Raw genomic sequence first — 55,708 nt, 5'->3', positions numbered from 1 at the left:
TTCGTCGCCCTGCCCGGCGCGCGCCATGTCGCTGGCATAGGCACAGCTCAGCGCGATGGCGCGAGAGGCAAAGATATCGGCCTTCATGCTCAGCAGCATCCGCCGGACATCAGCATGATCGACAATGGTTCCAGTGCCACCCTCAACAGGCGACCGGCCCTGCTTGCGCTCCAGCGCATAATCCAACGCCAGTTGATAGGCCCCTTCGGCCGCGCCGATACCTTGCTCACCAACACCCAGCCGCGCGTTGTTCATCATGGTAAACATCGCCGCCATGCCGCCACCTTCGCGGCCAACGATCCAGCCGGTCGCGTTGTCATATTGCATCACAGCGGTGGGCGAGCCGTGCAGGCCCATTTTGTGCTCAAGGCTGACAACGCTCACACCATTGCGCTGGCCCGGCTCCCCATTCTCATCGGGCATGAACTTTGGCACGAGGAACAGGCTGATCCCCTTGGTCCCGGCAGGCGCACCCGGCAGGCGGGCAAGAACCAGATGGCAGACATTGCCCGCGAAATCATTGTCGCCCCAAGAGATGTAAATCTTCTGACCTGAAACCGCATAGGTGCCGTCGCCATTGTCTTCGGCCCGGCTGCTGAGCGCGCCCACGTCCGAACCCGCCTGCGGCTCGGTCAGGTTCATCGTGCCGGTCCATTCACCCGAGATCAGCTTGGGCAGGTAGAGGTTTTTGATCGCATCGCTCGCGTGGTGCTCCAACGCTTCGATCTGACCTTGGCTCATTAAAGGGGCAAGTTGTAGCGACAGGCAAGCGCCGCTCATCATCTCGTTGACCGCGCTAGTCAGGGTCATCGGCAGGCCCATGCCGCCGAACTCAGGGTCCGCCGACATGCCAATCCAACCGCCCTCAGCGATGGCGGCGAAACCTTCGGCAAAGCCCGGAGATGTCCGCACAACACCGTTTTCCAATTTTGCAGGGTGCAGATCACCGCCACGTTGCAGGGGAGCCAGCACATCATCACAAAGACGCCCGGCCTCCGACAAGATCGCGCTGGTCACGTCATCCGTGGCCTCCGCGTAGCGGTCTGTGGCACGGAGCGCTGCGAAATCCAGCACATTCTCGATCAGAAAACGGTAATCATCTACGGCGGCGCGGTACGGCATATCATATCCTCCTGAAAGGCGCGCTTGATCTGGCAAGCCTGACATGGCCTTGTTAAAGGCGGGTTGGCGTTGCCGCCAGCATGAAATGCCCGGCCGCTGCCCGCAACCCAAACGCGGCGTCACTGGATGCCGCGTATCCGACAGGCCCAGATCCGGTGACACGCCCATGCCCGACATCATGACAGAGACACTGACCCCCACGCCCCAAGGCATCGCCCGTGCGGCCCATTTGCTGCAAGACGGTGCGCTGGTCGCCCTGCCGACCGAAACGGTCTACGGCCTTGGCGCAGATGCGCGCAATGGCGAAGCGGTGGCGGGCATCTACGCCGCCAAGGGGCGGCCCAACTTTAACCCGCTGATCGTGCATTTGCCAGACGTTGAAACCGCCAAACGCTATGTTGAGTGGACCGAGGAAGCCGACCGACTGGCACAAGCCTTCTGGCCCGGCGCGCTGACCTTGGTATTGCCACTGAAACCTGACAGCGGGCTGTCGTCACTGGTGACAGCCGGCCTGCCCAGCCTTGCAGTACGTGTGCCAGCGCATCCGGTAATGCGGCAGGTTTTGCAGGCGCTTGACGGCCCTGTTGCCGCCCCCTCGGCCAATCCATCCGGCAAAATCAGCGCCACTACGGCGGCGCATGTCATGGCAGGGCTTGCGGGTAAAATCGCGGCGGTGATGGACGACGGTGCCTGCGCTGTAGGCGTGGAAAGCACCATTGTCGGCCTCACTGGCCCCCGCCCTGCCCTTTTGCGTGCGGGCGGCGTACCGGGCGAGGCGCTCGAAGCGACGCTTGGCAGAGAGCTGGACATAGTCGACGGAGCAGAGATCATCGCGCCGGGGCAACTGGCCTCACATTACGCGCCCGGCGCAGCGGTGCGGTTGAATGTAGGGCAAGCGACAGAGGGCGAAGTGCTGCTCGGTTTCGGACAGATGGACTGCGACCTCAATCTCTCCCCTTCCGGCGATTTGACTGAGGCGGCGGCAAACCTATTTGACCACCTTCATCAATTGGACGCGACCGGGCGACCCATTGCCGTGGCACCGATCCCCGATCATGGGTTGGGCCGCGCGATCAACGACCGTCTGGCCCGCGCCGCCGCACCCCGCTGAGCGTTTCAGGCATGGCCAGCCGAGGCCGACAACCCTAGCGGATCAATGCCCAGCGTTTTAAGCGCCGCGCCCCATTTCTCACCATCTGGTAGATCAAAGATGACTTCGGGCGAGGCCTCACAGGTTAACCAACCGTTCTGGGCGATCTCGCCCTCCAACTGGCCCGGCCCCCAACCCGCATAGCCCAGCATCAGCTGGGCACGCTCGGGGCCTTTGCCTGTGGCGATATCTTCTAGGATGTCGCGGGTAGCGGTCAGGGCAATGCCATCGCCCACCCGCAGGGTCTCAATGGCAGAGCGGTATTCGTCAGAGTGCAGCACAAAACCGCGCCCCGTCTCAACCGGACCGCCGAAATGCACCGCCAGTGTTTTCGCATGTGGCGGCGGCGTATCGTCAACCAGTTGGTCCAACACATCCGATAGGCGCAACTCCGGCGCGGGTTTATTGACCATCAATCCCATAGCGCCCTGTTCGGAATGCGCCGAAATATAGATCACGGAATGGGCAAAACGCGTGTCCCCCATGCCCGGCATCGCGACCAGCAGCTTGCCCGTCAGTTCCATTGTCTGACCCGTCAACGCCCACCTCCTAAAGGTAACCTTTCTTTGAACATGGCCGCTTGCGCCCCACAAAACAAGAGAGGCAGCGCACCGCCAGCCGCATCGGCGAAACATGGATGATGCAAATGTGACTTGGCAGGCGCGGATGGATACCGCATCAAGGCCGCATGAATATATCGCGCCTCTTCTCCGCCGTTCTTTCCTGCCTAGCCCTTGCCCTGCCCGCCGTGGCGCAGGACGGGGTTGGCACACCTTTACAGGGCGATCTTCTTACCGGTTGGCAGCAAGCCGACGGTCGGCGGGTGGCGGCGGTTCGGCTGCGCATGGCACCGGGCTGGAAGACCTATTGGCGCAGCCCCGGTGACGCAGGCATCCCGCCAGAGTTCGATTGGTCCGGCTCGAACAACCTCCGCGATGTACAGATCACATGGCCCGCGCCCAAAGTCTTTGACCAAGGCGGGGTAAGCTCCATCGGATATGCGCGCGAAGTGATCCTGCCGCTGACCATCACACCGCGCCGCCCCGGTGCGCCGATAACCTTGGATGCCAGCATTGACCTTGGCGTGTGCAGCGACGTCTGCGTGCCGCAGACCCTGCACCTCAGCGCCGTGCTTGATGGGCCCGAAAACAAACCCACCCCCGCCATTGCTGCGGCTCTCGCCGCGCGGCCCTATTCGGGGCCCGAAGCGGGGTTGAAAAGCGCCCGATGCAGCCTGCGCCCCACGGCACAAGGCCTCGCGATTGAAACTCAGCTGAGCCTGCCCTCTGCCGGAGGCAAGGAAACCGTGGTAATCGAGCCCGGCAATCCCAATGTTTGGATGAGCCAGACCATAAGCAACCGTGCTGGCAATACCCTCGTTGCCACGGGCGAGATGATTGCCGAAGGCGGTACCGCGCTGGCGCTTGACCGCTCTGCCATTCGGATCACCGTGATTGGCCAGAAACACAGCGTTGAAATCATCGGCTGCACCCCAAGCTAAGCGTCGCAGCCGTTACTTGCGGCGCTGATGCTCATCCAAGCGCGGCATGATCTCGACGAAATTACAGGGCATGTGACGGTAGTCCAACTGTTTGAGCAAGATGCCATCCCACGCATCTTTACATGCCCCCGGGCTGCCCGGCAGCGCAAATAGATATGTCCCCTGCGCCACGCCGCCCGTCGCACGGCTTTGCACGGCGCTGGTGCCGATCTTCTCCATTGAGATCATGGTGAAGACCGTGCCGAAAGCGTCGATCTCTTTCTCATAGACATCGCGGTGCGCCTCGACGGTCACGTCGCGCCCCGTGAGGCCGGTGCCGCCGGTGCTAATCACCACGTCGATCTCGGGATCGGCACACCAATCGCGCAGTTGCGCCGCGATGGCGGGGCGGTCGTCGGTCACGATCTCGCGCGCGGCCAGCAGATGGCCCGCCGCTTCGATACGCGCGACCAGCACATCGCCCGAGCGGTCTTCGGCCAAACTGCGACTGTCCGAGACGGTCAACACGGCGATTCTCACGGGGATGAACTCCCGGCTGTCGTCGATCCTGCTCATGTCCGCTCCATCATTGCCAAACGCGCGGCCAGTGCCACGAAAATACCGCTGCTGATCCAGCCGAGCACACGCCCGCCCCCAGCCAGCCGCCGCCCGATGCCAGCGGCAAATACCCCAACCGCGCCGTTGATGACAAAACCGCCCAAAGCCAGCACCGCGCCAAAGGTTAAGAACTGCGCCAAGACCGGCCCAGCCTCGGGCACTACGAATTGCGGCAGAAAGGCCAGCACGAAAAGGATCACCTTGGGGTTGGTCAAATTGACGATGAACCCGGTGTTAAACGCCCGCCAGCCGCCCATACCGGGCGTCGTGTCGCGCGGCTTTCCAGCCTGTCGCAACGTCTGCACCGCAAGCCACAACAGATAGGCCACGCCAAGCCAGCGGATCAGATCAAGCGCCCAAGGCAGCGCCGCCACAAGCGCCCCAAGGCCAAGCCCCGCCAGCGTCACATGCACCAAAGCGCCCGCTGAAATCCCCGCACTCGCCGCCAATGCGGTACGCGGTCCAGACCGCAGCCCCTGCCCAAGGCAGAACATCATATCCGCCCCCGGTGTCAGGTTCAGCGCGAGGGCGGCAGGCACAAAGGCCAGAAGGGTCAGCGCATCAACCATCGCGCAGCTTGGCCTGAAGGCTTAGCAAATCGGCCCAAGCCTCGCGTTTGGCGGCCGGATTGCGCAGCAAGGCGGCAGGGTGAACCATCGGCAGGCAGGCCACGTCTGCCGCCTTGGTCCATGTGCCGCGCAACCGCATGATGCTGCGTTTTTCCAATAGCGATTGGCAAGACCAATTGCCGAACAGCACCAACACTTTTGGTTTGGCCAATGCGATGTGCCGCTGCACGAAGGGGCGCATCATGGCAATTTCATCGGGTTTTGGATCACGGTTCTGCGGTGTGCGCCACGGCAGGATATTCGACAGATAGACGTTGCGATCACGCCCCATATCAATTGCCGCCAACATCCGATCAAGCATTTGCCCCGTGCGCCCGACAAAGGGTTTGCCTGCACGGTCTTCTTCGCGGTCTGGCACCTCGCCCAATATCATAACCGGCGCGCCCGGCACCCCGTCAGAGAACACCATGTTCCGCGCGCCTTTGTGCAACTCGCAATGCTCGAACTTCTGCAACGCGGTGCGCAACTCTTCTATGGTTTGTGCGCCCGCCGCCGCACGTGTGGCCAAAGCCACCGGATCGGGCTTGGCCTCGGGCCGCAGGGGTTGCGGCCCTTTCGCGGGCGCTTTCGCCTTGGGCGGGCTTGCGGGCACCTCATAGCGGTTGACCGGCGCGTCGCAAATCGCCTCGGTCGCGCCAAGCTCAACCTGCCACGCCAGCATCTCTGACGCCTGATGATAATCGAATGATTCCATGGCGGCAGCTTACGCTCTGCGCGCGGGGGACGAAATGCCCTATCGCTGCGCTTTACCTGCCAAGCCGCCCGCGCCTATAAGGCGGCAACAGCAGAAGGGATCGCCACCATGTCATTCGCCCATCGCCACCTGCTTGGCATCGAACAACTCTCGCAGTCCGACATCACCACGCTGCTGGATCTGGCCGACACATATGCCGATCGCAACCGCCAGCCGAACAAGCATTCGGACGCGCTGCGCGGGCTGACGCAGATCAACATGTTCTTTGAGAACTCCACCCGCACGCAGGCGAGTTTCGAGATCGCGGGCAAGCGCCTTGGCGCGGATGTGATGAACATGGCGATGCAAGCCAGCTCGATCAAAAAGGGCGAGACGCTGATCGATACGGCGATGACACTGAACGCGATGCATCCTGATCTATTGGTCGTGCGTCACCCGCAATCGGGCGCGGTGGATCTGCTGGCGCAAAAGGTGAACTGCGCCGTGCTGAACGCGGGCGACGGGCGGCACGAGCATCCCACGCAGGCGCTGCTCGACGCGCTGACCATCCGCCGCGCCAAGGGGCGGCTGCACCGCCTCAGCATCGCGATCTGTGGCGACATCGCGCATAGCCGCGTGGCGCGGTCGAACATCCTGCTGCTGGGCAAGATGGAGAACCGCATCCGCCTTGTCGGCCCGCCGACGTTGATGCCCTCCCAGATCGACCAATTCGGCGTCGAGGTCTTTGACGACATGAAAAAGGGTCTCGAAGGTGTCGACGTGGTGATGATGCTGCGGCTCCAGAAAGAGCGGATGGACGGCGGCTTCATCCCGTCTGAGCGCGAGTATTATCACCGCTATGGGCTGGACGCCGAAAAGCTCGCCCATGCCAGCCCCGATGCCATCGTCATGCACCCCGGCCCGATGAACCGCGGGGTTGAAATTGACGGCACGCTGGCCGATGACATCAACCGCTCGGTGATCCAGGATCAGGTAGAGATGGGCGTCGCCGTGCGCATGGCCGCGATGGACCTGCTGGCGCGCAACCACATCGCCGCTCAGCCCGGCGCGGCCTGAGCGGAACCCCAAAGGGCCAAGCGGCGTTTTCCTGAGAATAGTTGAAGGAAGCCGTCATGCCCCATACAGAAGTCGCCCCACAAGAAGCCGGCAAGGTCCGGGTCTTTGCCCTCTCGCTCTCTGATGCCGAAGCCCGCGCGATGCGCGATGATGAGACGGCCCAAGCAGCGGCCCTTGGAATTGAGCGGATCGACGGCGCCTATACCGAAGTGTTTCGGGTTGCCGACCTCGATCAACTGGGGCTTCCGGGCTATCTGCGCGATGGTAATGGTGTGAACCCCAACCAGATCGAAAAAGACCGCAGCAGGCTGGGCGCGTTGGATGGTTGGGTATTGATCGTTTATTCCCGCGCCTTTGCTGGCCAATCGCTGCAACTGTCTCCGATCCCGGCGCTGACCCATATCGGCACCTATACCGAAGGTGGCCCCGATACGCCCGTTCAAGCGATGGAAGCCGAGGCCGCACAGCCCTATACCGGTATCCCCCGTGTGTCCCCACCTAAGCCTGCCAAGGGCAGCGGTGGCAAGACGATGGTGATCGTCGGGGTTGCGGTGTTGGTACTGATTGTTATCTGGTGGCTGTTGGCCTAAGCGCGAAAATCGCTGGCGCCCTGGGCGCCGGCGCGGTACATTCGCCTTATGCAAGAACCTGAACACGATCCTAAAATGTCTGGCCGCATCGCCATGGTCGCGCTGCTGGTCGCTTTTGGCGTGGTCGGAATGATGATTTGGATTGGCGGTTAAGGGTCGAACCTGCCTGAGAAACCTGCGGAAACCGCTTGGTTCGGGGGGCGATTTGGGGCATGACAGCGGCGCATCCGCTTTCGTATCAAAGGCTCGCCCATGACCCAGCATTTCACCAACCTGCGCCTTCTTGACCCTCAGGCCGGCACACTTGCGCCTGCTTCGGTTCTGGTCCGCAACGGAGTGATCGCCGAGGTTTTAAAGGGGGACACCACTGCGCCCGAAGGCGCGGAAGTGGTCGATTGTGGCGGTCATATCCTCGCCCCCGGTATTGTCGATATTGGCGTGAAAGTTTGCGAACCGGGCGAGCGGCATAAGGAAAGCTACCGCTCTGCCGGGCTGGCCGCGGCGGCGGGTGGGGTGACCACGATGGTCACGCGCCCCGACACCGATCCGGCCATCGACAGCCCCGAAACGCTCGAATTCGTCACCCGCCGCGCTAATGAGGCGGCGCCTGTGAATGTGGTCCCGATGGCCGCGCTCACCAAAGGCCGCGAGGGGCGCGAAATGACCGAGATTGGCTTCCTGATGGACGCCGGTGCCGCCGCCTTTACCGATTGCGACCGCGTGGTGACGGATACCAAGGTCTTCTCCCGCGCACTCACCTATGCACGCAGCCTCGGCGCGCTCGTCATCGCGCATCCGCAGGATCCGGGGCTGAGCAAGGGGGCTGCTGTCACCTCTGGCAAATTCGCCTCGCTACGCGGCCTGCCTGCGGTGTCGCCTATGGCCGAGCGCATGGGGCTGGACCGCGACATTGCCCTGATCGAGATGACCGGCGCGCGGTATCATGCGGATCAGATCACCACCGCCCGCGCCCTGCCCGCGCTGGAACGCGCCAAGCGCAACGGGCTCGACATTAGCGCGGGCGTGGGCATCCACCATCTCACGCTGAACGCACTGGATGTGGCCGATTATCGGACCTTCTTTAAGGTGAAACCGCCGCTACGGGACGAGGAGGATCGCATCGCCGTGGTCGAAGCCGTCGCAAGTGGGCTGATCGATATCATCTGCTCCATGCACACCCCACAGGACGAAGAAAGCAAACGCCTGCCCTTTGAGGAAGCCGCCAGCGGCGCGGTAGGATTGGAAACACTGCTGCCCGCCGCCCTGCGGCTGGTCCATGCCGAGATGATGGACCTGCCGACGCTCTGGCGTGCGCTGTCACTGAACCCGGCGAAACGGCTCGGCCTGCCCGGTGGGCGGATCGCGGTGGGTGCACCTGCGGATATGGTATTGTTCAACCCCGATGCCCCTTTTGTGTTGGACCGTTCCAAACTGCGGTCAAAATCCCGCAACACGCCCTTTGACGGGATGCGGATGCAGGGTAAGGTCATGGCAACTTATGTAGCAGGCTCCTGCGTTTACGAGGCGAATTGATGCCCCCTATCGATACTTCTATTGAAATGATCCTCTTTTGGGCGTTGGCGGGCTACGTCATCGGCTCTATCGCCTTTGGCATGCTACTGGCGCGGCTGATGGGGCTGGGCAACCTGCGCGATATCGGGTCGGGCAACATCGGCGCGACTAATGTTCTACGCACCGGCAACAAAAAGGCTGCGGCGCTGACGCTTTTGCTGGACGGGGCCAAGGGGGCCGTGGCAGTGCTGGTGGCCCGGGTCTTTGCGGGCGAAGATGCCGCGCAGGCGGCGGCGCTCGGCGCGATGATCGGCCATTGCTATCCGGTCTGGCTTGGCTTTCGTGGCGGCAAGGGCGTGGCGACCTTTTTGGGCCTCATGCTGGCGCTGGCATGGCCTGTCGGGCTGGCATGCTGCGCGGTCTGGTTGATGACGGCGGCAGTCTCGCGCATCTCGTCCCTGTCGGCACTGGCTGCGGCGGCAAGCTCGACCTTTTTGCTGGTGTTCCTCGGCTATGGGGAAATGCTGCTTTTGGGCATCGCCCTGACGCTGCTGATCTTTTGGCGGCACCGCGACAACATCCGCCGCATTCAGGCAGGTACGGAATCGCGGATCGGTCAGAAGGGCTGACACCGCCCGAAGGCGGCATCAGCCTCTTCACGCTTTAGTAGGAATATTCGGCGTAGATACGGCTTAGGTCGCCGTTCCAATCGCCGTGATAATCCGCCAGCAGATCATCCGCAGGCACGCGACCTGTCTCGATACTGTCGCGCAGGGCGTTAAGGAAATGCGTCTCATCCGGTACCAGCCCGCCTGCGCCGGGACGCGCGCGGGCTTTCAGCCCTGCCTCTGACAGGGCCACCGCCTCGCGTGCCAGATCATGCATTCTGAGCCCGCCAACCTCGGCCTGAAGGCCGTGGGTCGAAGCCGCGATGCGCAGTTCTTCGCGGGTGTCGGCATCCCAATCCTTTACCAAATCCCACGCACCATCCAGCGCGGATTGGTCATACATCAAACCAACCCAAAACGCCGGCAGCGCGCAGAGACGCCGCCACGGGCCACCATCGGCACCGCGCATCTCGATGAACTTTTTCACCCGCGCCTCGGGGAAAAGGGTCGTCAGATGGTCGGCCCAATCGCTGAGCGTTGGCTTTTCGCCGGGCAGCGCAGGCAGCTCACCTTTAAGGAAATCGCGGAAGGACTGGCCAAGCGCGTCAATATATTTACCATCGCGGTAGACAAAATACATCGGCACATCGAGCGCATATTGCACCCAAGCCTCAAACCCGAAACTTTCGTCAAAGACGAAAGGCACCATTCCGGTGCGGGCATCATCCAAATTACGCCAAACCAAACCGCGGGTGGATTTCACGCCGTTGGGCTTGCCATCAAGGAAGGGTGAATTGGCGAAAAGCGCGTTGGCGATCGGCTGCATCGCCACGGCGACGCGCATCTTTTGCACCATGTCGGCTTCACTCGCGAAATCGAGGTTGACCTGAACGGTGCAAGTGCGACGCATCATGGTGGTGCCCATGGTGCCGACCTTTTGCATATAGCTATCCATGAGCTTGTAACGGCCCTTGGGCATCAGATCCATTTGCTCATGCGACCATTCGGGTGCTGCCCCCAGACCGATGAAGCCCACGCCGATCTCATCGGCCACGTCTTTCACTTCGCGCAGGTGGGTGTTCACCTCATCGCAAGTCTCGTGAATGGTTTCAACAGGTGCGCCCGACAGTTCCAACTGACCGCCCGGCTCAAGACTGATGTTTGCGCCATCCTTTTCCAAGCCGATCAGCTTGCCACCCTCTTCGACCGGGGCCCAATTGTGACGGTCGCGCAGCCCTTCCAACATCACCCGGATCGAGCGGTCCCCCTCATAGGGGAGCGGTTTGAGCGTATCTTTGCAGTAGCCGAACTTCTCGTGCTCGGTGCCAATACGCCAATCTTCGCGCGGCTTGCAACCGTCGGCCAGATACTGCGCCATTTGGTCGTGATGTTCGATCGGGCCGCCGCCGGATTGAGGAATGGACATTTGCGAGGGCTCCGTTTTGAAGGGTCGTCTTGGGGTGTCGACTTGACGTCGTGTCTAGCAGGGATGGGCGGATTTGCCGGGGCTGTCAATGCAGCAAGACATGCGCCGGGCGCAGGGGTGCGCGCTCCCAGATCACAACGGCGTCATGGCGGGTCTTGCGCAGTTCAAAGAGCATCCGTTCCGTGCGCAAGCCGGGAAGCGCTGCAAAAGCGTCAAACAGCGCCTCAGAACCAGCGGCATTCACCGGGATCAGCAAAGGGGCTTCGTCATCGCGCGGTTCTAGACGCCAATGGGCAGGAAACATCTGCCGATCAAGGCTAAGCCGCTGCAATTCGCGCATTGATACCGTGCCGCCGGTGAGCGGGCCGAAATAGGTGATTTGCCCCTCGACCACCTGCACCGCACCGGCGCCGTCCCCTTCGCCGCGAAAGCGCGCGCGTTGCACACCAAGCCAGATCAGCGCCGCACCACCCGCTAGGGCAGCATATCCCGGCACCGCCAGTAAAAATCCCGGTCCGGCCACCAGCCAGAGACCGAAGAGCATCAGCACACCGCCGATGATCGCCTCGCGCCAACGCCAAAGCTGGTCACGCGCGCCTTGGCGCAGAAAACTCATCGGGCCACCTTCTGCATCACCAATCTCCCAAAGCTTGCTGCCATATGGTCATCGCCGCCACCGCCGCCGTATCAGCCCGCAGAATGCGCGGCCCCAGCGTCACCGCATGGGCGTGGTCGAACCCATGCAACCGCTTGCGCTCAGCATCGGAAAAGCCCCCTTCGGGACCGATCAGGATCGCCCATGGCCCTGTTGCACCTGCTGGCAACGCACCGTTTTCCCCGGCCAAAGCCTCGTCACAGAACATGATCTGGCGCGTACTGTCCCATTGGTCCAACAGCCGCCCCAGCTTCGCGGCTTCGGCCACCTCGGGCACATAGGTACCGCCGCATTGCTCTGCCGCTTCAACCGCATGAGCCTGAAGGCGGGTCTGCTGCACGCGACCTGCGTTGGTGAAGTCGGTCATCACCGGGACGATACGCGACGCGCCCATCTCGGCGGCTTTTTCGACAATGAAGTCGGTGCGGGTTTTTTTGATCGGCGCGAAAAGCAGCCACAGGTCAGGAGGCATCTGCAAAGGTTTGCTCTGCTCGACACAGCTTAAAACCCCGCCGCGTTTGCCCGCCTCGGCGACCTCGGCCAGCCATTCACCATCACGCCCGTTGAACAGCAACACCCCGGCCCCGACCGAAAGCCGCATCACCCCAAAAAGGTAATGCGCTTGCTCGCGCGCCAAAGGAACCGTTTGCCCCTGCCCCAAGGGCTGATCTACATACAATCTGATTTTCGCATTCATGGGGCCAGATATATGCACAACCAGCCGCCTTCGCCAGATGCTCCGCAAGATGGTTCGGTTGCCGATGCTGTGACCGACAATTGGGTCGACCGCCACGCCCCTGCCGGGCTGCGCCCCTATCTGCGGCTGAGCCGCGCGGATCGACCCATTGGCACATGGCTGTTGCTGCTGCCCTGCTGGTGGGGGCTGAGCCTTGCGATCCTGTTCGACCAATCGCCGCGGTGGGAAGATTTTTGGATTTTCGCAGGCTGCGGCATCGGCGCCTTTCTGATGCGAGGGGCGGGCTGCACGTGGAACGACATCACCGACCGCAACATCGACGGCAAGGTCGCCCGCACCCGCTCACGGCCCATCCCCTCGGGCGCGGTATCGGTGAAACAGGCGCTGGCCTGGATGGTGGGGCAAATGCTGCTGGCACTGCTGATCCTGCTTTCCTTCAACCAAGCGGCCATTGCCATGGGCGTGCTGGCGCTGTTGCCGGTGGCCGTCTATCCCTTTGCAAAGCGTTTCACATGGTGGCCGCAGGTCTTTCTGGGGCTCGCCTTTAACTGGGGCGCAATGCTGGCGTGGACGGCGCACGCTGGCACACTGCACGCCCCTGCGATCGTGCTCTACTGCGCCGGGATCGCATGGACGCTGTTCTATGACACGATCTATGCCCATCAGGATGCCGAAGATGACGCGCTGATCGGCGTGAAATCCACCGCACGGCTGTTTGGGGAAAACTCCGGCAAATGGCTGCGGCGTTTCCTGATGGCGACTGTCGGCCTGATGGGGATCGCCGTGATCTATGCTGGGCTGCCGCAAGCTTCGGTGCTGGCGCTGGCCATCGCGCTCGGCGGGCCTTGGGCGATGGGCTGGCATATGGCGTGGCAATTGCGTGGGCTGGATACCAAGGACAACGCCAAGCTCTTGCAGCTCTTTCGCGCCAACCGCGATACCGGCATGATCCCGCTGTTGTTTTTCGTGGCAAGTCTTCTGGCCTGATTGCACCCCCGGCAGGACGCGCGTATCAAGTCTTGAGCTTAACAACCAGAAGGCCGCCCATGCGCCTGTCCGCCATTTTCATGATCGCCCTGACCTTTGCAGCCGCAGCGGTGGTCTCTTTGGTGGCGGCAAGCTTTTCGGTACAACTGATCGAAGATACTTCCGAAATCGGTGTGCGCGACGCGCTGGATGATCAGGGCATGACCTGGGCCGAGGTGCAGGCTGATGGCTTGCAAGTCACCCTTGCCGGGATTGCACCGACCGAAGCTGTCCGTTTTCGTGCCCTGTCAACCGCAGGCACCGTGGTCGACGCCGCCCGTGTGATCGACGAGATGGAGGTTGAGGCCCAGTCCGGCATCGCGCCGCCGCGTTTCTCGGCCGAAGTGCTGCGCAATGATGCGGGCATTTCCATCATCGGGCTGATCCCCACCAGTACAGACCGCGATGAGGTAATCGAAGCCTTTGGTGATATGGCGGGCGACGCGACGGTCACCGATCTTTTGGAGTCCGCTAATTACCCTGCCCCTGATGGCTGGGAAGACGCGTTGAACTTTGCTGTGCGCGCCATGGCAGACCTTCCCCGCGCCAAGGCCTCTGTCAACGCAGGGCGTGTGACCATCACCGCCATTGCCGACAGCCCCGAAGCGAAAGCGCGGATGGAGCGCAAACTGCAACGCGCCGCCCCATCCAGCCTGCGCCTAAGGCTCGACATCGCCGCACCGCGCCCGGTCATCACCCCCTTTACCCTGCGGTTTGAGATTGACGCCGACGGCGCGCGTTTCGATGCCTGCTCTGCCGATACTGAGACCACCGCCGCCCGCATCCTAAAAGCGGGCACCGCTGTGGGCGCGTCTGAAAGCGCCAATTGTACCGTGGGTCTTGGCGTGCCAAGCCCGAACTGGGGCCGCGCCGTGGCGCTGGCGATCGACGCGCTGAACCGGATGGGCCAAGGATCGATCTCTTTCGCCGACGCCGACATTACCCTCCTTGCTGCGCCCGGCACTGATTCCGATAGCTTTGACCGTGTTGTGGGTGAGCTTGAGAACGCGCTCCCGGATGTTTTTGCGCTGACCGCGAAACTGCCCAAAGTCGAAGACCCCGACGCGGGCCCACCCGAATTCACCGCGACACTCTCCCCCGAGGGGCAGGTCCAGTTGCGCGGGCGGCTCAGCACCGAAGGGCTGCGCGATCTGGCTGACAGCTACGCAAAATCACACTTCGGCTCTGCCAATGTCTATACCGCCGCCCGTCTGGACGAGAACCTACCTGCGGGCTGGGCCACGCGTGTTCTAACCGGGCTAGAGGCAATGGCATCGCTGGTCAATGGCTCTGTCACCGTAACGCCCGACCGGCTTGAGGTTACTGGCAATACCGGTAGCAAAGAGGCCAACACCACCGTCGCCTCCTTGCTTGCGGACAAGCTGGGCGAAAGTGCCGATTACAGCATCGATATCACCTATCAAGAAAAGCTCGACCCAATCGCGGGCCTACCCACGCCTGGGGAATGCGAGGCCGAAATCGGAGAGATCCTGAAAATTGGTAAGATTACCTTTGAGCCGGGCAACGCCACGATTGATGCATCGGCCCTTGGCACGATGGATGATATCGCCGAAATTCTGAAACGCTGCGGGGACATTCCGCTGGAAATCCAAGGCTACACCGACAGCCAAGGCCGCGAATCGATGAACCAGTCACTCTCGCAAAGCCGCGCGGAATCCGTATTGAACGAGTTGCGCGCCCGCCGGGTGCTGACCTCTTCCTTCGTGGCAAAGGGCTATGGCGAGGAAAACCCCATTGCCGACAACCAGACCGAAGAAGGCCGCGAAGCCAACCGCCGCATCGAATTCAGCCTGATTCAGCCCGAGGCGGAAACTCCCGAAGACGAAACAGCGCTGGAATCTGCCGATGAAACGGGCGATACCACCGCAGAAGAGATCGGAGAATCCGACGAAACCGAAGAAGGCAGCGGTGATGAGCAGAACTGAGTTTGTCTTGGCAACGGCCATCATTCTTTTCGTGGCATTCTGCATGGGGTGGTTCGCCAACTGGCTGCTAAACCGCTTTACCCGTGTAGCCGCCGACGATGTGGCCCAGCTTGACCGGATGAGCCAAGAACTCCACGAAGCCGAAGAAACCCGCGATCAGGCGATCACCTATCTGCAACAGCGCGAAGCCGAACTGACCAACCAATTGGCTCAGACTGAGGCAGAGTTGCGCGCGGCGATGGACGGGCTGCGCGATGCGCGCCACGAAGCCGAAGAAATGCGCGCCTATATCGAGCGTCAGAACACCTGACCCCAAGCTCCGGAGGCCGACAATGGCAAAACTCGCCCATTCCATGATCCGCGTCTTTGATGAGTCGGCATCGGTAAAGTTTTACGAAGATGTCTTTGGCCTGAAGGTCGCCGACCGGCTGGATTTTGACAGCTTTACCCTGATCTACCTGCGCGACGCGACAGGTGATTTTGAGTTTGAATTGACCGTCAACAAAGACCGCGAAACACCATATGACTTAGGCGACGGCTATGGTCATATCGCCTTTGTCGTGGATGACCTAGAAGCCGCACGTAAAACCGCGCTGCAATTCGGCGCCCACCCGCGTGAGATTGTCGATTTCCGCCCTGCCGGGGACACTGTTGCAAAGTTCTTTTTCGTGGCAGACCCCGATGGTTATCAGATCGAAGTCATCGAAAAAGGCGGGCGCTTCGCCTAACTGGCGGGTTTACCAACGCTCTAACGCGGCCTCATCGTCGTCCTTGGCCGCCACCCAAGCCTCACCCTCTGTGGTGATCTCGCGCTTCCAGAATGGCGCGCGTGATTTAAGGTAATCCATCAAAAATTCAGCCGCCTCAAATGCGCTGCGGCGATGCCGCGCGGCGCTGGCAACCATCATGATCTGATCACCCGGAACCAGCCGCCCATAGCGGTGGATCACCAATGCGTCTTGCAACTCGAACCGTGCGACCGCCTGCTGCGCAATCTCGTGCAGCGCTTTTTCAGTCATGCCGGGGTAATGTTCGATCTCCATCGCGCTCAGCGTGCCTGCATCATTGTCGCGCACCACGCCCGTAAAGGTCACAATCGCCCCGCTGCGCCCCTCGCCTTTGGCGAAACGCGCGGTTTCCTCGGCCAGATCAAAGGGTTCTTCCTGCACCAATACGCGCATCGGTCAGCCCCCGGTCATCGGGGGGAAAAAGGCCACTTCGCGCGCGCCATTCAGCGGGGCGTCGAAATCGGTCAATTCCTGATCCACGGCCACGCGCAGCGCGGAGAGGTCTGAGAACGCCACTTCATAGCGTTCTTCACGGCTTCGCAGTTCTTCGACCAGTTCCGCCACGGTCGCTGCCGTGCTCTCCACCCGTTCACGGGGCAGACCGATGCGTTCGCGAACCCATGCAAAATAGAGGACATCCATTAGATCGGCTCCTTCAGATGTGGCAGCGCCTTGCGCAGGTAGTCAAAGCCGGTGATGGCGGTCAGCACCGCGGCGATCCACAGCAGGACCAGCCCCAACAGCCCGGCCCATTCCATCCCGGCAAGCTTCCAACCCAGCCCTAGAGTATCTTCGACCTCGCCATCAAGGATCGCCTCGATCATTTGCTGGTCCATGCCAAAGACGCTCATCCCGAGGTAATGTTCAAACACCCCTTGCGAGAACAGCACGGCTATGGCGATCATTTGTAGCGTGGTCTTCCACTTGGCTAGCTGCGTCACTTTCAACGTGCCGGCCACATCGCCCAGATACTCACGCAGGCCCGAGACAAAGACCTCGCGAAACAGGATCAACGTAGCGGGCAGCACCAGCCACGGCGACCAACTGGAAAAGGCCACGATCACCATCAGCGCAATCACGACCATCGCCTTGTCGGCAATCGGGTCGAGCATGGCACCCAGTTTCGTCTCCTGCCCCCAAGCGCGGGCGAGATAGCCATCAAACCAATCCGTCACCGCCGCCCCGACAAACAGCACCAATGCGAACCAGTCGGCATAGGGGCGCGTAAAATAGAGAAACATGACCGCCACACCGGGGGCCGCGACCAGCCTGAGCAGGGTCAGGATATTGGGCAAATTCCATTTCATGTCGTCATCCTATCCTGCGCCCTTCGCGGCTGAAAGGACGAAACCGCGCCAGCGGCCTGCCCTTCGGCGGGCGCATACTCAACCCTTTTCATGGAAGTAGCCATAAATTGTCTCTGCCAGCGCATCCGACACCCCTTCGACAGCTTTAAGATCGCTCAGGTTCGCGCGGCCCACCGCCTTGGCCGAGCCGAAATGCGCCAAAAGCGCGCGTTTACGCGCGGCCCCGACGCCCGGCACATCGTCGAGCGGCGTGGCGCTCACCCCCTTAGCGCGTTTCGCGCGGTGGGTGCCGATGGCGAAACGGTGCGCCTCATCGCGCAGCCGCTGCACGAAATACAGCACCGGATCATTGTGCCGCAACGCCATGACGCGCTTGCCGACGCGGTGGAACTCTTCCTTGCCCGCGTCACGATCAATGCCTTTAGCAACGCCGACCATGGGAATGTCTTCTACCCCATGCTGCGCCATGATGGAGGCCACGGCGCTCACCTGCCCCGCGCCGCCGTCGATCAGCAGCAGGTCAGGCCAAAGCCCACGGCTGCGGTCCGGGTCTTCTTTGATGAGCCGTTTGAAGCGCCGGTGCAGCACCTCTTTCATCATGCCGAAGTCGTCACCCGGGGTCAGGTCATCGCCGCGGATGTTGAACTTGCGGTACTGGTTTTTCATCATACCTTCAGGGCCCGCGACAATCATCGCGCCCACCGCATTGGTGCCTTGGATGTGCGAGTTGTCGTAAACTTCGATCCGCTCAGGCGATTTTGGCAGGTCAAAGGCATCAACCAGCCCCTGCAACAGCTTGGTCTGGGTCGCCGTTTCGGCCATCTTGCGGGCAAGGCTTTCGCGCGCGTTGCGCAGGGCACCGTCGACCAGCTCGGCCTTCTCGCCCCGCTGCGGGACCAACAGTTCCACCTTGCGACCAATCTTGCCGCTGAGCGCTTCGGCCATCAGGTCGGGGTTTTCGATCTCATTGCTCAGGATCAACTGCCGTGGCGGCTCGCGCGTGTCGTAAAACTGGCCGATGAACGCCTCCAAGACTTCAGCGGCATCCACATCGGCCCCGACGCGGGGGTAGTAATCCCGGTTACCCCAGTTCTGGTTGGCACGAATGAAGAAGACCTGCACGCAGGCTTGTCCGCCTTCCATATGCAGCGCAATGATGTCGGCCTCATTCACCCCCTGCGGGTTGATGCCTTGGGCCGTCTGAACCTGCGTTAGCGCCTTGATCCGGTCGCGCAGGGCGGCGGCGCGTTCAAACTCCATCGCCTCTGACGCTTCGGCCATGTCCCGCGCCAAACGGCCCTGAATTTCTGTCGACTTCCCGCTAAGAAAGCGCTCTGCATCCCGCACGGTCTGGCGATACTCTTCGGCTGAGATTTTACCGACGCAAGGAGCAGAGCAGCGTTTGATCTGGTGCTGCAAGCAGGGCCGCGTGCGGCTGTCGAACATCGAGTTGGAGCAATCACGCAAAAGGAAGACCCGCTGCAACTGGTTCAGCGTGCGGTTCACCGCACCCGCGCTGGCGAAGGGGCCGTAGTAGCTGCCCTTCTCCTTCTTCGCGCCACGGTGTTTTTTGATCTGCGGATAGTCGTGATCGGCGGTCACAAGGATGTTGGGAAAGCTCTTGTCGTCGCGCAGCAGCACGTTGAACTTGGGCTTGAGCTGTTTAATCAGGTTTTGCTCAAGAAGCAGCGCCTCGGTTTCCGTTTTTGTCGTCAGAAACATCATCGAAGCGGTATTGGCGATCATCCGCGAGATGCGCCCCGAATGTCCCGTGGGCCGCGCATAGGACGACACCCGCGCGCGCAGGTTTCGCGCCTTGCCGACATAGAGCACACGGCTCTCCGCATCGAGCATCCGGTAGACGCCCGGCGACGAATCGAGCGACTTCAGATAGGCCTGAATCACCTGGCGGCCTTGCGGCGGAGGGCTGTCGTTTGGCGTGGTCATCTCAGGCGCTGATTCTCGTGCTTCGCTGCAATAGGACGGCAATGGGGGCAAGCTTTAACATGTCCACCGAAGATGTGGATAAGTCTGACGATAACTTCTGGGCATCTAGGAATTTCCGTTGTTTTTGACAGGCTTCGCTGATTTGCCCATTTTTTAAGCACGTCAATAATTCATTGTTATTGCTGTATTTTTTATCTCGCACGAAACAAGCCTCTGAAAACAAAGAGGTTTCGGTAACAGTTTGGTAACATACGTTAAGAACGTGCAAAACTTCCTGCATTGCGCTTACGCCAAGGCGTCTTTGGGGCTTGTATTCCACTGCAAATGCTCCCCTCCGTCGGTGCAGATCAGCTGTCCTGTCACCCCCGGTGAATCGATGAAATAGCCCAGTGCGGCGGTGATATCCTCAGGGTTTGCACCACGGGCTAGAACCGTGTCGCGGCGCTGTGCGGCAAAGCCTTCGGCGCTTTGGGCACTGCCCTTCAGCGTCGGGCCGGGGCCGATGCCGTTAACCCTGATCGCCGGGGCCAAAGCCTGCGCTGTGGTGCGCGTCATGGCCCAAAGCCCCATCTTGGCGATCGTGTAGGTCGTGAACTCTGGCGTGAGGTTCCGCACCCGCTGGTCAAGCATATTGACGATCAGCCCGGCGGCTCGGGGCTCTCCGTTTTGGTCTGTCTCGGGCTTTAACCCCTGCCCCGCCATCGCTTGCGTCAAAACGAATGGCGCGCGAAGGTTGCTGCCCATATGCCGGTCCCAGCTTTCGCGGGTGGCGCTGGTGATATCGTCATACTCGAAAATCGAGGCGTTGTTCACAAGGCAGGTAATCGGCCCACCTAGCGCCTCTGCCGCGCGGGGCAAAAGCGTTTCTGTAGCGGCCTCTTCCAGCAGGTCGGCTTGCAAAGTCACGGCACGCCTCCCCATTGCTGTGATCTCAGCGGCTGTGGTATCGGCTCCATCTTGCGAGGTGGCATAATGCACCGCTACTTCAAAGCCCCGCTGCCCAAGATAAAGCGCCATGGCGCGGCCCAGACGTTGCCCGGCCCCGGTCACCAATGCCCGCCGCATCTGCCGCCCTCCTCAGATCAGGATGATTAACAAATAAAGCCCGTAAAGCGCGCTGAGCGCCACACCCCAAAGCCGCGTGATGTCGCGCCCCAGATAGACGAAGGGGATCAGCAACAGCGACGCGCCCAGCATCACCCAAAGGTCGATCCGCAAGAAGGCTTCGTCGACCTCAATCGGGCCAACAAGACTCGCGATGCCGATGATCGCGAGAAGGTTAAACATGTTCGAACCGATGACGTTGCCAAGCGCCACATCCGCCTGACGGCGCAGCGCGGCCATCACGGTGGTCGCCAGTTCCGGCAGCGATGTGCCCACGGCCACAAGCGTCAGGCCAATCACTGTGTCACTCACCCCATAGGTCTGGGCGATGATCGTGGCGTTATCCACCAGAAGGCTTGCGCCTAAGGGCAAGCCGATCAGGCCAAGGATCAGGAACAGCGCAATCTGCCAGCCCGCCATATTGGGGTCCGCGCCTTCGGGCTCTTCTTCATTATCCACTGCACCGGCCCGGCAGGCATGACGGTGATCCTTGGCGTCGCCAAAGGCGTCATAGAGCATATAGGCCAGCCCGGCGAGCAGGATCAGCCCAGCGATCCAGTCAAAGACCCCACGGAAAGCCAACGCAATGAACAAGACTGACGCGGCGATCATCTGATTATAGGTCTTGCGCGTGCTGCATTCCGAAGTGTGCATCGTCGCCAGCAAGGCCGGAATGCCCAATACCATCAGGATGTTCGCCGTGTTCGACCCGACGACATTCCCAAGCGCCAAACCCGGCGCGTTGTCCAAGATCGCCTTGATTGAGATCAGTAGTTCAGGCGCAGAGGTGCCAAAGGCCACAATGGTCAGACTGACGATCAGCGCGGGCACGCCAAGGCGCAGCGACAGGTTCACCGCCCCTTTGACCAACGCATCCCCCGCAAACAGCAGGATCACGAGGCCAAGCCCCGAAAGTAGCCACGGCATCAGCATCAACGCCCTCCCTTACAGGCACAATCGCCTTTGCCAATGCGGTAACGTCCGCAGTCACGGCATTTGGACCGGGACAGGCGTTTGCCCCCCAGCCAATGCATTTTTCCAAACCAAGCGAGCAGGCCCATGGCCACCAGAAACAGCAGAACGATCTTGAAAACCATGGGCTAGAGACCAAACCGCGCATAGGCCGCGCGTTCCTCTATGCCCTGCACCGCGTCTTGCACCATCTGCACGCCAAAGCGCGACAGAAGCCCGCGTTTCACACCGTAGCGGCGCAGTTTCACCTTGTTGCCAAAGCGCTCTTTCAGCAGCGGTTTCAGATGGCCGATACCGTCGATCAGCCCCAGTTCGGCGGCGCGTTTCGCCAGCCAAATTTCCCCGGTAAAGAGGTCTTGCCCCTCGGGCAGCTTGCCCGCGCGGCGGGTCTTTACGTGGTCGATAAAATTTCCATGAATGTCTTCGAGCAGCGTTTTCAGCCGGGCGACATCTTCGGGGTCTTCCGGGCGGAAGGGGTCGAGCATGGATTTGCTCTGCCCTGCCGTATAGACGCGCCGCTCAACCCCGTGCTCGCGGATGAATTCATGCACCCCGAAAGAGGCAGAGATCACCCCGATGGAGCCCACGACCGAGCTTGGGTCCGCGTAAATCTCATCCGCCGCAGCTGCCAACCAGTAACCGCCAGAGGCGGCGACATCTTCGACAAAAGCGATGACGGGAATGTTCTTTTCCTCAGACAGCCGCCGGATACGCGCGCCGATCAACGAGGATTGCACCGGACTGCCACCGGGAGAGTTGATCTCCAGCGCGACAGCGGCAGGCTTGCCCTTGGCAAAGGCCTTTTCGATGACCGGCCCCATGCTGGCATCGTTCAACACCGCGCGCCCCTGCGAGCCGATCATGCCGGAAAGCCGGATCACGGAAACGCTGGGCGGGGATTTAAGGAAGGGTAGCCGAATTCTCATTCTTCTCATGTAGAACGCCCACCCGGTGCAAACAAGGCGGGCGCCCAAGTTTCGCGGCCCTCAGGCCCGCAGACGCCAGCCGGTGCGGAAAATCCACCAGATCACACCAAGGCAAAGTGCGGTAAACAGCGCGATTGCCGCAAGGCTGGTGAGGATCGGCACATCGGCAGAGCCGAAAAACGCCCAGCGAAAGCCTGAGATCAGATAGACCACCGGGTTGAAGTGCGAGATCACCTGCCAGACCGGCGGCAGCATCGAGATCGAGTAGAAAGACCCGCCAAGGAAGACGAGCGGCGTGACGATCAAGAGCGGCACCAGTTGCAACTGCTCAAAATTCCCTGCCCAGATGCCGATGATGAACCCCATCAGCGCAAAGCTGATACAGGTCAGGATCAAGAAAGCGACCATGGCGATGGGGTGCTGGATCGTGATATCGACAAAGAAAAACGCCGTGATCAAGATGATCGTACCGATGAACAGCGCCTTGGTGGCCGCCGCACCGACATAGCCGATGACGATCTCGAAAAAGTTGATCGGGGCCGAGAGCAGTTCATAGACCGTGCCGATGAATTTCGGGAAATAGATGCCGAAAGACGCATTTGAGATCGACTGAGTGATAACGCTTAGCATGATCAACCCCGGCACAATAAAGGCGCCATAGCTCACGCCCTCGACTTCTTCGATACGGCTGCCGATGGCCGCGCCGAAGACGACGAAGTAAAGCGAGGTCGACAACACCGGCGAGATGATGCTTTGCGTGATGGTGCGAAAGAAACGCGCCATTTCAAAGGCGTAGATGGCTTTGATCGCGGTCCAGTTCATGCCGCATCCTCCTTGAGCAGATCGACAAAGATATCTTCTAGACTGCTTTGCCGTGTCGCCACGTCTTGCAGGACCAAACCACTTTCGGCCACTTTGGAGAGCAGCTTGGTTATCCCGGTGCGCTCGGCGTTGGTGTCATAGGTATAGATCAAAGACCGCCCATCGGCGGACAGTTCAACATCCGGCGATTGCAGCGCCAGCGGCACTTCGGTGATCGGCTCGGTAAGTTGCACTTCGAGTTGCTTTTTGCCCATCCGCGCCATCAGCGCGTCTTTCTCTTCGACCAGCAGCAATTCACCCTTGGCGATGACGCCGATCCGGTCCGCGATGGCTTCGGCCTCTTCGATATAATGGGTGGTCAGGATGATCGTCACGCCAGAGGCTTTCAGCCCCGCCACGATCTCCCACATGTCCTTGCGCAGTTCCACGTCGACGCCCGCGGTGGGCTCGTCCAAGAACAGCACCTTCGGGTCATGCGACAGCGCCTTGGCGATCAGCACGCGGCGTTTCATCCCGCCCGAAAGCTCGCGGATCTGGCTGTCTTTCTTGTCCCAGAGCGAGAGTTGACGCAGGATTTTCTCCAGCACCGCCTCATCCGCCGGCCGGCCAAATAGCCCGCGCGAGAAACGCACGGTGTTCAGTACCCGTTCAAAGGGCTCCAGGTTGATCTCCTGCGGGACCAGTCCGATCATCGAACGTGCCGCGCGGAAATCATCCTTAATGTCGTGCCCACCCACAGTCACCGTGCCGCTGGTCGCGGTGGTGATGCCACAGATGGTCGAGATCAGCGTCGTCTTGCCCGCCCCATTGGAGCCCAAAAGCGCGAGGATTTCGCCCTGCTCAATCTCCAGATTGACCCCTTTAAGCGCCTCGAAACCGCCTGCATAGGATTTACGCAGGTTCTGAATATCCACGATTGTCGGCATGGTCGTCTCCGCTTTGATGAGGCGCGCAACCTAACTGGCTTTGGGCCGGGTGAACAGATGCGTTCAGGTCTTGGCGCGGCCGAACCAGCCCTTTTTGGCGGGGGCGTCTTCATCAGCTTCCGCGCTTTCGCCCGTCTCTTCTGTCGGACCTTCGAGCGAGGATTGCAGATTGTCGAAGAACTGATCCGCCATTTTCTTAGCGAAGCCATCGATGATCCGGCTGCCAAGCTGCGCCAGCTTGCCGCCCACTTTGGCCTCCACGTCGTAACTCAGTTCGGTGCCGCCGTCCTTTTCCGCCAGCCGCACTTCCGCGCCGCCCTTGGCGAAACCAGCGGCCCCGCCTTTACCCTCGCCGGTGATGGTCAGCGCTTCGTTCGGCACCAAATCAGAGAGTTTCACATGCCCCTTAAAGGTCGCCTTTACCGGGCCGACCTTTTGCACCACCGTCGCGTCATAGCCCTCTTCAACCGAGCCGGTAACATCCTGCGCGCCGGGCACGCAGGTTTGCAGCATCTCAGGGTCCAGCAGTGCTGCATAAACCTCGGCTGGGGTGGCGGCGATCTGGCGGGTGTCGGACATCTGCATTGCTAGCTCTCCCTTTAACCTATCCTTTCAGCCTAGCGGGTAATTCTGCGCAAACCAACGTCAAAGCGCTGGACCTCTCCCGCCGGGCTGGTAGGTCTTTGGTCATGAGCACCTCTCCCCATAACCGCGCCGGGCTGGCGATCGGGTTGATCCTTCTCGGCGTGGCCGCGATTTCGGTCAATGACATGCTGATCAAACGTCTATCGGGCGGCTATCCGCTACATCAGATCGTTTTCACACGGTCGGCCATCGGGATCGTGTTGGGGCTGGTTTTAGTCAAACTTGAAGGCGGATTTCACCTGCTCAGAACGCGCCAGCCGGGGCTGCATCTGCTACGCGGGCTGCTGATCGTGATTTCTAACATGTCATTCTTTCTGGCGCTTTCGGTCTTGCCACTTGCCGAAGCGACGGCCCTGTTCTTTGCCGCGCCCCTGTTCATCACCCTGCTGTCGATCCCGCTTCTGGGCGAAAAGGTCGGCCCGCTACGCCTTGGCGCGGTGATCGTGGGGTTTGTTGGCGTGGTGATCATGATGCGGCCTTGGGCTTCTACGGCGACGCTCGACGTTTCTCGCTGGATTTTGCTGCTGCCGGTACTTGCCGCGCTGACCTATGCGTTGAATCAGTTGATGACCCGCAAGCTCGGCGTGAACTCCAAAGCCTCGGCCTTGATGGTCTATATTCAGGCTTCTTTTATTGCCGTATCGCTGGGATTTTTCCTTGTCGCGGGCGACGGGCGGTTTGTGGATGAGGGCAGCAATGCGTCACTCCAATTCCTGCTGCGCGCGTGGGTCTGGCCAGCGCAGGAGGATTTCCTCACCTTCCTTGGCATCGGCCTCAACATCGCGCTGATCGGCTACTGCCTGAGCCAAGCCTACCGGCTGGGCGACGCCGCCACCGTGGCCCCGTTTGAATATATCGGGCTGCCGCTGGCGGTTTTCTGGGGCTTCGTGATCTTCGGCGATCTGCCGGTTTGGGAGGTCTGGGTCGGGATCGCGCTGATCCTCGCTTCCGGTCTTTTCGTCTACCTACGCGAGCGCCAAAAGGCGCTGCGCGTGACCCGTTTGCAGGGCGGGCGGCGGGCCTAGCGGGCCACCTCAACCACCACTTTGCCGGTCGCTTTGCGGTCCCGCAGCAGGGCCAGCGCCTCATTCGCCTGCTCCAGCGGCATGACGTTGCTGACATGGGGCTTAAGCTTTCCGGCGACATACCATTTGATCAGTTCGGCGAAACTGTCGGTCAGAACCGAGGGTTTGATCTTGGCATAGCCGCCCCAGTAAAAGCCCAGCACGGTGAGGTTTTTGACCAGCAGGATATTGGCCGGGATCTGCGGCACCTCACCGCTGGCAAAACCCAGCGGGATCAGCCGCGCTTCGGGATTGCAGGCGCGCATGGCGGCTTTGAACTGGTCGCCGCCCACGGGGTCATAGACCACATCGGCCCCGCCCAATTCTTTGACGATGGCGCGGATGTCGTCGGTCTCGGAGTTGATCAGATGATCTGCGCCAGCCTCTTTGCAGACTGCGAGTTTGTCCGCACCCCGCGCCACGGCAATCACCTCGGCCCCCATCAGCTTGCCCAGTTCTACCGCCGTCAGGCCAATGCCGCCCGAGGCACCCAAGACGAGCAACCGTTCACCCGGTTGCAGCCGCGCCTTATAGTCCAGCGCCACATGGCTGGTGCCATAGGCGATGAGGAAAGCTGCTGCATCCACGGCGGTCATTTCATCAGGGATCGGCACGCAGACCGCGGCCGAAATCGCGGCATATTCGGCCAGCCCGTCAAAACCAGTGTAAGCCGCAATGCGTTGGCCCACTTTCAAGTGCTCGACCCCCGCGCCCAAAGCGGTGATCGTGCCCGCCATCTCCATCCCCAAGGTAAACGGCAGCGGCGGCTTTTCCTGATAGGTGCCTTTGATGATCAGCAAATCGCCAAAGTTCAGCCCGCAGGTCTCGACTTGGATCAAAACTTCGCCCTGCCCCGGCATTGGCATCTCAAGCTCTTGCAGGGTGAGTGGTTCGTCATAGGCGGTGACTTGCATGGCGCGCATCGGGCTGTCCTTTCGTGCTGCTTTGGCCCGAAGAGGCCAGAAGCGCGTGCCCTTGGCAAGGCCCGCAAGCCGCATCGCTGCGTCAGTTGGGCATGATCACCAGACGGATGCCATAGGCTACCACCGCCAGCAGCAACACGCTGGCCAGCCAAAGCGCCACGAACCAGCCGCTGCGTTTCAGCCATTTGCGCATCAGTGATAGCCCTCCTCAGGGTCGATCTTGCCGCGAAACACCCAATAGGCATAGGCCGTGTAGCTGAGAATCAGCGGCAGCAGCACCAGCGTGCCGACCAGCGCGAACATCAGGCTTTCATCGGGGGCGGCGGCATCGGCGATGGTCAGGCTTGGCGGCACCATATGCGGATAAAAGCTGATCCCGATGCCTATGAAGCCCAACACAAAAAGCGCCTGCGCACAGAGGAACGGCTGAATGTCAGCCTTGCGTTGCAAACCGCGCAGCATCCCAAAGGCCGCAAGCGCCACCAAGAGCGGCACCAAACCGCTGAAGAGCGCGGTGGGCCATGCGAACCAACGCTCGAAATAGACTGCATCGGTGAAAGGCGTCCAAAGGCTGACCAACCCCATGAAGACCAGTGTCGCCACCGCCAGCGGCCATGCAAGGCGGCGCATATGCGCCTGAATGCGGCCTTCGAGCTTCATGTTAAGCCATGTCGCGCCCAGCAAAGCATAGCCCACGGTCACGGCCACGCCGGTCAAGATCGAAAAGGGCGTGAACCAATCCCACCAGCCACCCGCATAGGCGCGGCCTTCGATTTCGATCCCCTGCACCAGCGCGCCAAGGGCGATGCCCTGACAGAAGGAGGCCACCAGCGAGCCCCCAAAAAACGCCATATCCCAAAGAGGTTTCCAACGCTTCGTGCGCCAACGGTACTCAAACGCTACGCCGCGAAAGATAAGGCCCAGCAGCATCAGGATGATCGGCATGTAAAGCGCAGGCATCACCACCGCATAGGCCAGCGGGAAAACGGCGAACAACCCGCCACCGCCCAGCACCAGCCAAGTCTCATTGCCGTCCCAGATGGGCGCGACCGAGTTCATCATCACGTTACGCTCGCCCTCGTCCTTGGTCATCGGGAACAACAGCCCCACGCCCAGATCAAACCCATCAAGGATGACATAGATCAGCACCGCAGCGGCGATGATCCCGGCCCAGATGAACGACAGTTCAAATCCCAACATCTCAGCTCTCCTTCGGTTTGCCGCGATGGGCGGCTTCTGCGCCAACAGCAAGCACGGGTCCATCGTCTTGTGCATCGTCGCGTTCGTCTTCAAGCGCGCGATCTACAACCGGTTTGCGCATCATGGCCACAATGTACCAAGTGCCCGCGCCAAAAACGAAGAAATACACCACGATAAAGGCAATGAGCGAGGTTGCCACCGCCGGCGCCTCGACCGGGGCAAGGCTGTCAGAGGTCCGCAGCAGCCCGTAAACGGTGAAGGGCTGACGCCCCACTTCTGTTGTGATCCAGCCTGCTAGCACCGCAACAAATCCGGTCGGCCCCATCAGCAGCGCCAGACGGTGCAACAGCGGCGCATCGTAAAGTCGCCCCCGCAGCCGCGCCAGCGCAGCCCAAAGACCCAGCCCCAGCATCGCAAACCCAAGCGCGATCATGATGCGGAATGACCAGAAGACAATCGCCACCGGTGGCTCATCCTCGTCCGGGATCGTATCCAACCCATCCAAGGGCGCATTCAGGTGATGCTTCAAGATCAGCGACGACAATTTAGGTATCTCAATGGCATAATCGATGCGCTTTTCGTCGGGGTTCGGGATGCCGAACAGGATCAGCGGAGCACCGTCAGGGTGGCTGTCGTAATGCCCCTCCATCGCCATGACCTTGGCGGGCTGATGCTCCAGCGTGTTAAGGCCATGCATGTCACCCGCCAGAATTTGCAACGGCGTGACCAACAGCAGCATCCACATCGCCATAGAGAACATCCGCCGCGCGGCCCGGTCGGCGTGATCGCGCAGCAAGTGCAAGCCGCCGACCGCGCCCACGACCAGTGCTGTGGTCAGATAGGCCGCAAGCACCATATGCACCAACCGGTAGGGGAAAGAGGGGTTGAAAACGATCGCCCACCAGTCCTCGGGCACGAATTGACCTACGTCATTGATGCCAAAGCCCGCAGGCGTCTGCATCCAACTGTTGACCGACAAGATCCATGTGGCCGAGGCCAGCGTGCCCAGTGCCACAAGCGCTGTGGCGAACATATGCAGCCCGTCGCCCACCCGCTTGCGGCCAAAGAGCATGATGCCAAGGAAACCGGCTTCGAGGAAAAAGGCCGAAAGCACCTCATAGGCCATCAGCGGCCCGACGACCGGCCCGGCCTTGTCAGAAAACACCGACCAGTTGGTGCCGATCTGGTAGGACATGACGATGCCCGAGACGACCCCCATGCCAAAGGCCACGGCAAAGATTTTCTTCCAATAATTAAAGAGCTTCAGATAGGTCTCTTCGCGTTTCCACAGCCACAGCGCGTTGAGCACGGCCAGAAAACTTGCCAATCCGATTGAGAAGGCCGGAAAGATGATGTGAAATGAAACCGTGAATGCAAACTGCACCCGCGCTAGGATTTCGGCGGTGTAACCGTCGAGCATGAGAAGCCCCCGCGTGTTGTTTCCTGACCTATATAGGACCGGGGGGGTGTAGTGGCACAGGCTAAATTGCCGCAGCCGCTGACGGATCGACTATCGCTCGAATGTCACCACCACACGCAGCCCCGGCGCGTTGTCGATGAGTTCCAGCCTTGCCCGGTGCAGTTTCACGACCCCATCGACCAGCGCCAGCCCCAGCCCATGGCCCGGCGTACCCCGGCTGCGATCAAGCCGATAGAGCCGCTGCAACACTTTGTCGCGGTCTGCTGCGGGAATGCCGGGGCCGCCATCTGCGACATTGAGTGTGACCTGACCGGCAGTCTGTTCCAGCGAAATGTCCACCGCCTCGGCGTCACCAGAATGGCGCAGGGCATTCTCGATCAGGTTGGCAATCATCTGACCCAGCAGCGCACGGTCACCTGTGACATGGGCAGGCGTTTCCGGCATGCTGCAGATCAGGCGCTTGCCCTGTTCGCCCGCTGCGGGCTCATAAAGCTCGACCATGGTTCGGCACAGCGCGGTCAGGTCGACAGGGGTGAAATGGGCGCGGGCGTCGCCCTGCTCTACCTGCGCGAGTTGCAGCAGGGATTGAAAGATTGCGGCGATGCCGTCCAATTCGGCACGCGCACGGGCCAACGGCTCGACCCGGTCTTCGCCTGTCGCCTCGGCCCGGTCGAGATCGTCCAGATGCACCGAGACACGTTGGATCGGGGTCTTCAGGTCATGGGCGATATCCAGTGACACCTGCCGCAGCGCCGCCACAGAAGTTTCCTGCGCTCGGGCCATTTGGTTGACCGCCTCACCGATGCGCAGGAGGTCATCCGACCAGCGCGCACCCGGTGCCACCCGCGCGGTTAGATCGCCCGTGGTCAGCCGATCCAGCGTGCCGCGGATCACCTCGACATGCCGTTTGGAACGTCGGGCAAGGATCAACCCGCCCGAAAGTGCGATCAGCACCGTGGGCAACAGGCTCACCAGCAAGATATTTACAAAAACCTCGCGCAGAGCCGTGATCTCGGCCCGGCTGCGCGCGATGGTCAAAAGCCCACCATAAAGCGTGTCGGTCAGGGTCAGATAAACCCCGTCATACTGCGCCCGCGCCGCGCCGATTGAGACGATGTGATAGCCCTCATTATCCCGCGCGATCGCACCGTTGCCATAAATACGGCCATTGGGGCCAATGTAGCTTAGGATCAGCCGGTTGGGATCAGTCTCACGCGATTCCGCCTCGACCAGCCGCGCCAGCGCCGAGGCGCCCGGGGCGGCGCGAAAGCCCGCCATGTCCTGCGCGAGATCGGCGCGGATGGCCTGCTCGAACGACCGCTGCGTGACCGCATAACTGGCGGCGAGGCTTAAAAGACTGACGATAGTGAACAAAAACACCAGCAGAAGCGCCAACCGCAGCGGCATCGAACGCCACAGCCCCGCCAGCCGCGCCCTCATGCGTCGATCCTATAGCCCGCGCCGCGCACGGTTTGGATCAACTCGGTGTCAAAGGGCCTGTCCACCTTGGCGCGCAACCGGCTGATGTGGGTTTCGACCACATTGGTCATCGGGTCAAAGGAAATGTCCCAGACCGCCTCAAGCAGCATGGTTCGCGTCTGCACCCGGCCTTTACGGCGCAGCAGATGCTCCAGCAGGGCAAATTCGCGCGGCAGCAAGTCGATGTCCTGCCCCGCGCGCGTGACCCGGCGGCTGATGAGGTCCATCGTCAGATCACCGGCCCGCAGGGTGGTTTCCTGCTCCAACGCCTGCGGACGACGTGCCAAGGCATTTACCCGCGCCGACAACTCGCCAAAGGCGAAGGGCTTGACCAGATAATCATCCGCCCCGGCGTTCAGCCCGTCGATCCGATCCTCCACCGCGCCCATCGCCGTGAGCAGCAACACCGGCGTGGCATTGCCCGCCCCACGCAGGGTTTTCAGCAGCGTCAGCCCGTCCAACTCGGGCAGCATCCGATCAAGGATCAACACATCATATTGCCCGGTGGTGGCCTGCACCAAACCGTCGCGGCCATCGGCCACCACATCCACCGCATGCCCCTCTTCGCGCAGGCCGCGCGCGATATAGGTGCTGGTGGTGGCATCGTCTTCGACAACAAGCAGTTTCATCGCGGTCTCATCTAGGTTCAGCCAAGAGGTAAGGCAATTCTGCCGCCCGTGCATCCCGCCGCCTGCATTCTCACAGATTTGTATAGCGCCTGCGACGACGCTGTAAAACGCGGCCCCCAGATAGGGGTCCAGAAACACTGAATGCACAGCAAGGAGCATCTCATGAACCAGACTCTTTCCAAGGCCCCCCGCGCCGCCGCCCTTGCGCTGAGCGCTGCCGTCGCCGCGACCCCAATGCTGGCGCTTGCCCCCACAGCCGCGCTGGCCGTACCGGCAGGCGGCTATGCCGACTTGGTCGAGGCCGTCTCTCCCGCCGTGGTCTTTATCGAGGTGACCGCCAAACAGCAAAATACGCAGTTCCAACAGCAGCTTCCCCCCGGCATGCCCGAAGAACTGCGCCGCCGGTTTGAGCAAATGTTGCCCAACCAGAACGGCACCGCGCCCACCCCGCGCCAAGGGCTTGGGTCCGGCTTCATCGTTTCCGAAGACGGCCAGATCGTAACTAACCATCACGTCGTCGCGGGCGCCGAGACTGTAACCGTGAACCTTGCAGATGGCCGCAGTTTTGACGCCGAAGTTGTGGGCAGCGATGCGATGACAGATATTGCTGTGCTCAAAATCAAAGCGGATGTGGACCTGCCCAAAGTCGAATTCGGCACATCCAAAACCCTACGGGTTGGTGATGAGGTTGTGGCCGTGGGCAACCCCTTTGGTTTGGGGGGAACCGTAACGTCCGGTATCATCTCGGCCCTGTCGCGTGACATTCAGGCCGGGCCGTTTGATGACTTCATCCAAACCGATGCGGCGATCAACCGAGGCAACTCAGGCGGGCCGCTTTTCAATAACGAGGGTGAGGTCGTGGGCGTGAACACCGCGATCTTGTCGCCGGGCGGCGGCTCGGTCGGGATCGGCTTTTCGGTACCTTCCGATCTGGTGCAGACCATCGTCGCGGATTTGGCTGATGACGGCACGGTAGAGCGCGGTTGGCTTGGCGTACAAATCCGCCCCATGAGCCCCGAGGTCGCCAATGTGCTGGGCTATGAAGAACCGCGCGGCGCGGTGATTGAGGCCATCAGCGAAGAAAGCCCTGCCGCCAAAGCGGGCCTTAAGAAAGGCGACATCATTCTATCCTTTGGCGAAACAGAGGTGGATGATCTGCGGGATCTGACCCGCGCCGTGGCCACCACAACACCAGAGACCGCAGCGGAGGTTGTCGTCCTGCGCAAGGGCACGGAACAGACCCTCGGCGTGACCGTGGGCGCGCTGAAACCCAAGCCAGCGTGACCCATGCCTTCCCGGCAATCCTCATGCTGCCGGGAAGACCCCCAGCCCTTCCCCCTCGCTGGGGCTGGGCATCCTGCCCCGGTGGTTTTCATGCTGCCGGGGCTTTTTGGTGCAGCTAACCACCTTCCGTCGTGGATAGCGGTGCACTGTGCAGATGAAACCGCACCAATTCCGCAACCGAATTGGCCTCTAGCTTGCGCATCACCCGCGCGCGATGCACCTCGACCGTCTTGACCGAAATATCCATCTCAATGCCGATTTCGCGGTTGGCCAGCCCTGCCACCACACGCTCGAACACCCGATGTTCTTGCGGGGTAAGCCGGGCCAGCAATTGCGCATTTTCGACAGCCACCTCTTTGCTTTTTCGCCGTGCCGCATCAGCCTGAAGCGCGCTGTTGATAAGGTCGAGCATGTTTTGATTGTTGAAGGGCTTTTCAATAAAATCTACCGCGCCAGCCTTCATCGCTTTGACCGCCGTCGATACATCGCCAAAAGCCGTCATCAGGATAAGCGGTATCTGGATGCCCCGTGCGTTTAGCGCCTTTTGCAATTCCAGACCGCTCATCCCCGGCATGCGCACATCGCTGACCAGACAGCAGGTGCCAATATCCTCATACCCTTCAAGGAACTCTGCTGCCGACCCAAAGGAAAGGGCGCGCAGCCCGACAGAGCCAAGCAACCACACCAATGAGTCCCGTACGGCGGCGTCATCGTCGACAATGTAAACGATCCTGTCTTCAGTCATTCTACCCTTTCACCTCCGCCGGCAGGCGTACGGTCAGGCAGGCCCCCTCTGCATCAGATTTGGTCACGGCGATCGAGCCACCATGCGAAAGCACGATCGTTTCGCAAATCGCCAACCCCACGCCAAGGCCCTTGTCCTTGGTCGACCGGAAGGCGCTGAAAGCCGTTTGGGCAGGCATATCCGAAGCAAAGCCGCTCCCTCCGTCGGCTACGTCAACCACGATCTCACCCTCCGTGCAGCGGGCGGACAAAATGACTTCGGCATCGGGGCGGCCCGCGTCCCGGCAGGCATCAATGCCGTTCTTGATCAGATTAATCAGCAGTTGCTCAATCTCAATTCGGGCGCAGTGAAGTTCGGCATCATTGCATTGATCGTCGATCACCACAGTGACGCCGGTGGCAGAGCTTTCCGGCTGGATCAGCAGTTGCACCGAGCGGAGGATTTCGGTGAAGCCCACAGCAACACGATCTGCGTCATCGTTGTGCAGATAGTTCGACATGGACCGTAGGATGGCACTTGCACGCTCAGATTGCTTTTGCATGTTGTTAAGCACAGAGATCATGTCCTTTCTCTCAAGCTGGTCGTTTTCGGCCCGCAGCACACAGCCTGCGGCAAAATTATGAATAGCGGCTAAAGGTTGGTTCAATTCATGGGCGATGGCGGCGGTCATCTGGCCCAGTGTCTCGCGCCGGTTAAGCAGTTGCAGCGCCGTTTCATGGCGGTGAAGCCGCTCTTCACGCTCAACCTTTTCGGTGATGTCAGAGGCAATCGTCAAAAGCCCCCCTGCGGCCACGGGATAATCCGTAACCTCCAACCAGCGCCCCTCTGACGACCGTGCGCGAAAGAATTTGGCGGGTGTGTTTCGACGGTCGCGCCGTTGTTCGCCCCAGCGAACTTTCCCTTCAGATGACATGGCCAATTTGCCGGTGCGCGTGAAATGCGCCAGCAACTCATCGAAGTGCCGACCAATAATGTCACCGCCGATCCCAGCATAGGTCGCGCGGTATTTCTCGTTGCAATAAACGAGCCGGTCGGTGCTGTCGAAAAGCGCGACCATCGTCGATATGTTCTCAAACGCGAGCGCCAAAGCTTCCAGCGCGCTTTTCCTCTCACTCTCTGCTGTGGTGATCTCTGTCATGTCGAAACAGGTGCCGCGATAGCCTGCCAATTGCGCGTTACTATCAAAGAAGGGTTTGCCCGACATGTCGATCAACCGCTCCCGCCCACCGGCCAATGGGATCACCAGGCGCAAATCGCGGAACGGCGCTTGCCGGGCCAACCGCTGTTGCAACACATCATAGTCGCCCTTGCGCCGTGCGATATCGGCCTCCGTGAGCGTTTTGCCCAACTCGAAAATCGGCATTTCGGCTTCGGTTTGACGCCCCCCGCCTGAAAGGAACGTAAACCGTCGGTGGACATCCATCTCCCACACCCAATCGGTCGCACTTTCGGTGAAATCGCGGAAACGGGTTTCGCTTTCGACCAGATCGCTCAAAACGTTCTGCTGGTCGGTCACATCTTGGATCGCGGCCAAAAGATGCAGGTTTTGCCCCCGGTCCACACGGCGAATACAGGCGCGTGCCTCGATCTGGCGGCCATTGGCGGTCAGAAACTTTATATTTTCGATCACGTCGCGCGTGCGGCTGCCCGCCATATGTAGATTGTTGCGGATCGTCGCACGGCTGCGCGGTTCAACGAACCCCTGTCCCTGTTGCCACATCTCGCGCAGAGTCTGCGCATCGCGCCCCAGCAAAGTTTCTACCTCGGGTGAGACATCAACCAGCGCGCCCTCCTGATCCCATTCCAAATAGCCCACGCCTGCGACTTCGGCGGCAAGCGCGTGCTTTGTCGCGCTGATCTCGGCCTCATAAACCGCGTCCTGCAAGGCAGAGCGGCCCATTACCATGACCAACACACCTACCACCTGCCCCCGGTCGGACAGCGGTTGATAGATCGCCGCCCCTTGGCTGCGGGCCAAAACCGGGCGGGAAAAATCAAAATGCCATGTCACCTGCCGCCCGGCCAAAGCCTTTTCAACGTTGGCGGTTATTTCGTCCAACAATTCATGTGGAACGATCCGAGAAAGATGCTGGCCCACAATATCACGCGCCGGTCGCCCAAAGGACGCGCTATAGGCATCGTTGACAAAAGCGTAAGTCATATCAGGCGTGAGGAAGGCCGCTTGGACGGGTAGATCATTCAGCAGATCGGGCAATTTTCTGCGGGTCTCTTCGCTACCGCCGCCGCCCTGCTGTTTGCGGTGGTTGCGCACAACCCGCCAGACTTGGGCCACCAGCACGGCAAACGCCGCAGCCGCCAAGACAAGTTCAACCGGATCACGATAGAAAACGCCGCGCGGAACTTGCGCCGATGCCAGCAGCACAAGGATGTTCAATAGTAATACCGCAACGGCGCCAAACACGCCAAAGCGGTTCACCGGATCGCCGACTTGCTTGGCGATCATCACGCAGGTCAAGACCAGTCCGCACAGCGCAATCATTGTGAACGCCGCGACAAAGCTCATGTGACACCTCTACTTTCACAAAGAAAGTCGGTCTTTTCCGCCGCCCTGTCTATTGGGGAAAACCCTCATAGCGGCTGGTAGGGCTATCCCCGCAGCCCCACCGTACCGCCTTGCGAAACAAATGTGTAAAAATAACCGCCGCAATTTCAGCGCCTTGCTTCGGATTATTAGGGATAACCCTGATTTACTTGGGGGCAACGCCCAATTGGCGCAAAAATTGAAGGGCAGTAGTTTGACCCGCAGCCACGGGTTATGCCGTGCAGTTTTAGTTCAAGATGCGGATTAGTTCAGTGAAAAATAGCCAACGCTCCACGTTAGATATATCTGACGAAATGCAAAAGCCAAATAAATCTCCGACAGAAACAGAACTTGGGGAAATTCGCAGTCTCTATGCCCAAGCCGATGCGATGGCCGAAGCCGCAGAGGAGTCACCCCAGTGTTGCGGCGAAGGGGAAACCCCAGACAGCGCTCAGCCCCCGACGTCATCGCAGCAGGGCGATGAACGAGGTGACGCCGGCTGAAACGAATGCCGGTCACTTCTGACTGTTGGACACCACATGTTCACTGTCGATCCCGCCGAGCGAGTGAAACAGCCCAGAGGTATTGTTCACGCCGAATTTTTTGAGCAATTTGGCGCGATACACCTCAACCGTACGGTGCGAAATGTCGAGATTGATGGCGATTTCCTTGCTGGTCAGCCCCTCGGCCAGATGGCTTAAAATTTCACGCTCTCGCCGAGTGAGCGGCAGATAGGGCCGTTCGCCCGACAGGTCGGCAAAGCTCCAAACCGCGCGGTCCAGCGGGCTTTCCGGAGTAAAGGAATGGCCCCGAACACGGCACCAGAACAGGCTGCCATCGCGGCGCGCCATGATGCGCTCATCCCAGTAGGTGTTGGTCTCGCGCAGCTGCACCACACCCCGGTCGCGGATGTTTACGAACTCTTCATCCGACGGATATAGCACCGAGAACCATTGGTCGCGCAGGGCCGCGCGTTCATAGCCGAACATCTGCGCAAAGGCGAGGTTGCATTCGCGGATTACCCTGTTCTCCGTCACCACCAAACCGACGGGCGCATGCACGAAAGCCAGTTCAGCGAACTGCCCATCGCGAAAGCAGTCATCGGTACGTATTTCTACCATCTTGCCCCAATCATCTCTTTCTCGGATGCTCGAAACTCAAGCTAGTCGACGGGGGGAGACGGTGCAACAACGCGCTGGCCCGTCAAGGGAGGATACCATGAAGACACTCACGCGGATTGCCGCCGTGACGGCAAGTGTTGCGGCATTTGCCAGCGCGGCTTGGGCGCAAGACCCGATCAAGATCGCACTCGTGCACGGGATCACAGGCAGCAGTTTCGAAGCCTTCTCCAAACAGGCGCAAACCGGTTTCGAGCTTGGCATCGAATACGCCACCGACGGCACCAACACCGTCAAGGGCCACAAGATCGAGCTGATCATCAAGGACACGCAATTCAAACCCGATGTCGCCCGCGCCGTATTGGCCGAAGCCTACGGCGACGACGAGGTGCTGATGGCAATCGGATCGACCTCTTCTGGTGTTGCCAAGGGCATGCTTCCGATTGCGGAGGAATATGAGAAGATCTTGATCGTAGAGCCTGCGGTCGCTGATAGCCTCACCGGGCCAGACAGCAACCGCTACGTCTTCAAAACCTCGCGCAATTCTTCGATGGACATGCAGGCGCAGGCCTTGGCGCTGAAGCCCGACGAGAACCTCTTTGTCGCCACCATCGCCGAGGACTACGCCTTTGGCCACGACGGGATCGACGCGTTTAAGGTCGCGCTTGACGGCACAGGCGCTACCGTGGTGACCGAGGAATTCGTGCCCCAAGGCACCGCCGATTTCACCGCCGCAGCCGAGCGTATGTTCAATGCGCTGAAGGACAAGGAAGGCCGCAAGGTGATCCTTGTCTATATCGCTGGGGGCGGCGACGCGCCGGGCAAAATCCAAGCGCTCGATCCATCACGCCATGGGATTGAGATTTCGATGGGCGGGCATATCCTGCCTGTACTGCCAACCTACAAGCGCTTCCCCGGCATGGAAGGCGCGGTCTACTACTATTATGAAGCCTACAAAAATCCGGTGAACGATTGGCTGGTCAAAACCCATCAGGAACGGTTCGACGGCCCGCCTGACTTCTTCACTGCGGGTGGCATGTCGGCAGCGCTTGCCGCCGTCAAAGCGATCGAAACGGCATCCAGTCTTGAGACCGAAGACCTGATCGCCGCGATGGAAGGCATGTCTTGGGAAACACCAAAAGGCACCATGACCTTCCGGCCCGAAGACCATCAGGCGTTACAATCGATGGTGCATTTTAAAATCCGCGTGGATGATAATATCGATTGGGCGATCCCCGATCTGGTGCGCATCATCGAAGCGGACGAGATGGACATCCCAATCGGCCGCACCAACGACTGATCGCACTCCCGGCTGGCCTGCCCGACCCGTCGCATGCGGTGGGCCAGCCCTTTTGCGCTAATTTCCGTACCAAAGGTTTCTGAGATGTCCACGCCGTCGCTCATCACGCGCGATCTGACCATTCGCTTTGGCGGTCACGTCGCCGTCAATCAGGTCTCTTGTGCCTTCCATCCCGGTGAACTTACGGTGATCGTCGGGCCGAACGGGGCCGGGAAAACCACCTATTTCAATCTGATCTCAGGCCAGCTCACCGCGAGCTCGGGCAAGGTATTGAAGGGCGAGGTCGATCTGACCCGCATGGCCCCCTCGGCGCGCGCGCGGCAAGGTGTGGGCCGCGCCTTTCAATTGACCAATCTCTTCCCGCAACTCACTGTTTTGGAGAACATTCGCCTCGCCGTTCAGGCGCGTGAGGGGGACGGCTGGCGGCTGCTGCGTCCGGTACATCGCTTCACCAAACTGACCCAAGACGCGGAGCATTACCTAGAGGCGACCCGCCTATCCCGCGTCGCCCATCTGCCCGCCGCCGCCCTGCCCCACGGTGACCAGCGCAAGCTGGAAGTGGCGCTGCTGATGGCGATGGAACCTGACATTTACATGTTCGATGAACCCACCGCTGGCATGTCACTGGACCACGCGCCCGATGTGCTGGAGTTAATCGCCCAGATCAAATCCGACCCGTCCAAAACCGTGCTGCTGGTCGAGCATAAGATGGATGTGGTGCGCGCGCTGGCAGACCGGATCATCGTCTTGCACAACGGCGAATTGCTGGCCGATGGCGCCCCAACCGAGGTCATGGAAAGCCAGATCGTGCGCGATGTCTACCTCGGCACCGCAACGGAGGAGACGGCATGAGCCTGCTGACCCTCAACCAGATGAAAACCGACATCGGCCAATATGCCGTGCTCCATGATGTGAGCCTTGAGGTGCCCGAGGGCGGCGTCTTTGTTCTTCTGGGCCGCAATGGAGCGGGCAAGACAACCACGCTCCGCTCGATCATGGGGTTGTGGAAACCCGCACCCGGTTCGGTGCGCTTTGACGGCCAAGACATCACCGGGCTGCACACCGCCGACATCGCACGCCTCGGCATTGCCTATGTGCCCGAGAACATGGGGATCTTCGGCAATCTGACAGTTGAAGAAAACCTGATCCTCGCCACGGCGAAGGGGCATTTCGATGCCGCGCGGCTCAAACGTATCACCACGCTGTTCCCGGCGCTTGAACGGTTCTGGACAAAACAAGCTTGGTCACTCTCGGGCGGGCAAAAGCAGATGCTGTCCGTCGCCCGCGCCATTGTAGAGCCGCGCCGCTTGATCTTGATCGACGAGCCGACCAAGGGCCTTGCCCCTGCCATTGTCGCCGCCATGGCCGAAGCCTTTACCGAGATTTCACGTGAAGCAACGCTTCTGCTTGTCGAACAAAATTTTCATTTTGCCCGCAGCATTGGCCGCGACATGGCAGTGATTGACGACGGCCGCGTTGTGCACAGCGGCAGCATGGCCGAATTCGCCGCCGATAAACCATTGCAAGACCGGCTGTTGGGCCTGTCGTGATGAGGAAGTACATGGACCGCATTTCAGATATCATGGGCCGGTTCGGCGGGGTCTACCTGCTGCCGCTCGCCCTCGCCGCTTTGGCTTTTGTGCTAATTGGCGCGCCTTCTTCTTGGGCCACGCTGACCGTCGCGGGGCTGGCGATGGGAATGATGGTGTTTCTCATGGCTTCGGGTCTCAGCCTGATCTTTGGGCTGATGGATGTGCTGAACTTCGGCCACTCGGCCTTTGTAAGCTTTGGTGCTTTCGTCGCTGCCTCTGTCCTCGCGGCCCTCAGCGGGTGGCTGGGGGCTGATAATGTGCTCCTGAACATCGTCGCACTGACCCTCGCGATCATCGCGGCGATGTCCTTTGGCCTTGCCGCCGGGTGGTTTTTTGAAACGGTCATCATCCGCCCCGTCTATCACGATCATTTGCGGCAGATCCTGATCACTATGGGCGCGCTAATCGTGTCCGAACAGATCATCCTCGCCATCTGGGGCGGCACGCCGATCACCGTTCTGCGTCCGCAGTTCCTTGAAGGGGCGTGGATCATTGGCGACGTTAGCATCGAAATCTACCGCATCTTTGCCTTTGGCCTTGGTCTTGCTGCCTTTATCGGCCTCTACCTCGTGTTGAACCGCACGCGTCTGGGCCTACTGGTCCGCGCAGGTGTCGAAAACCGCGAGATGGTAGAGGCGCTTGGCTTTCGTATCGACCGGCTTTTCATCGGCGTCTTTATGGTCGGTTCGGCGCTGGCCGCTGTCGGCGGTGCGATGTGGGCGGGGTATGAGACGCTGATCACGCCTGCGCTTGGGGGCGAGATGATGATCGTGGTTTTCATCGTCGTCATCATCGGTGGGCTTGGCTCTATCGAAGGCACGCTTTTGGGGGCGCTGCTGGTCGGGCTGACCGCGAATTACGTAGGGTTTCTGGCGCCGAAACTGGCCTTGGCCAGCAATATGATCCTGATGACGGCGATCCTGCTGTGGCGGCCCAACGGCCTGCGTCCGGCGGTGAAGTGAGATGAATATGCACAGCACATCAACCTATGGCACCCTCGCCGTGAAAACCGCAGTGTTGCTGATCGCCGCCCTGCTGCTGTTTGCGCCGTTTCTGTTCCAAGACGTGCGCGCGCTAGAGGTCGCTGCCCGCATCTGTATCTTCATTGTGTTAGTGGCGAGCTATGACCTGTTGATCGGCTATACCGGCATCGTCAGTTTTGCCCATACAATGTTTTTCGGCTTCGGCGCTTACGGTGCCGCCATCGCCCTGCGCCAGATGGGGCCGGGCTGGGACGCGGTGGCTTTGGGCGCTTTGGCGGGTGTGCTGGTCTCGCTGGTGGTGGCCACGGGCGTCGGGCTGTTGAGTCTGCGTGTCAAAGCGATCTTCTTCGCGATGATCACATTGGCGACCGCCTCGGTCGCGCTTGTGCTGGCTTCGCAACTGTCGCAATTTACCGGTGGCGAAGACGGCATTACCTACCGCGTGCCGGACCTGTTCAAACCCGCGACAAAACTGATGGTCGATGAAAACGGCAAGGTGGCGCGGCTTTTCGGCGTGAAACTCAATGGCAAGCTTGCGGCCTATTACTTTGTGTTTTTCACCTCGCTGGCGCTGTTCTTGCTGATGTTGCGGGTGGTGGCGGCGCCGTTAGGGTCCGTTCTGAAAGCCATCCGCGAGAACGAAGCCCGCGCCGAAGCCATTGGCTACCGCGTCGTGGCCTACCGCACATTCGTCTTCTGCCTGTCAGCCGCCGTCGCGTCGCTGGCGGGAACGATATATGCCGTCTGGCTGAAATACACCGGGCCGGACACCACGCTGAGCTTTGCCATCATGATCGACATTCTACTGATGGTGGTGATCGGCGGCATGGGCACGATGTGGGGCGCGGTTGTTGGTGCGGTGCTGATGGTCATGGCGCAGTACTATTTGCGTGACCTCATGGGCGCTGCCGCAGAGGCCACCGCCAACATTCCATTGCTGCCCGATTTGCTCGACCCCGACCGCTGGCTCTTCTGGCTTGGCATTATATTTATCTTGCTGGTCTATTTCTTCCCTCGGGGGATCACTGGCACCATCATGCAAAAGGGTGCGCGCTGATGACCTCCCCCCGTTTCCGCTTTGTCTCTGTAATGGACCACGAAATTCACGTCACCGAATGGGGCGATCCCAGCAAACCTGCGCTGATGATGCTGCACGGGCTGGCGCGCACCGGGCGCGACTTTGATGAAGTCGCAGCCGCGCTATCGGATGATTTCTATGTGCTTTGCCCCGATATGATCGGGCGGGGCATGTCGAGTTGGTCGCGCAACCCCGAAGCTGAATACGCGGTCGAATACTACGCGGGCATCACGACTGATGTGATGGATCACTACCAGATTGACCGCGCGGCGTGGTTTGGGACCTCGCTTGGCGGTATGATCGGGATGCACATCGCCTCTGGGCATGACTCTGACCGGATCAGCGCCTTGGTGGTGAACGACATCAGCCCCGAACTGCCCGCCGCGGCGGTTGATCGGATCTTGTCCTATGTCGGCAGCCTGCCGGATTTTAGCAGTTTTGCCGAAGGAGAGGCTTGGCTGCGCCAAACCTACGCGCCCTTTGGCCCGGCTGCGGATGCCTTTTGGCAGCGCATGGCGCGGTCGTCGTTGCGGCGCCGTGGCGACGGGCGGCTGACGCTTCATTATGACCCTCGGATCACCGTGCAATTCACCGCGTCTGCACATGAGCTTTCTACTTGGGACCGCTGGGCACGGATCACCACGCCAACACATCTGCTGCGCGGCGCGCAATCCGATCTGTTGCTGCCTGAGGCCGCCAAGCGCATGACCCAAAGCGGCCCGCGCCCCGACGTGACCGAGTTTCCCGATTGCGGTCATGCGCCAAATATGTCCAACCCCGCGGATATCTCCCTGCTGCGCGGTATTCTCCTCGAAACGCTGGGTTAGACTGACGCGCGCTGCTGTCCCTACCTTTTGCAAAATTGACGCTGTTACAGCTTTTGCCAACGTTTCGCCATTTTTTTTGCACCCGCAACCGGCAGTACAGTCTATTAAGCAATAGGGGGGCGGACCCGGCCCGTAGAAGGCAGGGACGCGGAGGATACGGCAGGTTTGGGCAAACTCGGCATGAAAATGATCAGGAATACGCTGTCACAGCGTGCAAAAAGAATATGCGTTCTGCTGATATTGGCAGGCGTTGTCCTTGGCTTTGGCCACCGAATAGAGACGCTTTCCTATCAAACCTACATGCAGGATCTCGAACTTGAGACCACGCTGGAATTGATTGAAGTGCGCGAACGGATTCGCACTGATATCTTTGACCAAATTCTTAAGCTGCGTGAATTGGCCACCGTCATCAGTGAAAACCCTGACATTAACCAAGCAGAGTTCAGCGCACGCGCGACTGAGTTCATGGCCAAAAACCCCGATGTCATCAACCTTGCTGCCGCACCCAACCTCGTGGTCAGCATCGTTCATCCTTACGAAGCCAACCAAAGCGTTTTGGGGCTGGATTACCGCAAGAACCCAGCACAGCTTCCCAAGGTAGAACAGGCCATGCAGAGCGGCGAAGGTTTGGTGACCGGGCCGGTGGACCTCGTTCAGGGGGGACGCGGGCTGATTTTGCGCCACCCGGTCTTTTACGCGAATGACACTACTCAAGGTGTTGGCGCCCGACCTTGGGGGCTTTTGTCGATGGTTATCGACTATAACGCCTTCCTCACGCGCCTGAACATTCCCGAGCTTGCAGAAAACTACGATCTGGCCATTCGCGAGATGACCGCAGATGGCGAGGTTGAGCAGACCATCGTCGGTGATTTTGATTTCACTGCGACTGACCCCATATCTCTCGATTTCAACTTCGCCTTTGGCGTTTGGGAAATGGCCGCCACGGCCAAGGGAGGCTGGCCCGATCACCGACCCGATTTTTGGTTGCACTGGCTGCTCCGCCTTCAAGGCACGGCAGGCGTTGTTATTTTTGCGTGGTATATTATGCGCTTAACCGACAACCGCAAACTGGCCGAAGAACGTCTCCGCACAGGTGTCGAAGCGCTGGACCATGGTTTTGTAATGTACGATCCCAAGGGCATATTGGTGCTGTGCAATGAGAAATACCGCGAAATCCACGACTATAGCGAAGTGGTAAAACCCGGATCAACCTACGAAAAAATCGTGCGCGACAGCATCCGCCGGGGGCTGGTGCCCGATGCCATCGGCAAGGAAGAGGAATGGATCCGCGTCTGGCTGGAAAAGCGTGAAAACGGCGCGTTTGAAACCGAACAGCGAATGCCGGACGGCCGTATCATCCGCACCTCAGATCGGCGCATGGAGGACGGCAGCGTTGTAGGTCTAAGGATTGACGTGACCGATTTGAAAAGGGCGCTGCTGACAGCCGAGGATGCCAACAAAGCCAAGACCGATTTTATGGGCGTGCTGAGCCATGAGTTGCGCACCCCGCTGACCGTTATCTTGGGCCATGTTCGGCTGGCACGGCATTTTGATCGCACCCCGGCGGCGCGCGATCTTGGCGCCGCCATTGATGCTGAACCGCAAACCCGTGAAACGCTTGCGCCCAAGTTTGCCGCTACCCTCTCCAAGCTGGGCGACATCATGCAAACCGTGGAACGTTCGGGCAATCATCTGCTCACCTTGATTAACGAAGTGCTCGACTTTGCCAAGATTGACGCGGGTAGCCTGTCAATCACGATGGAACCGGTGAAAATCGACGACATCGTAGCACCGACCGCCGATCAACTACGCCCGATGATCGAAGACAAAGGGCTGGAGTTGAAGGTGAAATCAGCGTCCGGCGTGATGCTGGCCGATGGCAAACGTATTCAGCAAGTGTTGATAAACCTACTCAGCAACGCCACGAAATTCTCGGACCAGGGCACGATCTCGCTCACATGTCGCATCCGGGGGGAAGTGGTAGAATTCCGCGTCACGGATTCTGGCATCGGCATCCCCGAAAATGAGCTGGAGCGCGTTTTTGAGCCGTTCCATCAGGTCGATTCCACCGCCACCCGCCGTTTTGGCGGCACTGGGCTGGGCCTTGCGATCTCGCGCGATATTGCCACCGCCCATGGTGGCAGTCTTGTGGCCACCAGCGTCATGGGCAAGGGCAGCAGTTTCCTGCTGACCCTGCCCCTGCGCCCCGCCATTGCCGTTGCAGCGGCCGCCACCGAAACGCGCGAGGTTGAGGACGCTTAGCGATCCGCCAATCGCTCGACCACCTGCTCTTGCTCGCCCAGACCTTCGACCCCCAGTCGAACCCGGTCACCCGGGCTGAGGTAGCGCGGTGGTTTGAGGCCCATTCCCACGCCCGGAGGGGTGCCAGTGCAGATCAGATCGCCCGGCTCTAGCTGAATGAATTCAGACATGTAGGCGATGATCGTCGCCACGTCGAAGATCATCCTCTCGGTGGTGCCGTCTTGCAGACGGTCGCCGTTTATCTCGGCCCAAAGCGCCAATTTCCCGGGATCGCCCAATTCATCCCCTGTCACCAGAACCGGCCCTGTGGGGCAGAAATTGGGAAAGCTCTTGCCTTTGACCCACTGGCCGCCCCGCTCGGTCTGCCAAGCACGTTCGGACACGTCATGAACCACGCAATAGCCCAGCACATAATCAAGCGCGTCTGCGCGGCTTACGTTCAGTGCTTCGCGCCCAATCACCACGCCCAGCTCGACCTCCCAATCAAGCTGGCTCATCCCTTTGGCATACAAAAGCGGATCGTTCGGCCCGCAATAGGTCCGGCTGGCCTTATTAAAGAGGATAGGCTCGGTGGGAACGGGCATCCCCGATTCCGCTGCGTGGTCGGAATAATTCAACCCGATCCCCCAGATGTTGCGGGGTTGGCTCACAGGCGGGGCGACGCGTTTTCCTTGGGTTTCAAACAGCGGCAGCCCCTCCAGATCGACACCCTCCAGCGTATTGCGGATCGCCGGGATCGTCTCGGGTGTGAAATCACCAACAAGGCTTGAAACATCTCGCGCCTGCCCCGCGGCATCCAGCACCACTGGCGTTTTCGCCCCGTCGCGCGTTCCGTATCGCATCAATCGCATGGTCTTTTTCTCCCTTTTTCAACCGTCGATGGTGGCACCATACCCAATGACACGGCGCTGGCCACAGCTTTGCAACGGGGGTCGTTAAGACGGACGCTTGCTCTACGGCTGAGGAACCGACGATACGCGAGCGGCGTTGGTTCGTCGAAGGGGGTTCCCATGAATAACCTGCGCGCTGACCTGCTTACCAAACCGATATACCGCTGGGCCAAGAAAGCCCTGCCCGCCCTATCCCAAACCGAAAGCGAAGCCCTGACCGCTGGCGAAGTCTGGTGGGAAGCCGAACTTTTCTCGGGCAACCCCGACTGGTCAAAGTTGCAAGCGGTCAAGGCACCCCAGCTAAGCCCAGAGGAACAGGCCTTTTTCGACGGTCCCGTGCAAGAATTTTGCACCATGATTGACGATTGGAAGATCAACCATGAGGCCGCCGATCTGCCGCCAGAGGCATGGACCTTTCTACGAGACAAAAAATTCTTTGGCATGATCATCCCGAAATCTCATGGGGGGTTGGGCTTTTCCGCCTTCGCTCATTCCGAGGTGGTCCGCTATATCTCCACGCGCTCCGTCGCAGCAGCGGTGACGGTGATGGTGCCCAACTCACTCGGCCCCGGCGAATTGCTGCACCAATTTGGCACCGATGCGCAAAAGGATCACTGGCTCCCGCGCCTTGCCGATGGGCGTGAGCTGCCTGCCTTTGGCCTTACCAGCGCCGAGGCGGGTTCTGACGCCTCAGCGATGGTCGATGAGGGCGTGATTGAAAAAGGTACGTGGGAGGGGGAGGAGGTTTTGGGCATCCGCCTCAACTGGGCCAAACGCTATATCACCCTTGCCCCGGTTTGCACGGTCCTTGGGCTGGCCTTTCAATTGCGCGATCCTGATGGCCTGCTGGGCAACACGCCTGACATCGGCATTACCTGCGCGCTGGTGCCCACCGATTTGCCCGGAGTGGAAACCGGGCGGCGACACCTGCCGTCTTCGACGATGTTTATGAATGGGCCAACCACTGGCACAGACGTTTTTATTCCCCTTGATCATATCATCGGCGGGGCGGAATACGCAGGCAAAGGCTGGATGATGCTGATGTCCGCGCTCGCCGCTGGGCGCGGCATCTCCCTGCCGTCGATGGGCTGCGCCGCCATCGCATTTTCGGCCCATACCACTGGCGCCTATGCCCGCATCCGCCAGCAGTTCAATCTACCGATAGGCAAATTCGGCGGCGTTCAGGCGCGGATGGGGCGGCTGGCGGCGGATGCCTATGCGATGGACGCTGCCCGCCATCTGACCTGCGCCGGGCTTGATGAGGGCCGGGCGCTTTCCGTGATTTCGGCGATCATGAAGGCCCATGCGACCTTCAAAATGCGCGAGGCGCTGAACGATGCGATGGATGTGCATTCGGGCAAAGCCGTGATCGACGGGCCGCTGAACTATCTGCTGCCACTCTACCGCGCCGTGCCGATTGGCATCACCGTGGAAGGAGCAAATATCGTCACCCGCAGCTTGATCATCTTTGGCCAAGGGTCGATCCGGGCGCACCCCCATATGCTTGATAACATGCTGGCTTTGCAGAAGGAGGATGAGGCCAAGTCTCTCGCCGCTTTCGACAAATCCCTCTGGGCGCATGTGGGGCATACCACGAAAACCCTGTTCCGCGCGTGGGGTCGCGCCCTGACGGGCGGCCGGTTTGCTCCTACCCCTGATGCAGGTGCCGCAACGCCAATCTACCGCGAGCTTTCGCGCTGGTCGGCTGCTTATGCACTCACGGCGGATTTTCTATTTCTCACCCTCGGCGGAGCACTGAAACGTGAAGAGATGATCTCAGGTCGGATGGGCGATATCTTGTCTGAAATGTATATCCTCTCTGCCACACTCAAACGTTGGGAGGACGAAGGCCGTCAAGAGGCCGATCTGCCGCTCCTCAAATTCGCCGCTGCCGATGCCTTTTCGCGCATTCAAACCGCGCTTGATGGGGTCATCGCCAACCTGCCTGCCCGCTGGGCGGCGTGGCTGCTACGCGCCATTACCTTGCCGGGGCTGGGCCGCCGCGGTCCGGATGACACGCTCACCACAGAATGCAGTGCTTTGATTTATGCCCCGTCTGCCACCCGCGACCGGATCACTGGGCGGTTATTCGAGGGCAGCGCTGGCGACGGGATCGACCTGTTGAACCGCTGCTATGCCAAAGTGATCGATATGGAGCCGGTCATGAAACGCCTGCGCGACGCCAAGAAGACCCCCACAGAGGCACAACAGGCGGGCATCCTAAGCGACAGCGAAATGGCAGCCCTGACCGCGATGAACGAACTGGTATCCAAAGTCATCGCCGTCGATGACTACAGGCCTACCGCGCTGGCCCGTTACTTCCCTGACTTAGATGTCCCGCAGAAAAATCTCGACGAAACCCCCAACCCTAGAGAGGCCGCCGAATGACCCACCCCAAAGCGCAGCGCGTCTTTCTTGTGGATGGGGCCCGCACTCCATTTTTGAAGGCACGACAAGGCCCCGGCCCCTTTACCCCGGTCGATTTGGCCGTGCAGGCCGGGCGGCCCCTGCTGGCGCGACAGAGCTTTGACCGTGCGGCATTTGATCTGGTTATCCTCGGTTGCGTCAATGTGATCGCGGATGAGATGAACCCCGCCCGCGTCGCGGCATTGCGGCTGGGCTTGGGTGAACAAACGGTCGCTTTTACCGTGCAAATTAACTGTGGCTCGGGCATGCAGAGCATCGACACCGCCTATCGCTATGTCCGCGACGGCAGCCACCAAATGATCCTTGCCGGTGGGGCCGAGGCGCTCAGCCACGCCCCTCTCGTGCTGCGCCAATCAGCGGTGGAATGGTTCGGTCGGATGAATGCCGCCAAGGGCCCGATTGATACGGCTCGCGCCATGACGGGCCTCAGACCAGAGTTTTTCAAACCCGTCATTGGGCTGGAACGCGGTCTGACCGACCCGATCACTGAACTGAACATGGGCCAAACCGCCGAAGTTTTGGCGCATCGGTTCGGGATCGACCGCGCCACGGCAGATACCTATGCAATGCAAAGCCACCACCGGCTTGCCGCAGCGCAAAAGGACGGGCGGCTTGCGAATGAAGTCATGCCCGCCTTTGACAAAGACGGCACTGTTTATGATCACGACGATGGCGTGCGTCCTGACAGTAATATGGAGGGCCTTGCTAAGCTGAACCCGGTGTTTGAAAAACCCCACGGCAAAGTCACTGCAGGCAATTCCAGCCAGATCACCGACGGCGCAAGCTGGGTCATCGTTGCTTCTGAACGCGCTGTTGAGGCGCATGGGCTGACCCCGCTGGCCGAGATTACCGACAGCGAATGGGCGGCACTTGATCCGTCGATCATGGGGCTGGGTCCGGTACTTTCCGCCACCCCCATCGCACAACGCCATGGGCTTGAAGTGGACGACATTGACCTGTGGGAATTGAACGAGGCCTTTGCCGCACAGGTGCTTTCCTGCGTGGCCGCTTGGAACGACGAAGACTTCTGCCGCAACGTGCTGGGCTATGACGCTGCCTTTGGCCGGATCGACCGGGACAGGCTGAATGTCGACGGCGGTGCAATATCCCTGGGCCACCCGGTCGGCACCAGCGGCAATCGGATTGTCTTGCATCTGGCCAATGCAATGAAAGCGCGCGGTGCGAAACGGGGCATCGCCACGGAATGTATTGGCGGCGGCTTGGGTGGCGCGATGATGCTGGAGGCGGTGTGATGACGGGACATGTTTTAAAGCATTTGGGCGAGAGCAAACTCGAACTCGGCACCGAAAACGCACGCAAAGGCAACTGGCGCGCGGGACGTGATGCCAACGGCATCTTTTGGCTGGCGCTTGATAAGGCTGACAGCAGCACCAATACGATTTCTGGCGACGTGCTGCGTGAGTTGGAACATCACGTCACCGCCGCCGAAAACGACCCGCCTCATGCCCTCGTAATCCGCTCCGCCAAACCGGGCGGCTTTGCTGCTGGGGCCGATATATCAAGCTTTGCAAAGATGAGCGATGAGGGCGCGGCTGAGCTTCTGACCCAAGGCCATGCGGTGCTGGACCGGCTTGAACAACTCTCCTGCCCGACGATCTGCGTGGTGCACGGCGCAGCACTTGGCGCGGGATTTGAACTGGCGCTTGCCTGTGACATCCGCATCGCAGTGCCGGGGGCCTCTTTCGCCTTTCCTGAGGTACAGCTTGGCCTGCATCCCGGTCTTGGCGGCACTTTCCGCCTGCCCGCTTTGATCGACCCGACCGAAGCGATGACCATGATGCTGAGCGGAAAAACCGCGCATACCAAGCGCGCCAAAACGCTGGGGATCATTGATGAAGTAGCCGAAGAACGCCACATCGCCGCCGCCGTTCGAGCATTGGCCGAAACCGGGGTTGAGCGGGCGGAGCCGGGCCTTAAGACCCGTGCGCTTGGGTTGGAACAGGCCCGAACCTTGCTGGCCCGTCAAATGCGCAACCGCACTGAAGAGCGTGCGCCAGCAGACCATTATCCAGCCCCCCATGCGCTGATCGAACTGTGGGAGGAACACGGCACCGACCGGGCAACCATGCAGCGCGGTGAAATCCGGTCTTTCGCCAACCTGTTGAAAACGCCTAGTTCCAAAAACCTACGCCGGGTGTTCTTCCTGCGGCAGAAACTCAAAGAAGCCGCGCGGGGTGACGACGACATCGCCCATGTCCATGTGATCGGCGCAGGTGCCATGGGGGCTGAGATTGCAGCCATGGCCGCGATCCGGGGCAAGCGCGTCACCCTGAGCGATCTTGACAGCGCCGCCCTTGGCCGCGCCATCAAACTGGCGGCAAAACTTTGTGCTGACAAACATCTGACCGGCGCAGAAACGCGCGATGCACTCGACCGTCTGATGCCCGACCCTCATGGATATGGCGCGGCCCGCGCTGATCTGGTGATTGAAGCCGCCCCCGAGCGGATGGAGGTCAAAGAGAAAGTTTATGCAGAGTTGAAGACCGAAATGAAGGACGGCGCGATCCTTGCCTCCAACACCTCTAGCCTCGCGATAGATGCCCTAAGCGCCCACGCCCCCAAAAAAGCACATTTTGCAGGGCTGCATTTCTTTAACCCCGTCTCGAAAATTCCACTTGTCGAGGTTGTCGTTGGAGCAGACACAGCAGCACAGACGGCGCGCCGTTTGGCCGCATTCTGCGGGGCCATTGGCAAACTGCCCGCGCGCGTTGGTGACTATCCCGGCTTTGTCGTGAACCGTATCCTCACCCCCTATCTGATGGAGGCGATGGTGCTGATGGACGAAGGTGTGCCGAAAGAGGTGATCGACAGCGCCGCCCTGCGCTTTGGCATGCCGATGGGCCCGGTGACGCTGGCCGATCAGGTCGGGCTTGATATCGGGTTACATGTTGCCGAAAGCCTGCGTGATAGGCTGGACACGTCTATGGCTGAGATTACCGACATGCTGCAAGAGCGCGTCGAACAGGGTGATCTGGGTCGCAAAACCGGGAGCGGCTTTTATGACTGGGCCGATGGCACGCCGCATCCTGAAACCGAAGAACCCGGCCCCGCGGATTTGACCGATCGCCTGATCCTGCCGATGCTGAACGCCGCCGTCGAAGTGCTGCGCGAAAACATGGCAGAGGATGCCGATCAGATCGACGCCGCAATGATCTTTGCCACCGGCTGGGCTCCTTTCCGGGGCGGGCCGTTGCACTATGCACGCACGCGCGGTCCGCGCGAAGTGGCCGACCGGCTGCGCACATTGGCCAAGGCGCATGGCCCGCGATTTGCCCCCGATGAAGGATGGCAAAACTTCAGCTAATGTATCGGCAGGGCTGTGCTTCATTCTGACCAGCCCCTTCGTGCATAGACCCCCGCCATTGGCCCGAAGTGTGATAAGACTGAACTGCTCAGTTGAGACATATAACGGGACAATGGCCGCGTTGAGTTTACTTAATTTCAAATAAACTGCCCCGCGACAATTGGTTAGCCACTCTTGAGCAAGCCCCCACATCCCCGGCCCCAGTTTCGTTTTTGGGGGATGAAATGCCCAAATGCCGCCCTAATTCACCCCTGCGGCATTGGCAGCGATGCTTCGCGGGGATACCTAGGGCAAACATCTGCCTGCCAAACGAGCCCAGATGAGAAAAGCGCGAGCAAGCAGAGGCCCATATGAACGATTTTTACGACGCTTTGGCGGATTTCGATGATCCGCTGCGGCAACTCTATATGCTTGCTGTCGAACCTGATCTTACGGTCGAAGACAAAATTGCCAAACTCCTCCGACTGGGCACCGAGGCGCTTGAGCTTGAACTGGGTATTGTCAGTCGCGTCGATCAGCCGGTTTACGAATGTCTGTACGTATATGGACCGGATTGGGCCCCTGCGCCCGGCACCATTTTCGACATCAATGGCACCTATTGTCTGCAAACGCTTTCCAATGCCGATGTGACCTCTTTTCACCACGCCGGGCAGCAAGAGATTTCGACCCATCCGTGTTATGAAACCTTCGGACTGGAAAGCTATATCGGGGCGCCCCTGAAATGCGGTGGCGAACTGTTTGGCACAATCAACTTTTCAGGCAGCGCGCCCCGCTCTGGGCCGTTCAGCAAGGCGCAGGTGCAATTCGTACAGTTCCTTGCACGCTGGCTCGGCAGTGAGTTGACCCTTCAATCTGAACGCCGTGAGTTGCGTGAACAGCGCGGGCTGCTTAGCGCCATGGTGGATGCCGTGCCCGAAGCGATCATCATGGCAGACCCGAACCGCCGTGTGGCTCTTGTAAACCCTGCGGTTAAGACGCTTTTTGGCTATGAGCCCGAACAGCTATTGGGGCGGCAAACAGCTGTTCTTTATGAAACGCTCGGTGGGTATGAACGCGCGGGCGAAGAGCAGTTTAACGCGCAGGCCTCGGCTGCGCCGGGTGCGCTTTCGATTGCCTGCCGCCGCGCTGACGGAACAACATTCGAAGGCCAAGTATCAACCGCCAAGGTCGAAACGGATCGAGGCGAGCATTTGGGATTTCTGGGTGTCGTGCGCGATGTGAGTGAGCAGCGCGAGTTTGAGCGCGCCAAGGATCAGTTGATCGCCACTGTTAGCCACGAGATGAAAACGCCGCTGACGTCGCTCAGCGGGGCGTTGCGCCTCCTTGAAGTGGGGCAAGACGACCTGCCCCCGCAGAAACAAAAGCTTCTACGGCTCGCCCTGCGCAATGCGCGGGCAATTGATCAGATGGTCGCGGATATTCTAGATGTGGAAACCCTGCGCAGGCCAGACCAATCTGGTTTTGCCGAGCGACCATTGGCGCCCTTGCTAACGCAGGCGTCCGAGACACTGATCCCCTATGCGAAAGATCGCGGTGTTCGCCTAGAGATACATCCGACAGCGGCCCCCGCGACCCTACTGCGCCTACACGAAGGACGGCTGATGCGGCTGTTGTCTAACCTGCTTTCCAACGCGATCAAAGCGTCTGACGAAGGCGGCACAGTCAAGCTGGGCGTTTCTGAAAGCGGCATGGGGTTTTGGGTGCGTGACCAGGGCAGTGGCCTGCCGCTTGATCTTCAGCCGGTCCTGTTTGAACGGTTTTCCCGTGGGTCCAGCTACCGCGTCGAAGAGGGCCACGATCTGGGCATGAGCATCGTAAAGGCCATCGTCGACCAACACCTCGGCAGCATCAAGTTTGAAACTGCCGAGGGCAAGGGCACGACCTTTTTCGTCGATTTTCCGGCGCTTGAACCTCAGGCGAACGCCATGGCCGCCAGTTGACGGCGCATCGCGGGCTGCACCAAGCGTTAAGCCAAGAAGGCGCGTAGGGCTTGCAGTGTCCGTTCGATCCCTGCGGCAGTGGTCAGCACCCCCGGTGACATGCGCAAGATCTGGCTGCGATTGTCGACGTAAATGTCCAAGGCGGCCAATTGCGCCACCACATCAGAGGCGTCAATGTGATCTGGCAAGACCACCATCAGACTACCGCCGCGCTGGTCGGGATCAATGGGGCTTGCAAGGTTCAGACCCATCCCTTCCAGCCCCTTCTGTAACTGGCCCGTTAATTTGCGGTTATGCGCTGACAGTGTCTCTGTATCCTGCCCCATACGCCATTTCATCGCTGGCAGGCTGGCCACCGCTGGCACCGTCGACGGCGTGCCACTGTCAAGCCGCCGAATGTCGGGCGCAAATTCGAAAGCGTCCAAATCCCAAGAGAACGGATTGCCTTGCGAGAACCAGCCGCGCATCTCTGGCGCGCATTGTGGGATCAGATCAGCATCCATATAGACGATCCCCGCCCCCGGTGTGCCACACATCCATTTAAGGCTGGTCGACAGCGCGAAATCCACTTTGGGCGCGGTCACGTCATAGGGCAGCAAGCCGACCGCTTGGGTCATATCAACCCCAATGAGCGAGCCCATCCTGCGCCCATGCGCCACCAGTTGCGGTATGTCCAAACGGTGCGAGGTGGTTGAACTGACCCATGTCAGCAGCGCCAGCGCCACGTCTTCGTCCCAATCGGCAATGAGATCTTCGGCTTCGACCCAATGCCCACCTTGGCGGATCGGCACAGTGTTCAACGTGAAACCAAAGCGCTTCGACAGGCCGGTGAGCAGGAAATGCAAAGAGGGAAAGCCATCCTCGGCCACCAAGACTTTCTTGCCGCGCAGGGTGCCTTCGGGCAGCGCACCGATGACGGCCATTAGCCCGGTGGTGACGCTCTCTGTCGTGGTGACGGTGCCCTTTGGCGCGCCGATCAGTTCGGCCCAGAGATCGATGAACTGCTGCCGTTTGGGCAGCACATCCGCCCATTGGTCGCCATTCGGCGCAGCCCAAGCATCGCTAAAATCAGTGAGCCCGGCCAGCATATCCGCGTGTTTGCCGGGGTATTGGCCAATGGAGTGATAAAGGAGATAGGCGTCGCCCGTTCCTGTTTCTGTGGACATTGTAATCTCCGTAGGGTGTGGGCCGCGCAGGGGCGCGGGGCACTAGAATTATTGAAAATTTGGGCGAAGGCGTCAGCGAAAGCCGCGCTTGTAATGCTGCTCTAGCCAACCGGTGAAACGCACCATCGGCCAAAGGATCGCGATATAGATCAGCGCGGCCAACAGCAGCGGCGTGGGGTTCGCAAAAAGCGCCTGCGCATCGGTGGCTTGCTTTAGCAAATCATCCATCGCCACGACTGACGCAAGCGAGGTGTCTTTCATGATCGCCACGGCATAGGACGCCAGCGGCGGGATCATCATACGAAACGCCTGCGGCAGGATTACCTTGCGCATGGTGGTAACAAAGGACAGGCCAAGCGCATCGCAGGCCTCGAACTGGCCGCGCGGCACCGCTTCGATCCCGGCGCGCACGACCTCGGCCGTATAGGCTGCAAGCACCAGCGCCAGCGCAATGGTCGCCGCCACGAATGAGGAAAAGACGATCCCGGCAAAAGGCAGAGCGTAATAGACGAGGATCAGCACCACCAACACCGGAATGGCACGGAAGATATCCGTATACAGAACCGCAAGCAGCCGGAACGGTTTGGCCGCATAGAGCCGCACCAGACAGACCAGCACACCAAGAATGCCACCAAAGAAAATGGCCGAAAAACCCAGCAGAATGGTGTTCACCAGCCCACGCATCAGAATGGGGAAAGCACGGCGCATCACGTCGAGATTGAAAAAGATATCGAGGATTTCCATAGCGCATTCCGTCAGTTTGATCGCAGGAGGCCGGGCCAGCCACAGGACCGCAAACCGGGTACTACCCGGTTTGCGGCTTTGGTTTTGTCAGTCAGCAGAGGTCGGCACCGGCAACGGCGTCACC

54 protein-coding genes (2 of these 54 only partly in view) are annotated in these 55,708 nt (G+C 60.2%); 23 read left to right on the top strand and 31 right to left on the bottom strand.

Translation table 11 applies throughout. From position 1 onward, the window contains the following. Positions 1-1,122 carry the 5' portion of an acyl-CoA dehydrogenase gene (locus DSM110093_RS03445; RefSeq protein ID WP_243266699.1) on the bottom strand. The gene continues 606 nt to the left of window position 1, outside the view, so only the first 1,122 of its 1,728 coding nucleotides appear in the window; the start codon lies at positions 1,120-1,122; the stop codon falls past the left edge of the window. Between the two features lie 178 nt (positions 1,123-1,300). Here DSM110093_RS03445 and DSM110093_RS03440 point away from each other — a divergent pair, with 178 nt between their 5' ends. Beyond that, positions 1,301-2,233, top strand: coding sequence for an L-threonylcarbamoyladenylate synthase (locus tag DSM110093_RS03440; protein ID WP_243267663.1), 933 nt, complete (start codon positions 1,301-1,303; stop codon positions 2,231-2,233). Between the two features lie 5 nt (positions 2,234-2,238). Here the strand turns inward: DSM110093_RS03440 and DSM110093_RS03435 are convergent, their stop codons facing one another. After that, positions 2,239-2,796, bottom strand: coding sequence for a YqgE/AlgH family protein (locus DSM110093_RS03435; protein ID WP_243267662.1), 558 nt, complete (start codon positions 2,794-2,796; stop codon positions 2,239-2,241). A gap of 164 nt (positions 2,797-2,960) precedes the next feature. Here DSM110093_RS03435 and DSM110093_RS03430 point away from each other — a divergent pair, with 164 nt between their 5' ends. Next, on the top strand, positions 2,961-3,773 hold the full coding sequence (locus tag DSM110093_RS03430; RefSeq protein ID WP_243266698.1) for a protein-disulfide reductase DsbD domain-containing protein: 813 nt from the start codon (positions 2,961-2,963) through the stop codon (positions 3,771-3,773). 12 nt (positions 3,774-3,785) lie between these two features. Here the strand turns inward: DSM110093_RS03430 and moaB are convergent, their stop codons facing one another. From moaB to DSM110093_RS03415, 3 genes are read right to left on the bottom strand one after another with little or no spacing between them, the layout of a single operon-like run. Further along, on the bottom strand, positions 3,786-4,328 hold the full coding sequence (moaB, locus tag DSM110093_RS03425) for a molybdenum cofactor biosynthesis protein B (protein WP_243266697.1): 543 nt from the start codon (positions 4,326-4,328) through the stop codon (positions 3,786-3,788). Then, the gene (locus DSM110093_RS03420; protein ID WP_243266696.1) at positions 4,325-4,939 is read right to left on the bottom strand and encodes a LysE family translocator; all 615 of its coding nucleotides are present in this window, start codon (positions 4,937-4,939) and stop codon (positions 4,325-4,327) included. The genes moaB and DSM110093_RS03420 overlap by 4 nt, the downstream gene beginning before the upstream one ends. Further along, the gene (locus tag DSM110093_RS03415; RefSeq protein ID WP_243266695.1) at positions 4,932-5,693 is read right to left on the bottom strand and encodes a uracil-DNA glycosylase; all 762 of its coding nucleotides are present in this window, start codon (positions 5,691-5,693) and stop codon (positions 4,932-4,934) included. The genes DSM110093_RS03420 and DSM110093_RS03415 overlap by 8 nt, the downstream gene beginning before the upstream one ends. 108 nt (positions 5,694-5,801) lie before the next feature. On the opposite strand from DSM110093_RS03415, the gene DSM110093_RS03410 reads away from it, so the two are divergent. The 4 genes from DSM110093_RS03410 to plsY all read left to right on the top strand — a co-directional run bounded on the left by DSM110093_RS03410 (position 5,802) and on the right by plsY (position 9,480). Further along, positions 5,802-6,749 carry an aspartate carbamoyltransferase catalytic subunit gene (locus DSM110093_RS03410; protein ID WP_067265620.1) on the top strand — a complete coding sequence of 316 codons (948 nt, stop codon included), beginning with the start codon at positions 5,802-5,804 and terminating at the stop codon, positions 6,747-6,749. A 56-nt stretch (positions 6,750-6,805) separates the two neighbouring features. Next, on the top strand, positions 6,806-7,339 hold the full coding sequence (locus DSM110093_RS03405) for a hypothetical protein (protein WP_243266694.1): 534 nt from the start codon (positions 6,806-6,808) through the stop codon (positions 7,337-7,339). A gap of 252 nt (positions 7,340-7,591) precedes the next feature. Then, a complete protein-coding gene (pyrC, locus tag DSM110093_RS03400) occupies positions 7,592-8,872 on the top strand; it encodes a dihydroorotase (protein ID WP_243266693.1) in 1,281 nt (426 codons plus the stop codon). Then, positions 8,872-9,480 carry a glycerol-3-phosphate 1-O-acyltransferase PlsY gene (gene plsY, locus DSM110093_RS03395; protein ID WP_243266692.1) on the top strand — a complete coding sequence of 203 codons (609 nt, stop codon included), beginning with the start codon at positions 8,872-8,874 and terminating at the stop codon, positions 9,478-9,480. Before pyrC ends, plsY begins: the two co-directional genes overlap by 1 nt. Before the next feature lie 34 nt (positions 9,481-9,514). On the opposite strand, the gene DSM110093_RS03390 is transcribed toward plsY, so the two are convergent. The 3 genes from DSM110093_RS03390 to DSM110093_RS03380 form a co-directional block, all read right to left on the bottom strand. Then, positions 9,515-10,885 (bottom strand): glutamate--cysteine ligase, encoded by a 1,371-nt coding sequence (locus DSM110093_RS03390; protein WP_243266691.1) that lies wholly within the window; start codon positions 10,883-10,885, stop codon positions 9,515-9,517. A gap of 85 nt (positions 10,886-10,970) precedes the next feature. After that, positions 10,971-11,501, bottom strand: a complete 531-nt coding sequence (locus tag DSM110093_RS03385; protein ID WP_243266690.1) for a hypothetical protein — start codon at positions 11,499-11,501, stop codon at positions 10,971-10,973. 16 nt (positions 11,502-11,517) lie between these two features. Continuing rightward, a complete protein-coding gene (locus tag DSM110093_RS03380) occupies positions 11,518-12,237 on the bottom strand; it encodes a 16S rRNA (uracil(1498)-N(3))-methyltransferase (protein WP_243266689.1) in 720 nt (239 codons plus the stop codon). 12 nt (positions 12,238-12,249) lie between these two features. On the opposite strand from DSM110093_RS03380, the gene ubiA reads away from it, so the two are divergent. Genes ubiA through DSM110093_RS03360 form a run of 4 tightly spaced genes read left to right on the top strand, consistent with a single transcriptional unit; the run spans position 12,250 to position 15,937 of the window. Next, entirely contained in the window at positions 12,250-13,224 is a 975-nt protein-coding gene (gene ubiA / locus DSM110093_RS03375) for a 4-hydroxybenzoate octaprenyltransferase (protein WP_243266688.1), read from the top strand. Positions 13,225-13,283: 59 nt separating this feature from the next. After that, positions 13,284-15,209, top strand: a complete 1,926-nt coding sequence (locus DSM110093_RS03370; RefSeq protein ID WP_243266687.1) for an OmpA family protein — start codon at positions 13,284-13,286, stop codon at positions 15,207-15,209. Next, the gene (locus tag DSM110093_RS03365; protein ID WP_243266686.1) at positions 15,196-15,519 is read left to right on the top strand and encodes a hypothetical protein; all 324 of its coding nucleotides are present in this window, start codon (positions 15,196-15,198) and stop codon (positions 15,517-15,519) included. Before DSM110093_RS03370 ends, DSM110093_RS03365 begins: the two co-directional genes overlap by 14 nt. 22 nt (positions 15,520-15,541) lie before the next feature. After that, a complete protein-coding gene (locus DSM110093_RS03360; RefSeq protein WP_243266685.1) occupies positions 15,542-15,937 on the top strand; it encodes a VOC family protein in 396 nt (131 codons plus the stop codon). A gap of 9 nt (positions 15,938-15,946) precedes the next feature. Here DSM110093_RS03360 and DSM110093_RS03355 read toward each other — a convergent pair whose 3' ends face one another. The 10 genes from DSM110093_RS03355 to DSM110093_RS03310 form a co-directional block, all read right to left on the bottom strand. Further along, positions 15,947-16,390: a molybdenum cofactor biosynthesis protein MoaE gene (locus DSM110093_RS03355; protein ID WP_243266684.1), complete on the bottom strand. Its 444-nt coding sequence runs from the start codon at positions 16,388-16,390 to the stop codon at positions 15,947-15,949. A 3-nt stretch (positions 16,391-16,393) separates the two neighbouring features. Beyond that, positions 16,394-16,639 carry a molybdopterin converting factor subunit 1 gene (gene moaD, locus DSM110093_RS03350; RefSeq protein ID WP_243266683.1) on the bottom strand — a complete coding sequence of 82 codons (246 nt, stop codon included), beginning with the start codon at positions 16,637-16,639 and terminating at the stop codon, positions 16,394-16,396. Further along, on the bottom strand, positions 16,639-17,304 hold the full coding sequence (gene pgsA / locus DSM110093_RS03345; RefSeq protein WP_067628893.1) for a CDP-diacylglycerol--glycerol-3-phosphate 3-phosphatidyltransferase: 666 nt from the start codon (positions 17,302-17,304) through the stop codon (positions 16,639-16,641). Before pgsA ends, moaD begins: the two co-directional genes overlap by 1 nt. 78 nt (positions 17,305-17,382) lie before the next feature. Continuing rightward, a complete protein-coding gene (gene uvrC, locus DSM110093_RS03340; RefSeq protein WP_243266682.1) occupies positions 17,383-19,251 on the bottom strand; it encodes an excinuclease ABC subunit UvrC in 1,869 nt (622 codons plus the stop codon). Between the two features lie 285 nt (positions 19,252-19,536). Then, complete coding sequence (locus tag DSM110093_RS03335) at positions 19,537-20,316, bottom strand: SDR family oxidoreductase (protein ID WP_243266681.1); 780 nt, start codon at positions 20,314-20,316, stop codon at positions 19,537-19,539. A gap of 12 nt (positions 20,317-20,328) precedes the next feature. Further along, complete coding sequence (locus tag DSM110093_RS03330) at positions 20,329-21,288, bottom strand: calcium/sodium antiporter (protein ID WP_243266680.1); 960 nt, start codon at positions 21,286-21,288, stop codon at positions 20,329-20,331. Positions 21,289-21,455: 167 nt separating this feature from the next. After that, positions 21,456-22,253, bottom strand: coding sequence for a S49 family peptidase (locus DSM110093_RS03325; protein WP_243266679.1), 798 nt, complete (start codon positions 22,251-22,253; stop codon positions 21,456-21,458). A gap of 60 nt (positions 22,254-22,313) precedes the next feature. Then, positions 22,314-23,075 carry an ABC transporter permease gene (locus DSM110093_RS03320; protein ID WP_067629772.1) on the bottom strand — a complete coding sequence of 254 codons (762 nt, stop codon included), beginning with the start codon at positions 23,073-23,075 and terminating at the stop codon, positions 22,314-22,316. Then, the gene (locus DSM110093_RS03315; protein WP_243266678.1) at positions 23,072-24,001 is read right to left on the bottom strand and encodes an ABC transporter ATP-binding protein; all 930 of its coding nucleotides are present in this window, start codon (positions 23,999-24,001) and stop codon (positions 23,072-23,074) included. Before DSM110093_RS03315 ends, DSM110093_RS03320 begins: the two co-directional genes overlap by 4 nt. A gap of 63 nt (positions 24,002-24,064) precedes the next feature. Then, positions 24,065-24,586 carry a carbon monoxide dehydrogenase subunit G gene (locus tag DSM110093_RS03310; RefSeq protein WP_243266677.1) on the bottom strand — a complete coding sequence of 174 codons (522 nt, stop codon included), beginning with the start codon at positions 24,584-24,586 and terminating at the stop codon, positions 24,065-24,067. Positions 24,587-24,690: 104 nt separating this feature from the next. On the opposite strand from DSM110093_RS03310, the gene DSM110093_RS03305 reads away from it, so the two are divergent. Beyond that, a complete protein-coding gene (locus DSM110093_RS03305) occupies positions 24,691-25,671 on the top strand; it encodes a DMT family transporter (protein WP_243266676.1) in 981 nt (326 codons plus the stop codon). Here the strand turns inward: DSM110093_RS03305 and DSM110093_RS03300 are convergent. The 6 genes from DSM110093_RS03300 to DSM110093_RS03275 all read right to left on the bottom strand — a co-directional run bounded on the left by DSM110093_RS03300 (position 25,668) and on the right by DSM110093_RS03275 (position 31,361). Further along, on the bottom strand, positions 25,668-26,633 hold the full coding sequence (locus DSM110093_RS03300) for an NADPH:quinone oxidoreductase family protein (RefSeq protein WP_243266675.1): 966 nt from the start codon (positions 26,631-26,633) through the stop codon (positions 25,668-25,670). The two genes, DSM110093_RS03305 and DSM110093_RS03300, sit on opposite strands and share 4 nt — an antisense overlap. An 82-nt stretch (positions 26,634-26,715) precedes the next feature. Continuing rightward, positions 26,716-26,826 (bottom strand): DUF2474 family protein, encoded by a 111-nt coding sequence (locus tag DSM110093_RS03295; protein ID WP_243266674.1) that lies wholly within the window; start codon positions 26,824-26,826, stop codon positions 26,716-26,718. Then, entirely contained in the window at positions 26,826-27,833 is a 1,008-nt protein-coding gene (gene cydB, locus DSM110093_RS03290) for a cytochrome d ubiquinol oxidase subunit II (RefSeq protein ID WP_243266673.1), read from the bottom strand. Before cydB ends, DSM110093_RS03295 begins: the two co-directional genes overlap by 1 nt. Position 27,834: 1 nt before the next feature. Beyond that, positions 27,835-29,253, bottom strand: a complete 1,419-nt coding sequence (locus DSM110093_RS03285; RefSeq protein WP_243266672.1) for a cytochrome ubiquinol oxidase subunit I — start codon at positions 29,251-29,253, stop codon at positions 27,835-27,837. Positions 29,254-29,343: 90 nt separating this feature from the next. After that, positions 29,344-30,693: a HAMP domain-containing sensor histidine kinase gene (locus DSM110093_RS03280; protein WP_243266671.1), complete on the bottom strand. Its 1,350-nt coding sequence runs from the start codon at positions 30,691-30,693 to the stop codon at positions 29,344-29,346. Then, positions 30,690-31,361 (bottom strand): response regulator transcription factor, encoded by a 672-nt coding sequence (locus tag DSM110093_RS03275; protein ID WP_243267661.1) that lies wholly within the window; start codon positions 31,359-31,361, stop codon positions 30,690-30,692. Before DSM110093_RS03275 ends, DSM110093_RS03280 begins: the two co-directional genes overlap by 4 nt. A 162-nt stretch (positions 31,362-31,523) precedes the next feature. On the opposite strand from DSM110093_RS03275, the gene DSM110093_RS03270 reads away from it, so the two are divergent. Continuing rightward, positions 31,524-32,645, top strand: a complete 1,122-nt coding sequence (locus DSM110093_RS03270) for a Do family serine endopeptidase (RefSeq protein WP_243266670.1) — start codon at positions 31,524-31,526, stop codon at positions 32,643-32,645. 115 nt (positions 32,646-32,760) lie between these two features. On the opposite strand, the gene DSM110093_RS03265 is transcribed toward DSM110093_RS03270, so the two are convergent. From DSM110093_RS03265 to DSM110093_RS03255, 3 genes are all read right to left on the bottom strand, one after another. Further along, entirely contained in the window at positions 32,761-33,390 is a 630-nt protein-coding gene (locus DSM110093_RS03265; RefSeq protein WP_243266669.1) for a response regulator, read from the bottom strand. A 1-nt stretch (position 33,391) separates the two neighbouring features. Beyond that, positions 33,392-35,914 carry a PAS domain S-box protein gene (locus DSM110093_RS03260; RefSeq protein WP_243266668.1) on the bottom strand — a complete coding sequence of 841 codons (2,523 nt, stop codon included), beginning with the start codon at positions 35,912-35,914 and terminating at the stop codon, positions 33,392-33,394. 533 nt (positions 35,915-36,447) lie between these two features. Further along, a complete protein-coding gene (locus tag DSM110093_RS03255) occupies positions 36,448-37,053 on the bottom strand; it encodes a LuxR C-terminal-related transcriptional regulator (protein WP_243266667.1) in 606 nt (201 codons plus the stop codon). A 97-nt stretch (positions 37,054-37,150) separates the two neighbouring features. On the opposite strand from DSM110093_RS03255, the gene DSM110093_RS03250 reads away from it, so the two are divergent. From DSM110093_RS03250 to DSM110093_RS03220, 7 genes are all read left to right on the top strand, one after another. Then, complete coding sequence (locus DSM110093_RS03250) at positions 37,151-38,350, top strand: substrate-binding domain-containing protein (protein ID WP_243266666.1); 1,200 nt, start codon at positions 37,151-37,153, stop codon at positions 38,348-38,350. Positions 38,351-38,434: 84 nt separating this feature from the next. Further along, entirely contained in the window at positions 38,435-39,202 is a 768-nt protein-coding gene (locus tag DSM110093_RS03245) for an ABC transporter ATP-binding protein (RefSeq protein WP_243266665.1), read from the top strand. After that, entirely contained in the window at positions 39,199-39,900 is a 702-nt protein-coding gene (locus tag DSM110093_RS03240) for an ABC transporter ATP-binding protein (RefSeq protein WP_243266664.1), read from the top strand. Before DSM110093_RS03245 ends, DSM110093_RS03240 begins: the two co-directional genes overlap by 4 nt. A gap of 11 nt (positions 39,901-39,911) precedes the next feature. Beyond that, the gene (locus DSM110093_RS03235; RefSeq protein WP_093927079.1) at positions 39,912-40,904 is read left to right on the top strand and encodes a branched-chain amino acid ABC transporter permease; all 993 of its coding nucleotides are present in this window, start codon (positions 39,912-39,914) and stop codon (positions 40,902-40,904) included. 7 nt (positions 40,905-40,911) lie between these two features. Next, entirely contained in the window at positions 40,912-41,982 is a 1,071-nt protein-coding gene (locus DSM110093_RS03230; RefSeq protein WP_243266663.1) for a branched-chain amino acid ABC transporter permease, read from the top strand. Beyond that, complete coding sequence (locus DSM110093_RS03225) at positions 41,982-42,830, top strand: alpha/beta hydrolase (protein ID WP_243266662.1); 849 nt, start codon at positions 41,982-41,984, stop codon at positions 42,828-42,830. Before DSM110093_RS03230 ends, DSM110093_RS03225 begins: the two co-directional genes overlap by 1 nt. Positions 42,831-43,130: 300 nt before the next feature. Beyond that, a complete protein-coding gene (locus DSM110093_RS03220; protein WP_243266661.1) occupies positions 43,131-45,092 on the top strand; it encodes an ATP-binding protein in 1,962 nt (653 codons plus the stop codon). Here DSM110093_RS03220 and DSM110093_RS03215 read toward each other — a convergent pair. Beyond that, complete coding sequence (locus DSM110093_RS03215) at positions 45,089-45,943, bottom strand: fumarylacetoacetate hydrolase family protein (protein ID WP_243266660.1); 855 nt, start codon at positions 45,941-45,943, stop codon at positions 45,089-45,091. The two genes, DSM110093_RS03220 and DSM110093_RS03215, sit on opposite strands and share 4 nt — an antisense overlap. Before the next feature lie 159 nt (positions 45,944-46,102). Between DSM110093_RS03215 and DSM110093_RS03210 the strand changes: the two genes are divergently transcribed. From DSM110093_RS03210 to DSM110093_RS03195, 4 genes are all read left to right on the top strand, one after another. Further along, a complete protein-coding gene (locus DSM110093_RS03210) occupies positions 46,103-48,370 on the top strand; it encodes an acyl-CoA dehydrogenase (protein ID WP_243266659.1) in 2,268 nt (755 codons plus the stop codon). Then, on the top strand, positions 48,367-49,662 hold the full coding sequence (locus DSM110093_RS03205; protein WP_243266658.1) for an acetyl-CoA C-acetyltransferase: 1,296 nt from the start codon (positions 48,367-48,369) through the stop codon (positions 49,660-49,662). Before DSM110093_RS03210 ends, DSM110093_RS03205 begins: the two co-directional genes overlap by 4 nt. Next, positions 49,662-51,734 carry a 3-hydroxyacyl-CoA dehydrogenase NAD-binding domain-containing protein gene (locus DSM110093_RS03200; protein ID WP_243266657.1) on the top strand — a complete coding sequence of 691 codons (2,073 nt, stop codon included), beginning with the start codon at positions 49,662-49,664 and terminating at the stop codon, positions 51,732-51,734. Before DSM110093_RS03205 ends, DSM110093_RS03200 begins: the two co-directional genes overlap by 1 nt. 350 nt (positions 51,735-52,084) lie before the next feature. Continuing rightward, entirely contained in the window at positions 52,085-53,674 is a 1,590-nt protein-coding gene (locus tag DSM110093_RS03195) for an ATP-binding protein (protein ID WP_243266656.1), read from the top strand. 26 nt (positions 53,675-53,700) lie between these two features. On the opposite strand, the gene DSM110093_RS03190 is transcribed toward DSM110093_RS03195, so the two are convergent. The 3 genes from DSM110093_RS03190 to DSM110093_RS03180 form a co-directional block, all read right to left on the bottom strand. Continuing rightward, the gene (locus DSM110093_RS03190) at positions 53,701-54,840 is read right to left on the bottom strand and encodes an aminotransferase class V-fold PLP-dependent enzyme (RefSeq protein ID WP_243266655.1); all 1,140 of its coding nucleotides are present in this window, start codon (positions 54,838-54,840) and stop codon (positions 53,701-53,703) included. A gap of 72 nt (positions 54,841-54,912) precedes the next feature. After that, a complete protein-coding gene (locus DSM110093_RS03185; protein ID WP_243266654.1) occupies positions 54,913-55,584 on the bottom strand; it encodes an amino acid ABC transporter permease in 672 nt (223 codons plus the stop codon). An 87-nt stretch (positions 55,585-55,671) separates the two neighbouring features. After that, positions 55,672-55,708, bottom strand: partial view of a transporter substrate-binding domain-containing protein gene (locus DSM110093_RS03180; protein WP_243266653.1) — the 3' portion only. The gene runs 773 nt beyond the window's last position; 37 of the gene's 810 nt are visible here — the last part of the coding sequence; its start codon lies off the right edge, out of view; its stop codon occupies positions 55,672-55,674.

Source organism: Sulfitobacter sp. DSM 110093 (assembly GCF_022788715.1).
Lineage (GTDB): Bacteria > Pseudomonadota > Alphaproteobacteria > Rhodobacterales > Rhodobacteraceae > Sulfitobacter.
The sequence above is the reverse complement of the archived record's forward strand: the minus strand, read 5'-3'. Positions and strand labels throughout refer to the sequence as shown.

Bases quoted from the DNA above. Each gene is read 5' to 3' on its own strand.
- DSM110093_RS03440 (WP_243267663.1), top strand. From the start codon at position 1,301: ATGACAGAGACACTGACCCCCACGCCCCAAGGCATCGCCCGTGCGGCC.
- DSM110093_RS03435 (WP_243267662.1), bottom strand. From the start codon at position 2,796: ATGGAACTGACGGGCAAGCTGCTGGTCGCGATGCCGGGCATGGGGGAC.
- DSM110093_RS03430 (WP_243266698.1), top strand. From the start codon at position 2,961: ATGAATATATCGCGCCTCTTCTCCGCCGTTCTTTCCTGCCTAGCCCTT.
- moaB (WP_243266697.1), bottom strand. From the start codon at position 4,328: ATGAGCAGGATCGACGACAGCCGGGAGTTCATCCCCGTGAGAATCGCC.
- DSM110093_RS03420 (WP_243266696.1), bottom strand. From the start codon at position 4,939: ATGGTTGATGCGCTGACCCTTCTGGCCTTTGTGCCTGCCGCCCTCGCG.
- DSM110093_RS03415 (WP_243266695.1), bottom strand. From the start codon at position 5,693: ATGGAATCATTCGATTATCATCAGGCGTCAGAGATGCTGGCGTGGCAG.
- DSM110093_RS03410 (WP_067265620.1), top strand. From the start codon at position 5,802: ATGTCATTCGCCCATCGCCACCTGCTTGGCATCGAACAACTCTCGCAG.
- DSM110093_RS03405 (WP_243266694.1), top strand. From the start codon at position 6,806: ATGCCCCATACAGAAGTCGCCCCACAAGAAGCCGGCAAGGTCCGGGTC.
- pyrC (WP_243266693.1), top strand. From the start codon at position 7,592: ATGACCCAGCATTTCACCAACCTGCGCCTTCTTGACCCTCAGGCCGGC.
- plsY (WP_243266692.1), top strand. From the start codon at position 8,872: ATGCCCCCTATCGATACTTCTATTGAAATGATCCTCTTTTGGGCGTTG.
- DSM110093_RS03390 (WP_243266691.1), bottom strand. From the start codon at position 10,885: ATGTCCATTCCTCAATCCGGCGGCGGCCCGATCGAACATCACGACCAA.
- DSM110093_RS03385 (WP_243266690.1), bottom strand. From the start codon at position 11,501: ATGAGTTTTCTGCGCCAAGGCGCGCGTGACCAGCTTTGGCGTTGGCGC.
- DSM110093_RS03380 (WP_243266689.1), bottom strand. From the start codon at position 12,237: ATGAATGCGAAAATCAGATTGTATGTAGATCAGCCCTTGGGGCAGGGG.
- ubiA (WP_243266688.1), top strand. From the start codon at position 12,250: ATGCACAACCAGCCGCCTTCGCCAGATGCTCCGCAAGATGGTTCGGTT.
- DSM110093_RS03370 (WP_243266687.1), top strand. From the start codon at position 13,284: ATGCGCCTGTCCGCCATTTTCATGATCGCCCTGACCTTTGCAGCCGCA.
- DSM110093_RS03365 (WP_243266686.1), top strand. From the start codon at position 15,196: ATGAGCAGAACTGAGTTTGTCTTGGCAACGGCCATCATTCTTTTCGTG.
- DSM110093_RS03360 (WP_243266685.1), top strand. From the start codon at position 15,542: ATGGCAAAACTCGCCCATTCCATGATCCGCGTCTTTGATGAGTCGGCA.
- DSM110093_RS03355 (WP_243266684.1), bottom strand. From the start codon at position 16,390: ATGCGCGTATTGGTGCAGGAAGAACCCTTTGATCTGGCCGAGGAAACC.
- moaD (WP_243266683.1), bottom strand. From the start codon at position 16,639: ATGGATGTCCTCTATTTTGCATGGGTTCGCGAACGCATCGGTCTGCCC.
- pgsA (WP_067628893.1), bottom strand. From the start codon at position 17,304: ATGAAATGGAATTTGCCCAATATCCTGACCCTGCTCAGGCTGGTCGCG.
- uvrC (WP_243266682.1), bottom strand. From the start codon at position 19,251: ATGACCACGCCAAACGACAGCCCTCCGCCGCAAGGCCGCCAGGTGATT.
- DSM110093_RS03335 (WP_243266681.1), bottom strand. From the start codon at position 20,316: ATGCGGCGGGCATTGGTGACCGGGGCCGGGCAACGTCTGGGCCGCGCC.
- DSM110093_RS03330 (WP_243266680.1), bottom strand. From the start codon at position 21,288: ATGCTGATGCCGTGGCTACTTTCGGGGCTTGGCCTCGTGATCCTGCTG.
- DSM110093_RS03325 (WP_243266679.1), bottom strand. From the start codon at position 22,253: ATGAGAATTCGGCTACCCTTCCTTAAATCCCCGCCCAGCGTTTCCGTG.
- DSM110093_RS03320 (WP_067629772.1), bottom strand. From the start codon at position 23,075: ATGAACTGGACCGCGATCAAAGCCATCTACGCCTTTGAAATGGCGCGT.
- DSM110093_RS03315 (WP_243266678.1), bottom strand. From the start codon at position 24,001: ATGCCGACAATCGTGGATATTCAGAACCTGCGTAAATCCTATGCAGGC.
- DSM110093_RS03310 (WP_243266677.1), bottom strand. From the start codon at position 24,586: ATGCAGATGTCCGACACCCGCCAGATCGCCGCCACCCCAGCCGAGGTT.
- DSM110093_RS03305 (WP_243266676.1), top strand. From the start codon at position 24,691: ATGAGCACCTCTCCCCATAACCGCGCCGGGCTGGCGATCGGGTTGATC.
- DSM110093_RS03300 (WP_243266675.1), bottom strand. From the start codon at position 26,633: ATGCGCGCCATGCAAGTCACCGCCTATGACGAACCACTCACCCTGCAA.
- DSM110093_RS03295 (WP_243266674.1), bottom strand. From the start codon at position 26,826: ATGCGCAAATGGCTGAAACGCAGCGGCTGGTTCGTGGCGCTTTGGCTG.
- cydB (WP_243266673.1), bottom strand. From the start codon at position 27,833: ATGTTGGGATTTGAACTGTCGTTCATCTGGGCCGGGATCATCGCCGCT.
- DSM110093_RS03285 (WP_243266672.1), bottom strand. From the start codon at position 29,253: ATGCTCGACGGTTACACCGCCGAAATCCTAGCGCGGGTGCAGTTTGCA.
- DSM110093_RS03280 (WP_243266671.1), bottom strand. From the start codon at position 30,693: ATGAGGGCGCGGCTGGCGGGGCTGTGGCGTTCGATGCCGCTGCGGTTG.
- DSM110093_RS03275 (WP_243267661.1), bottom strand. From the start codon at position 31,361: ATGAAACTGCTTGTTGTCGAAGACGATGCCACCACCAGCACCTATATC.
- DSM110093_RS03270 (WP_243266670.1), top strand. From the start codon at position 31,524: ATGAACCAGACTCTTTCCAAGGCCCCCCGCGCCGCCGCCCTTGCGCTG.
- DSM110093_RS03265 (WP_243266669.1), bottom strand. From the start codon at position 33,390: ATGACTGAAGACAGGATCGTTTACATTGTCGACGATGACGCCGCCGTA.
- DSM110093_RS03260 (WP_243266668.1), bottom strand. From the start codon at position 35,914: ATGAGCTTTGTCGCGGCGTTCACAATGATTGCGCTGTGCGGACTGGTC.
- DSM110093_RS03255 (WP_243266667.1), bottom strand. From the start codon at position 37,053: ATGGTAGAAATACGTACCGATGACTGCTTTCGCGATGGGCAGTTCGCT.
- DSM110093_RS03250 (WP_243266666.1), top strand. From the start codon at position 37,151: ATGAAGACACTCACGCGGATTGCCGCCGTGACGGCAAGTGTTGCGGCA.
- DSM110093_RS03245 (WP_243266665.1), top strand. From the start codon at position 38,435: ATGTCCACGCCGTCGCTCATCACGCGCGATCTGACCATTCGCTTTGGC.
- DSM110093_RS03240 (WP_243266664.1), top strand. From the start codon at position 39,199: ATGAGCCTGCTGACCCTCAACCAGATGAAAACCGACATCGGCCAATAT.
- DSM110093_RS03235 (WP_093927079.1), top strand. From the start codon at position 39,912: ATGGACCGCATTTCAGATATCATGGGCCGGTTCGGCGGGGTCTACCTG.
- DSM110093_RS03230 (WP_243266663.1), top strand. From the start codon at position 40,912: ATGCACAGCACATCAACCTATGGCACCCTCGCCGTGAAAACCGCAGTG.
- DSM110093_RS03225 (WP_243266662.1), top strand. From the start codon at position 41,982: ATGACCTCCCCCCGTTTCCGCTTTGTCTCTGTAATGGACCACGAAATT.
- DSM110093_RS03220 (WP_243266661.1), top strand. From the start codon at position 43,131: ATGCAGGATCTCGAACTTGAGACCACGCTGGAATTGATTGAAGTGCGC.
- DSM110093_RS03215 (WP_243266660.1), bottom strand. From the start codon at position 45,943: ATGCGATTGATGCGATACGGAACGCGCGACGGGGCGAAAACGCCAGTG.
- DSM110093_RS03210 (WP_243266659.1), top strand. From the start codon at position 46,103: ATGAATAACCTGCGCGCTGACCTGCTTACCAAACCGATATACCGCTGG.
- DSM110093_RS03205 (WP_243266658.1), top strand. From the start codon at position 48,367: ATGACCCACCCCAAAGCGCAGCGCGTCTTTCTTGTGGATGGGGCCCGC.
- DSM110093_RS03200 (WP_243266657.1), top strand. From the start codon at position 49,662: ATGACGGGACATGTTTTAAAGCATTTGGGCGAGAGCAAACTCGAACTC.
- DSM110093_RS03195 (WP_243266656.1), top strand. From the start codon at position 52,085: ATGAACGATTTTTACGACGCTTTGGCGGATTTCGATGATCCGCTGCGG.
- DSM110093_RS03190 (WP_243266655.1), bottom strand. From the start codon at position 54,840: ATGTCCACAGAAACAGGAACGGGCGACGCCTATCTCCTTTATCACTCC.
- DSM110093_RS03185 (WP_243266654.1), bottom strand. From the start codon at position 55,584: ATGGAAATCCTCGATATCTTTTTCAATCTCGACGTGATGCGCCGTGCT.